At 34.1% G+C, this 57,671-nt stretch carries 64 protein-coding genes and 3 pseudogenes (1 of these 67 only partly in view); 59 read left to right on the forward strand and 8 right to left on the reverse strand.

The window, feature by feature from the left end; all coding sequences use genetic code 11:
• Positions 1-126, forward strand: partial view of a class I tRNA ligase family protein gene (locus WBP_RS01940; RefSeq protein ID WP_167895897.1) — the 3' end only. 3,279 nt of this gene lie to the left of the window's left edge; 126 of the gene's 3,405 nt are visible here — the last part of the coding sequence; its start codon lies beyond the left edge, outside the window; its stop codon occupies positions 124-126.
• Between the two features lie 60 nt (positions 127-186).
• Complete coding sequence (locus tag WBP_RS01945) at positions 187-2,847, forward strand: hypothetical protein (RefSeq protein WP_167895898.1); 2,661 nt, start codon at positions 187-189, stop codon at positions 2,845-2,847.
• 4 nt (positions 2,848-2,851) lie between these two features.
• Here the strand turns inward: WBP_RS01945 and alaS are convergent, their stop codons facing one another.
• Both alaS and WBP_RS05595 read right to left on the reverse strand, forming a co-directional pair.
• Positions 2,852-5,479: an alanine--tRNA ligase gene (gene alaS / locus WBP_RS01950; protein ID WP_167895899.1), complete on the reverse strand. Its 2,628-nt coding sequence runs from the start codon at positions 5,477-5,479 to the stop codon at positions 2,852-2,854.
• 206 nt (positions 5,480-5,685) lie between these two features.
• Positions 5,686-5,913, reverse strand: coding sequence for a hypothetical protein (locus tag WBP_RS05595; protein ID WP_246166082.1), 228 nt, complete (start codon positions 5,911-5,913; stop codon positions 5,686-5,688).
• A 1,273-nt stretch (positions 5,914-7,186) separates the two neighbouring features.
• Here WBP_RS05595 and WBP_RS01965 point away from each other — a divergent pair.
• Complete coding sequence (locus WBP_RS01965) at positions 7,187-8,353, forward strand: multidrug effflux MFS transporter (protein WP_167895900.1); 1,167 nt, start codon at positions 7,187-7,189, stop codon at positions 8,351-8,353.
• A 16-nt stretch (positions 8,354-8,369) separates the two neighbouring features.
• Here WBP_RS01965 and prfA read toward each other — a convergent pair whose 3' ends face one another.
• On the reverse strand, positions 8,370-9,449 hold the full coding sequence (prfA, locus tag WBP_RS01970; RefSeq protein WP_167895901.1) for a peptide chain release factor 1: 1,080 nt from the start codon (positions 9,447-9,449) through the stop codon (positions 8,370-8,372).
• A gap of 122 nt (positions 9,450-9,571) precedes the next feature.
• Between prfA and yihA the strand changes: the two genes are divergently transcribed.
• The 10 genes and pseudogenes from yihA to terL all read left to right on the forward strand — a co-directional run bounded on the left by yihA (position 9,572) and on the right by terL (position 16,547).
• Positions 9,572-10,165, forward strand: a complete 594-nt coding sequence (gene yihA, locus WBP_RS01975; RefSeq protein ID WP_167895902.1) for a ribosome biogenesis GTP-binding protein YihA/YsxC — start codon at positions 9,572-9,574, stop codon at positions 10,163-10,165.
• Between the two features lie 4 nt (positions 10,166-10,169).
• Positions 10,170-11,081: an acetylglutamate kinase gene (argB, locus tag WBP_RS01980; RefSeq protein ID WP_167896307.1), complete on the forward strand. Its 912-nt coding sequence runs from the start codon at positions 10,170-10,172 to the stop codon at positions 11,079-11,081.
• A 75-nt stretch (positions 11,082-11,156) separates the two neighbouring features.
• Entirely contained in the window at positions 11,157-11,618 is a 462-nt protein-coding gene (dut, locus tag WBP_RS01985; protein WP_167896308.1) for a dUTP diphosphatase, read from the forward strand.
• Between the two features lie 139 nt (positions 11,619-11,757).
• Positions 11,758-11,913 (forward strand): hypothetical protein, encoded by a 156-nt coding sequence (locus WBP_RS01990; protein WP_167895903.1) that lies wholly within the window; start codon positions 11,758-11,760, stop codon positions 11,911-11,913.
• Between the two features lie 30 nt (positions 11,914-11,943).
• Positions 11,944-12,159: a hypothetical protein gene (locus WBP_RS01995; protein ID WP_167895904.1), complete on the forward strand. Its 216-nt coding sequence runs from the start codon at positions 11,944-11,946 to the stop codon at positions 12,157-12,159.
• A 445-nt stretch (positions 12,160-12,604) separates the two neighbouring features.
• Positions 12,605-12,748: a hypothetical protein gene (locus tag WBP_RS05600; RefSeq protein ID WP_246166085.1), complete on the forward strand. Its 144-nt coding sequence runs from the start codon at positions 12,605-12,607 to the stop codon at positions 12,746-12,748.
• Complete coding sequence (locus WBP_RS06020) at positions 12,726-12,854, forward strand: hypothetical protein (RefSeq protein WP_256366206.1); 129 nt, start codon at positions 12,726-12,728, stop codon at positions 12,852-12,854. Before WBP_RS05600 ends, WBP_RS06020 begins: the two co-directional genes overlap by 23 nt.
• A 251-nt stretch (positions 12,855-13,105) precedes the next feature.
• On the forward strand, positions 13,106-13,312 hold the full coding sequence (locus WBP_RS05605; RefSeq protein ID WP_246166087.1) for a hypothetical protein: 207 nt from the start codon (positions 13,106-13,108) through the stop codon (positions 13,310-13,312).
• Between the two features lie 174 nt (positions 13,313-13,486).
• Positions 13,487-14,659, forward strand: a complete 1,173-nt coding sequence (locus WBP_RS02005; RefSeq protein WP_167895905.1) for a porin — start codon at positions 13,487-13,489, stop codon at positions 14,657-14,659.
• A 530-nt stretch (positions 14,660-15,189) separates the two neighbouring features.
• A pseudogene (terL, locus tag WBP_RS06195) lies at positions 15,190-16,547 on the forward strand (phage terminase large subunit).
• Positions 16,548-16,728: 181 nt separating this feature from the next.
• On the opposite strand, the gene WBP_RS02015 reads toward terL, so the two are convergent.
• From WBP_RS02015 to WBP_RS02025, 3 genes are all read right to left on the reverse strand, one after another.
• On the reverse strand, positions 16,729-17,232 hold the full coding sequence (locus WBP_RS02015; RefSeq protein ID WP_167895906.1) for a protein-disulfide reductase DsbD domain-containing protein: 504 nt from the start codon (positions 17,230-17,232) through the stop codon (positions 16,729-16,731).
• 264 nt (positions 17,233-17,496) lie between these two features.
• Entirely contained in the window at positions 17,497-19,149 is a 1,653-nt protein-coding gene (groL, locus tag WBP_RS02020; protein WP_011256549.1) for a chaperonin GroEL, read from the reverse strand.
• Positions 19,150-19,250: 101 nt separating this feature from the next.
• Positions 19,251-19,532, reverse strand: a complete 282-nt coding sequence (locus tag WBP_RS02025; protein WP_202943180.1) for a co-chaperone GroES — start codon at positions 19,530-19,532, stop codon at positions 19,251-19,253.
• Positions 19,533-19,688: 156 nt separating this feature from the next.
• Here WBP_RS02025 and ygfZ point away from each other — a divergent pair, with 156 nt between their 5' ends.
• From ygfZ to WBP_RS02235, 40 genes and pseudogenes are all read left to right on the forward strand, one after another.
• Complete coding sequence (gene ygfZ, locus WBP_RS02030; protein ID WP_167895907.1) at positions 19,689-20,486, forward strand: CAF17-like 4Fe-4S cluster assembly/insertion protein YgfZ; 798 nt, start codon at positions 19,689-19,691, stop codon at positions 20,484-20,486.
• 794 nt (positions 20,487-21,280) lie between these two features.
• The gene (locus WBP_RS05620; protein WP_011256546.1) at positions 21,281-21,463 is read left to right on the forward strand and encodes a phage head-tail connector protein; all 183 of its coding nucleotides are present in this window, start codon (positions 21,281-21,283) and stop codon (positions 21,461-21,463) included.
• A 359-nt stretch (positions 21,464-21,822) separates the two neighbouring features.
• A pseudogene (locus WBP_RS06200) lies at positions 21,823-22,230 on the forward strand (DUF3168 domain-containing protein).
• A 765-nt stretch (positions 22,231-22,995) separates the two neighbouring features.
• Positions 22,996-23,184: a hypothetical protein gene (locus WBP_RS05630; RefSeq protein WP_225416071.1), complete on the forward strand. Its 189-nt coding sequence runs from the start codon at positions 22,996-22,998 to the stop codon at positions 23,182-23,184.
• Between the two features lie 458 nt (positions 23,185-23,642).
• Complete coding sequence (gene rpsL / locus WBP_RS02060) at positions 23,643-24,017, forward strand: 30S ribosomal protein S12 (RefSeq protein ID WP_011256545.1); 375 nt, start codon at positions 23,643-23,645, stop codon at positions 24,015-24,017.
• Positions 24,018-24,023: 6 nt separating this feature from the next.
• Positions 24,024-24,503 (forward strand): 30S ribosomal protein S7, encoded by a 480-nt coding sequence (gene rpsG / locus WBP_RS02065; protein WP_011256544.1) that lies wholly within the window; start codon positions 24,024-24,026, stop codon positions 24,501-24,503.
• Positions 24,504-24,524: 21 nt separating this feature from the next.
• On the forward strand, positions 24,525-26,591 hold the full coding sequence (fusA, locus tag WBP_RS02070; RefSeq protein ID WP_167895908.1) for an elongation factor G: 2,067 nt from the start codon (positions 24,525-24,527) through the stop codon (positions 26,589-26,591).
• 11 nt (positions 26,592-26,602) lie between these two features.
• Complete coding sequence (tuf, locus tag WBP_RS02075) at positions 26,603-27,802, forward strand: elongation factor Tu (protein WP_167895909.1); 1,200 nt, start codon at positions 26,603-26,605, stop codon at positions 27,800-27,802.
• Positions 27,802-28,167: a 30S ribosomal protein S10 gene (rpsJ, locus tag WBP_RS02080; protein ID WP_011256541.1), complete on the forward strand. Its 366-nt coding sequence runs from the start codon at positions 27,802-27,804 to the stop codon at positions 28,165-28,167. Before tuf ends, rpsJ begins: the two co-directional genes overlap by 1 nt.
• On the forward strand, positions 28,164-28,889 hold the full coding sequence (gene rplC, locus WBP_RS02085; protein WP_167895910.1) for a 50S ribosomal protein L3: 726 nt from the start codon (positions 28,164-28,166) through the stop codon (positions 28,887-28,889). Before rpsJ ends, rplC begins: the two co-directional genes overlap by 4 nt.
• A gap of 2 nt (positions 28,890-28,891) precedes the next feature.
• Positions 28,892-29,506, forward strand: coding sequence for a 50S ribosomal protein L4 (rplD, locus tag WBP_RS02090; RefSeq protein WP_011256539.1), 615 nt, complete (start codon positions 28,892-28,894; stop codon positions 29,504-29,506).
• Complete coding sequence (locus WBP_RS02095; protein ID WP_011256538.1) at positions 29,503-29,790, forward strand: 50S ribosomal protein L23; 288 nt, start codon at positions 29,503-29,505, stop codon at positions 29,788-29,790. Before rplD ends, WBP_RS02095 begins: the two co-directional genes overlap by 4 nt.
• Before the next feature lies 1 nt (position 29,791).
• Positions 29,792-30,616 (forward strand): 50S ribosomal protein L2, encoded by an 825-nt coding sequence (gene rplB / locus WBP_RS02100; protein WP_167895911.1) that lies wholly within the window; start codon positions 29,792-29,794, stop codon positions 30,614-30,616.
• A 3-nt stretch (positions 30,617-30,619) separates the two neighbouring features.
• Positions 30,620-30,904, forward strand: coding sequence for a 30S ribosomal protein S19 (rpsS, locus tag WBP_RS02105; protein ID WP_011256536.1), 285 nt, complete (start codon positions 30,620-30,622; stop codon positions 30,902-30,904).
• Positions 30,905-30,909: 5 nt separating this feature from the next.
• Positions 30,910-31,260: a 50S ribosomal protein L22 gene (rplV, locus tag WBP_RS02110; RefSeq protein ID WP_167895912.1), complete on the forward strand. Its 351-nt coding sequence runs from the start codon at positions 30,910-30,912 to the stop codon at positions 31,258-31,260.
• Positions 31,261-31,299: 39 nt separating this feature from the next.
• Positions 31,300-31,920 carry a 30S ribosomal protein S3 gene (rpsC, locus tag WBP_RS02115; RefSeq protein WP_011256534.1) on the forward strand — a complete coding sequence of 207 codons (621 nt, stop codon included), beginning with the start codon at positions 31,300-31,302 and terminating at the stop codon, positions 31,918-31,920.
• A gap of 11 nt (positions 31,921-31,931) precedes the next feature.
• The gene (rplP, locus tag WBP_RS02120; protein ID WP_011256533.1) at positions 31,932-32,345 is read left to right on the forward strand and encodes a 50S ribosomal protein L16; all 414 of its coding nucleotides are present in this window, start codon (positions 31,932-31,934) and stop codon (positions 32,343-32,345) included.
• A gap of 11 nt (positions 32,346-32,356) precedes the next feature.
• On the forward strand, positions 32,357-32,560 hold the full coding sequence (gene rpmC, locus WBP_RS02125) for a 50S ribosomal protein L29 (protein ID WP_167895913.1): 204 nt from the start codon (positions 32,357-32,359) through the stop codon (positions 32,558-32,560).
• Complete coding sequence (gene rpsQ, locus WBP_RS02130; RefSeq protein ID WP_011256531.1) at positions 32,553-32,786, forward strand: 30S ribosomal protein S17; 234 nt, start codon at positions 32,553-32,555, stop codon at positions 32,784-32,786. Before rpmC ends, rpsQ begins: the two co-directional genes overlap by 8 nt.
• Positions 32,787-32,795: 9 nt before the next feature.
• On the forward strand, positions 32,796-33,155 hold the full coding sequence (gene rplN, locus WBP_RS02135; protein ID WP_011256530.1) for a 50S ribosomal protein L14: 360 nt from the start codon (positions 32,796-32,798) through the stop codon (positions 33,153-33,155).
• Positions 33,155-33,472 carry a 50S ribosomal protein L24 gene (gene rplX / locus WBP_RS02140; RefSeq protein ID WP_167895914.1) on the forward strand — a complete coding sequence of 106 codons (318 nt, stop codon included), beginning with the start codon at positions 33,155-33,157 and terminating at the stop codon, positions 33,470-33,472. The genes rplN and rplX overlap by 1 nt, the downstream gene beginning before the upstream one ends.
• Before the next feature lie 6 nt (positions 33,473-33,478).
• The gene (rplE, locus tag WBP_RS02145) at positions 33,479-34,012 is read left to right on the forward strand and encodes a 50S ribosomal protein L5 (protein ID WP_167895915.1); all 534 of its coding nucleotides are present in this window, start codon (positions 33,479-33,481) and stop codon (positions 34,010-34,012) included.
• Between the two features lie 16 nt (positions 34,013-34,028).
• Positions 34,029-34,337, forward strand: coding sequence for a 30S ribosomal protein S14 (rpsN, locus tag WBP_RS02150; protein ID WP_167895916.1), 309 nt, complete (start codon positions 34,029-34,031; stop codon positions 34,335-34,337).
• Between the two features lie 21 nt (positions 34,338-34,358).
• A complete protein-coding gene (gene rpsH / locus WBP_RS02155; RefSeq protein ID WP_011256526.1) occupies positions 34,359-34,754 on the forward strand; it encodes a 30S ribosomal protein S8 in 396 nt (131 codons plus the stop codon).
• 16 nt (positions 34,755-34,770) lie between these two features.
• Positions 34,771-35,316 carry a 50S ribosomal protein L6 gene (gene rplF, locus WBP_RS02160; RefSeq protein ID WP_167895917.1) on the forward strand — a complete coding sequence of 182 codons (546 nt, stop codon included), beginning with the start codon at positions 34,771-34,773 and terminating at the stop codon, positions 35,314-35,316.
• Positions 35,317-35,321: 5 nt separating this feature from the next.
• Positions 35,322-35,693: a 50S ribosomal protein L18 gene (gene rplR, locus WBP_RS02165; protein WP_011256524.1), complete on the forward strand. Its 372-nt coding sequence runs from the start codon at positions 35,322-35,324 to the stop codon at positions 35,691-35,693.
• Positions 35,694-35,705: 12 nt separating this feature from the next.
• Entirely contained in the window at positions 35,706-36,218 is a 513-nt protein-coding gene (rpsE, locus tag WBP_RS02170) for a 30S ribosomal protein S5 (RefSeq protein WP_011256523.1), read from the forward strand.
• A 3-nt stretch (positions 36,219-36,221) separates the two neighbouring features.
• A complete protein-coding gene (rplO, locus tag WBP_RS02175; RefSeq protein ID WP_011256522.1) occupies positions 36,222-36,692 on the forward strand; it encodes a 50S ribosomal protein L15 in 471 nt (156 codons plus the stop codon).
• A gap of 3 nt (positions 36,693-36,695) precedes the next feature.
• Positions 36,696-38,024, forward strand: coding sequence for a preprotein translocase subunit SecY (gene secY / locus WBP_RS02180; RefSeq protein WP_011256521.1), 1,329 nt, complete (start codon positions 36,696-36,698; stop codon positions 38,022-38,024).
• Positions 38,021-38,671, forward strand: coding sequence for an adenylate kinase family protein (locus WBP_RS02185; RefSeq protein ID WP_167895918.1), 651 nt, complete (start codon positions 38,021-38,023; stop codon positions 38,669-38,671). The genes secY and WBP_RS02185 overlap by 4 nt, the downstream gene beginning before the upstream one ends.
• A gap of 59 nt (positions 38,672-38,730) precedes the next feature.
• Positions 38,731-39,099 carry a 30S ribosomal protein S13 gene (gene rpsM, locus WBP_RS02190; RefSeq protein WP_167895919.1) on the forward strand — a complete coding sequence of 123 codons (369 nt, stop codon included), beginning with the start codon at positions 38,731-38,733 and terminating at the stop codon, positions 39,097-39,099.
• A 21-nt stretch (positions 39,100-39,120) separates the two neighbouring features.
• Positions 39,121-39,507 (forward strand): 30S ribosomal protein S11, encoded by a 387-nt coding sequence (gene rpsK / locus WBP_RS02195; RefSeq protein ID WP_167895920.1) that lies wholly within the window; start codon positions 39,121-39,123, stop codon positions 39,505-39,507.
• A gap of 21 nt (positions 39,508-39,528) precedes the next feature.
• Positions 39,529-40,596, forward strand: coding sequence for a DNA-directed RNA polymerase subunit alpha (locus tag WBP_RS02200; RefSeq protein ID WP_167895921.1), 1,068 nt, complete (start codon positions 39,529-39,531; stop codon positions 40,594-40,596).
• Positions 40,597-40,603: 7 nt separating this feature from the next.
• Positions 40,604-41,032, forward strand: coding sequence for a 50S ribosomal protein L17 (gene rplQ / locus WBP_RS02205; RefSeq protein WP_167895922.1), 429 nt, complete (start codon positions 40,604-40,606; stop codon positions 41,030-41,032).
• 18 nt (positions 41,033-41,050) lie between these two features.
• Positions 41,051-41,402, forward strand: a pseudogene (locus WBP_RS02210) (YraN family protein).
• A gap of 23 nt (positions 41,403-41,425) precedes the next feature.
• Positions 41,426-41,986, forward strand: coding sequence for an ATP synthase F1 subunit delta (gene atpH, locus WBP_RS02215; protein WP_167895924.1), 561 nt, complete (start codon positions 41,426-41,428; stop codon positions 41,984-41,986).
• A complete protein-coding gene (atpA, locus tag WBP_RS02220; RefSeq protein ID WP_167895925.1) occupies positions 41,983-43,524 on the forward strand; it encodes a F0F1 ATP synthase subunit alpha in 1,542 nt (513 codons plus the stop codon). Before atpH ends, atpA begins: the two co-directional genes overlap by 4 nt.
• A gap of 8 nt (positions 43,525-43,532) precedes the next feature.
• On the forward strand, positions 43,533-44,027 hold the full coding sequence (greA, locus tag WBP_RS02225; RefSeq protein WP_011256512.1) for a transcription elongation factor GreA: 495 nt from the start codon (positions 43,533-43,535) through the stop codon (positions 44,025-44,027).
• 3 nt (positions 44,028-44,030) lie between these two features.
• Positions 44,031-44,684, forward strand: a complete 654-nt coding sequence (ribB, locus tag WBP_RS02230) for a 3,4-dihydroxy-2-butanone-4-phosphate synthase (RefSeq protein WP_167895926.1) — start codon at positions 44,031-44,033, stop codon at positions 44,682-44,684.
• A 71-nt stretch (positions 44,685-44,755) separates the two neighbouring features.
• Positions 44,756-46,036 carry a M48 family metalloprotease gene (locus WBP_RS02235; protein ID WP_167895927.1) on the forward strand — a complete coding sequence of 427 codons (1,281 nt, stop codon included), beginning with the start codon at positions 44,756-44,758 and terminating at the stop codon, positions 46,034-46,036.
• 25 nt (positions 46,037-46,061) lie between these two features.
• Here WBP_RS02235 and WBP_RS02240 read toward each other — a convergent pair whose 3' ends face one another.
• Both WBP_RS02240 and fabG read right to left on the reverse strand, forming a co-directional pair.
• Entirely contained in the window at positions 46,062-46,403 is a 342-nt protein-coding gene (locus WBP_RS02240) for a TrbC/VirB2 family protein (protein ID WP_041571444.1), read from the reverse strand.
• A 102-nt stretch (positions 46,404-46,505) separates the two neighbouring features.
• Positions 46,506-47,240 (reverse strand): 3-oxoacyl-[acyl-carrier-protein] reductase, encoded by a 735-nt coding sequence (gene fabG / locus WBP_RS02245; protein WP_011256509.1) that lies wholly within the window; start codon positions 47,238-47,240, stop codon positions 46,506-46,508.
• Positions 47,241-47,540: 300 nt separating this feature from the next.
• On the opposite strand from fabG, the gene WBP_RS02250 reads away from it, so the two are divergent.
• The 6 genes from WBP_RS02250 (at position 47,541) to WBP_RS02275 (ending at position 57,431) form a co-directional block, all read left to right on the forward strand.
• Positions 47,541-48,986 carry an HlyD family type I secretion periplasmic adaptor subunit gene (locus WBP_RS02250; RefSeq protein ID WP_011256508.1) on the forward strand — a complete coding sequence of 482 codons (1,446 nt, stop codon included), beginning with the start codon at positions 47,541-47,543 and terminating at the stop codon, positions 48,984-48,986.
• A 1,649-nt stretch (positions 48,987-50,635) separates the two neighbouring features.
• The gene (coxB, locus tag WBP_RS02255) at positions 50,636-51,400 is read left to right on the forward strand and encodes a cytochrome c oxidase subunit II (protein ID WP_011256507.1); all 765 of its coding nucleotides are present in this window, start codon (positions 50,636-50,638) and stop codon (positions 51,398-51,400) included.
• 16 nt (positions 51,401-51,416) lie between these two features.
• Entirely contained in the window at positions 51,417-52,967 is a 1,551-nt protein-coding gene (gene ctaD / locus WBP_RS02260; RefSeq protein WP_167895928.1) for a cytochrome c oxidase subunit I, read from the forward strand.
• Position 52,968: 1 nt separating this feature from the next.
• Entirely contained in the window at positions 52,969-53,856 is an 888-nt protein-coding gene (locus WBP_RS02265) for a heme o synthase (protein WP_167895929.1), read from the forward strand.
• A 193-nt stretch (positions 53,857-54,049) separates the two neighbouring features.
• Positions 54,050-54,487 carry a ribonuclease HI gene (rnhA, locus tag WBP_RS02270; RefSeq protein ID WP_041571443.1) on the forward strand — a complete coding sequence of 146 codons (438 nt, stop codon included), beginning with the start codon at positions 54,050-54,052 and terminating at the stop codon, positions 54,485-54,487.
• Positions 54,480-57,431 (forward strand): YhdP family protein, encoded by a 2,952-nt coding sequence (locus WBP_RS02275; protein WP_167895930.1) that lies wholly within the window; start codon positions 54,480-54,482, stop codon positions 57,429-57,431. Before rnhA ends, WBP_RS02275 begins: the two co-directional genes overlap by 8 nt.
• The last annotated feature ends 240 nt before the right edge of the window (positions 57,432-57,671 follow it).

A 57,671-nucleotide genomic window follows, 5' to 3' on the forward strand; every position in this document is an offset into this window, starting at 1 on the left:
ACGTGGGGTGAGTATATAAAAGAGCAGACTCTTTCCTTATCTTTAGAAATTAATATAGAAATTGGAGACAATTTTTATTCTAAAGAATACCAAGATTTAATTGTTGGTATTGAGTTAAATTGTTAACAATTGTAAATTGTCAGCATTTATGCTATACTTAAGGTAATTGAGGTAAAGTGATATAATATGAATACTGTTGTAGTTTGTGAAAAAGTTTTTAGCTCAAATAACAATAAAGAAGAGCCTATTGTTACTTTAGGAGAACAACAACCTGTTTCTAGTTTGGAAGAAAAGAAGAAATTGTTAGCTGGGTTTGATATTCCACTGAGTATATTTCATTATAAAAGTTATGACTCTGACTTCTTTACTTCCTGGTGTAATGTATCAAGTGAAATATTTAAGGAGATAAACAGAGCTTGCCCGGAAAAACGGGTGTTGAATTTAGCTCTATCTGTTTTAATGCTTCCTTATATCGCTTTTACTGCATTAGGGTTAGTTATATATAACAGGTTTAAAATAAACGATGAAACACAGAATAGTTCAGAGGAAAATAAAATAAAAAAGAGTGAAGTAAGTGAAAGTACAATAAAAAGATTAGCATGTGGTGTTCTTGCCGCAATAGCAATTCTTGTTAATATAGCTGTGCTTGTAGTATTAATTATTCCTGCAACGCTCGCCTTGGCTACTTTTTATCTTTTGAATAAAGAATTATCTTACTCTTTGATTGCTGCTCTTAAAGTAAGTATGGGGTTATATTATAATGAACACCAAAATGTTGAGATATCTTTTCATGAAACAGAAGTTACTGGGCCAAACATTACATGGAATATGGAAATGAAATTTCCGTCACAATTTGAGCAGTTGCTTAGAGATTTGTGTGAAGATAAAAATGATAAACCATTTGTTATACGGGATTCAGAACATAATACCGTACTGAAATTATCAGCTAATATCCATTTAAGAAATGGTCTCGTGCCTTTGCGTAATGAGATCAAGGAGGTGCTCGAGACTTCAATTCAGGAGTTCGCAAGAACTATGGAGGAGCTGATAAAAATAGAAAAGAAAGATATTACTTATGATAAGCTGAAGGAACTGTTGAACGGATTCAGACTAAAAGTAGTGAATAGTGTAGGTCCTAAATTGACAAGTCACTTAATACAGGATGCTTACGGAGTTGCCTTTATACAGGCAATCAAGATTGCACAGGGAGAGGGAATAAGAAAGGAAGGTTTTTCCTTAGAGGAAAGGCTGAAAGAAGTATTAGTAAAGCAAGAATTAAAAAATCAAGGTAAAGAGTTATCAAGTAAAAAAGATATTATAATAGAAGATTTGGAAAATGCAGGGGTAGAAGTACCAAAAGACTTAAAAGAATGTGAGTTTTCTGTGTATGAAGCGGAATGGAAGTACAACAAAGAAGTACGTAAAAGAACATTTATTGAGGTTTCTGAGAATAAGTATCTTCAAGAAACAAGGACAGCTCTAGATAATGCAAAAGAAGAAATTCGATATTTAAAAGAGGTAGTATTGAAAAGGTATAATGATATATGTAAAGAATTGGAAGAAATACATGAGAATTGGAGAAACAGCAACTTAAAAGGTGGTGCCTTAAAAAGGAGATTAGAAGATCTTTTTAAATTAGAACACGATGATCAAGAGATTGAGCAAAGGTTAATAGAATCAAGAATAAAAGCTATTCGGACTCTACTGAGTAGATTAGATGATAAGGTAAAGCAGTCCTTAGAGGAAGAGATTGATGGGCTGAAAGCAAAAACTTCAGGTGAAGTAAATGGCTTTGTAGAAAAGACGTATTTAGAGATAAAACAATATGAAATGCAAAGATTACTTCAAGAACAAAAGAGAGGTGTTCTGGATTTATGCAGGATATTGAAAGAATATGAACCAGATCTGGCAGAAATGATTGAGGCTTCCCGCAAGCAGGAGGAACAAGAAAATTTAGAAGTAGAACAAGCACTAAAAGGTCAAAATGAGCGTTTAAAAACCAAACTAAATGGTAGGGAAAAAGGGCATCCGTGTACAAAATCAATAAAAGTGCTCTTAGAAAGGAATGAAAGAATTCTAAAAGCATTAGAACAACTGGAGTTATGTAAAGAATGGTTATTAATAAATGAAAAAACAAAAAATGATTACAAAGAAGAGCTAACGTCTCGAGAAAAAATAAAATTTGCAATAATAGAAGATGAGTTGCTAGATATATTCAAGAGGAATGAAGCCTTTGATGGGGAGGCAATCAAAAAATTATTAGAAAAAGCAGAACTTGAGTATTATTTAGCAGAGAAATGCATCAAATATCCTGTGATTAAAACGAAAGATAATGTCAAACATTTTTGTCAAGTTTTATTGTCTCCTTTGATAGGTAATTTGGCAGGAAATATAATAAATAATGTACCAAAGGATAATAAAAGTGGACTTTCACGGTTTTGGGGCTCTTGCAAAGTTGGTTTAGGCTATATTAAAATGGGCTGGTCAGCTACAAAAAAGAATGAAAGTACAGAAGGAAGAGCATTAGATATGGCACATGATACTTATAAGGAAGTAGAGACATTGCTTAAATATTTTGAGTTGAGTTATGAAGAAATGGGAGCTTTAGTAGGTGATGTATTTTCTGATGATGGTGAAACATTTAAAAAGGATATATGGCCTAAAATAAAAGATCATCTGTGTGGAATGTGGGATAGATTTTTTAAGGATATTGAATTCACATTAATCAGCAAAGATAAAAACATCTGTCAAGGAACAGCAAGAACAGTAAGCACTAAATTGAATGAGCTTGTAACACAGGAACATAAGAATTCTGTTAACGAGCTTTGCTCAGCAGCAGGGGCATAATACACTATCTTGTTAAGTAACTGTAAATAGCTGTGAAAATATCACTACTATCACAGCCTGTTTGAGTGAGCTCAGCATTTCCACCACAAACTCCCCCAGTTACAGTAGATACCAGTTCTTTCGTGCTAATTTTATCGACTAAATCTTTACTTACTTTAACGATCAACACTGTTTTATTTTTCTCCATTGCCGTAAAAGCTATTACCGTTTTTGGTTTTTGTTGCTGTAAAATGAATTCCCTTACTATATTTGCTGGAATGTCAGTAAAAGAGTGGCTTACGAAATTCATTCCATTTATTTCAATGCTTTTTATGTTTTCTGCGCTTACAAGCTTTTTGTAGAGGCTTTTTATTTTAGTTTCGGACTCTTTGCGCTCTTGGTTTAAAATACTTAACCGGCTTGTTATTTCATTTACTGGTGCTTTTACGAGTTCTGCAATTTTTCTTAAGTTGATTTCATTATCACGTGCATAATCAATTGCTTCTTGACCGGTTAAAGCTTCGATTCTTCTTACTCCAGATGCAATGGAACATTCTGTTATTATCTTAAATAAACCAATTTCTCCAGTACGCTCCACGTGTGTGCCACCACATAACTCTTTTGAATCTCCAATGTTTACAACTCTAACTTGATCGCCATATTTTTTACCGAACAGTGCCATAGCCCCTTCACCTATTGCCTGATTCATGCTCTGAATTTTTGTGAGTGCGGAAAGATTTTCTCTGATTAAAGAGTTTACCATATCTTCTATCAAAGACAGCTGATCGCGAGTAACTTGAGTGTTATGACTGAAGTCAAATCGTAATCTATCTGGTGCAATTAGGGAACCTTTTTGAGTGACATGATCACCCAAGATTTTTCTTAATGCAAAGTGCAGAAGATGTGTAGCTGAGTGATTTCTTCTTAGGTTTTGCCTTCTTTCCTTGTCAGTGCTTGCTGTAACTATGTCATCTTTACAAATTGAGCCAGATTTAACTATGCATCTGTGCAAGTATAGGTCATTAACTTTATTGGTATTCTCTACTATAGCTATACCTTCAGTAATACGATCGCATGACCTATCATTTTTTTTCTGGATCCTAGTATCAAGCACTGGGGTGATAGAAGGGATAATGAAACTACCAGTATCTCCCACCTGTCCACCTGATTCGCCATAAAAAGGTGTTTTATCAAGTATAATGGTTATCTTCTCTCCCTCTTTTGCAGAATCAATTACTTCATTTTTAGAGGAAAGTATGACTAGTACTTTCGCATCCTTTACCTCACTAAACTCATAACCAACAAACTCTGTTTTGCCAAATTTATCAATCAAATTAAACCATATTTGCTCAATGGATTTTTCACCAGATCCGGTCCATTTAGCACGTGCTCTTTCTTTCTGTTCTTCCATTGCATTATCAAAACCCTTTTGATCGAAATTTATTTTTCTTTCTTTTAAAATATCGAGTGTGATATCTAAAGGAAATCCGTAAGTGTCATATAGTTTAAACGCTGACTCTCCCGATAAAGTATCGCCTGGTTTCAAATCTGTAGTGAATTTCTCCAAAAGATTAATACCTTTTATCAGAGTGTCTTTAAAGTTTTCTTCCTCTGATTTTAATGTCGTTTCTATTAAGCTTTTAGCTCTGATTAATTCAGGATAGACACCTCCCATATAAGCTGAACTTGTGCTATCTATCAGCACTGGAAAAATGCGATGGAGTAGGGGATCATTATATCCAAGTTGATGAATGTAACGCACGGCTCTCCTGATTAATCTGCGTAATATATAATTTCTACCTTCATTTCCAGGGAGTACCCCTTCTGCAATGAGAAATGCAGCTGCACGAAGGTGATCTGCAATGATCTTATGTGCTGCTTTATTCTCTACATCTCCACAATATTCCTGTGATTTACTTATCAGAGCGGAAAATAGATCAATGTCATAGTTATCATAGACGTTTTGCATTACAGCAGCTACTCTCTCAAGGCCCATACCAGTATCGATGCATTTTTTTGGCAATTTTTGCAAATTGCCTTCCTCATCTTTATTAAATTCCATGAATACTAGATTCCAGATTTCAACAATTCTGTCATCGTTCTGTAGATTAGGCTTTGCATAGTCGTAAAAAATTTCAGAACATGGCCCACATGGGCCAATATTGCCCATACTCCAAAAATTGTCATCTGTTGCAATCATGATGATTTTATCGTTTGAAAAGCCACTTACCTTACGCCAAATTTCGTATGACTTATCATCAGTATGGTAGATGGTTATGGACAATCTGTTTTTATCAAGAGACAATTCTTCAGTGATAAATTTCCACGCAAATTCTATCGCAGTTTCTTTGAAGTAATCACCGAAACTAAAATTTCCGAGCATTTCAAAAAATGTGTGGTGCCGAGTCGTATAGCCGACATTTTCAAGATCGTTATGTTTACCGCCTGCTCTCAGACACTTTTGACTCGAGACAGCACGTTTTATGTCAGTTTTTTGTATACCGGTAAAGATGTTTTTAAACTGCACCATGCCAGCATTTGTGAACATAAGCGTTGGGTCATGTTCTGGAATTAAAGGAGAAGAAAAAACCTGCTTGTGGTTATTACGTACAAAAAATTTTATAAATCTTTCTCTAATTTCATTTAGCTTCATTATTTTTACTGAGATTATCTATGCATAATAAGCTGCAATGATAGTAAAATCAATTTATCAATCAATCTGGTTACAAGAGCACACTCTCTTGTTATTTAGTGTGAATTAACTCACATTCATCGCTTTTAATCAAGCGTATATTTCATTACCAACTTTATGGTGAGGTTCCGCAGTTGAGTGGAAACAGTCAAAAAAGAAATAGTTCTTTAGTGTTTCTTTACTACACCAGGATTATAGTGAGCGTCAAGTTTTCCTTTTAGGATCAACTTTAAAAGTATTTTTATGTTTTCCTTAAATCCTCTAAATTGATCTGCAACATTCAATATACACACATCTTGATAATTTAAACCTTTGCTCTTATATTCGCTAAGCATATTTTTCATTTTAGAGTTAAGGTCAAATACTTTTGTTTCAAGATCTGTACTTTTCCTCATATCATCTAAACTGTTAGCTAATTTTACATTGAAACTCTCTGTGAGTTTTGTAGCTAGTACCTTTGCTTTTCCATTTTTGTTAAAAGCTAGTATTAAGTCAATGTCAGAAGCATTTGTAACAACTACATACTAAGCACCCCGTTTGTTTAGAACATTAAGTGCATTACATATTTCACTAACTGCCTGCTCCAGTATTTCCTCAGCTCTAGTATTGCCAAGGTGGTAGCAACCCATAATATCACTGTTGGTTAGCTAAACGAAATTTGTTGAAGAAATAGGAATAAATGGAGGCGGGAATTTTGGATACTGCTACATACGAAACTACGTAGTTTTGATCTTGCCGTCCATGGTGCCTGCTAAAGGGTAAATAACTCCGTCCAGATTTAAACTATTCTAAATCTAAATTTCGCTACGTATTCAACAGCAGTAGGACTATTACTCTGAAAGACCTGCCTTGATAAAAAGGGTCATCAAATTTTACGCTTTTTGCAAAGAGAATGTTTCTAAGATTCCACAAAACGTGCTATTATCGAGTAAACTGTCACCCAGAACATAAAAACTTTTATACCTTCTATAAGGTATATGCAATCATGTTATTTAACATGAAATTCGTGAAAAAGAGTAGAAAATGTTGATGTGTAATTTTTTATACTTCCACTTTAAACTTTGTTGTGTGTTCCCTCTATCTCAACCCTTGCAAACAGGCGTTTCATTTTATTTCAAAATAGCCTAACTTTCCCTCCTCTTTTCTGTGAGGTCAATCTTATAAAAACTTTGCTTTTCATAACTAAAAACTTATATTTTAGGTTTGATATAAATCCTTAGCTACAAATATTTAAGAAATTTACTAAATAGGAAAAAAGGTAAAAAAAGCCCTAATTACTATCTATTTTCTATATTTGGTGTTTTTTAGCCTTAAACGCTTTATAGGTAAAAACCTAGTTTTATAAAGACATAAGGTGTACAAGTGTAAAAATTTAAATAACAGTACATCAAATACAAGACTTTCTTGCCGTTTTAACCACCCAGGTTAGGAAGTTATATAAAACAACCTTACTGCACATGATTAAAGAGACTGACGGGGCTTGTCAAGTAATTTTTTCGTTTCTGAGGTTTATATATCGCTGCTGGCTTGTTATGCAAGAGATCTAATGTAAATTCTTTTTGTAATATGTAGAGTATTTTAAAATGGGGGCCATTTTTGTAATAATAAAAATGTTCTTTGCTAAGCTCTTTAAATGTGCTACCTTTATCCATTAATTAAAAATTTTAAATGTTACTACCCTTTCTGTTGATTCTATCTCTGATTGCCCAATTTATTGAAATTGATATTTCTGTACCTGGCTTTCCAGATATAGCACGCTATTTCAATATATTGGAAGGTACAATTCAGTTAACTATTGCTTATAATTTCCTGGGCCTTTGTATAGGAGGGCTATTTTTTGGTCCGTTATCTGAATGTTATGGCAGAAGGAAAATTATGATCATAGGTAATACTTTACTGTTAATTGGCGCTATTGGTTGTGTTTTTGCACCGTCAGTTTTTTGGCTTTTAATCTCCCGCTTTATTCAAGGTATTGGTGTTAGCACATCTGTAGTTGTATTTACAATTATTGCAGATAGTTATCAAGGAAACAAAGCTATAAAATTTATTGGAATCATGAATTCTGTTCTCACAGTTGTCATGGCAATTGCACCAGTCTTAGGTAGTTTCATTAATGGAATTATTGGGTGGCGTGGCAATTATGCAAGTGTTGCAATAATTTGTTTGATCTCTTGGATTTTACTGCTTTTAGCGTTACCGGAAACAAAAAAGGACCGCGATATTTTCAATTTGAAAAAAATGATGAAAGATTATAGAAAGTTATTATCGAGTTCAAAATTTATGGCGTTGTCTTTGGTACCAAGCTTTTTTTCTGCTGCTTATATGTCATTCATCACTTGTGGACCTTTTTTATATATGAAAACTTTTGGTTTATCTAGCACTATTTACGCGCTGCATCAAGGTGCAATAGTTGGATGTTTCTCACTTGTCAGTCTATTTACTGGCAAAATTTTGCGGAAACTTGGGGCAATAAGATGTGTAATTTCTGGTACAGGCATGATTGTCATAGGGTCTCTATCGCTTGTAATATTCAGTTTAACTATGACCCATTTGTCTTGCTTAGTAACACTGTCTATGATTATTTTCGTGGTTGGTTGTGCAATTTGCCAGCCAGTTATCTTCAATGCATCATTGAATATTTTCCCTGATATCAAAGGTACAGCTTCTTCTGCAGTTTCGTTTATCAGGTCTTTTATCATAGCTATTTTTATCGGTTTAACAAGCTACGTTTACAATGGTCAGGCAATCAGTGTATCTCTCCTTGTTCTTTCTGCGGTAGTGTTAGAACTTATTTTTACTATCTATTTGTTGCTTTTAAAAAATACATTACATTAATGTAGGTGTATATGTATTAACTTTCCCCAGCCAGTCTTTCTGCTTCATTACGTGAAATTAATACCTCAATAAATTCATCTAGCTCGCCTTCTTTTATAATCTGCTCTAGCTGATGTGAAGTTAGATTGATTCTGTGATCTGTTATTCTTGATTGTGGGAAGTTATAAGTTCTTATACGTTCAGAACGATCTCCAGAGCCAATTTGACTCTTTCTCATTGTTGATCTTTCTATTTCTTTTTTTTGTCTTTCAATTTCATATAGCCTTGCCCTCAATACTTTGAGCGCTTTAGCTTTGTTTTTGTGCTGCGATTTTTCGTCTTGCTGTATTACAACCATTTCTGTTGGTAAGTGAGTAACTCTCACTGCACTGTCAGTTGTGTTCACTGATTGTCCTCCAGGGCCGCTGGATCTATAAACATCTATCCGTAAATCTTTTTCTTCTATTTTAAAATCAACCTCCTCAACTTCAGGTAATATTGCAACAGTAGCTGCAGAAGTATGTAACCTTCCCGAAGATTCAGTTTCTGGCACTCGCTGTACCCTATGTACTCCTGATTCAAATTTCAGCCTTGCAAAAACTTCTGTTCCATTGATAAGTGCAGAAGCTTCCTTATAACCACCTATACCTGTGCTGGAAATACTTATTGGCTCAAATTTCCAATTTCTTCTTTCTGCATATTTTTGGTACATTCGGAATAACATTGCTGCAAATAATGCTGCTTCTTCTCCTCCTGTACCTGCTCTAATTTCTAGTATTGCATTTCTTGAATCATCTTCATCTTTAGGCAGTAGTGCCAATTTTAATTTAGCTTTTACTTGTGGTAATAATACCTTTTGCTTTTCGAAAAATTCTTCTTTGGCCAGCTCCTTTATATCATATTCACTATTTTCATCTTTTATTATTTCCTCTAAGTCTAAAATTTCCTTTTTTAACGTGTCATATTCATTGATTATCTTGATAATCGGCCTGAGTTCAGAATATTCTTTTGAAAGGTTGATAAATTCTTTTTTACTTAAATTGGTAGGATTTTCTAATTTCCTTTCTATATAGTTGAATTTTCTCTTTAAATCTTGTAAGTTGTTTTCTATATCCATACAGCTCTGGTCTAATATTTCAACTGTTTAAGTGAGCAATATATACTTGAAATAAAAAATTTTTTACATCAAGTAATGACATTATAATATACCTACTACTTTAGGTATTTCTATATAATATAATGGTAAGGCGGATAACATTAAACAGCAATTTTATGTTTGGGGCTTCAGACATAAAGTCATTACCAAATGAATCAGCACCAGAAATTGCGTTTGCTGGCAGATCAAATGTAGGAAAATCTAGTTTAATTAACTTACTGATAAACAGCAAAAAAGCTGCCAGAGTTTCTTCTAAACCTGGATGCACTAGACAAATAAATTTTTATTCTATGTACAATGATAAATTCAGACTTGTTGACCTACCAGGGTATGGCTGTTCTCATGCAAGCAAGGATGAAACAATACAGTACTTAGGCTTAGTTGAATACTATTTGATTCATAGAAGAAACCTGAGAAGAGTGTTTGTACTGATAGATAGCAAAGTAAGACTAAAAGAAATAGACAAAGACTTTATTTATTGGTTAACATATAATAATATTAACTTTGATGTCGTGCTAACAAAAATAGACAAAGTAGATCGAGGGAATCTTGATGCTATTATAGAAAGTACTCGAAAATGGATTAATAACGAAAGTGTGTCAATTCGTCAAATAAGCGTCCGTGTTAAGTATGAAATGACCAAGGTGAGAGATGAGTTTTTCAAGTTTACAAGATAAGGGAATGAAGAACAGTGAATTTTTAAAGGGTGAGGTATCATTTGAGCAAAAAGCAAAAATATTACTTGAAGCGCTGTCTAGCATACCCAACTTTGTAGGCGAAACCTTTGTTATCAAATGTGGCGGTATAACAATATCGGATGAAACACTGTTCAATACCTTTGTGCATAATGTTGTCTTGTTGAAGCAGCTTGGTATAAATCCGGTTATAGTCCATGATGGAGAGTATGAAATTGATTCCGTACTAAAAATCTTGGGTATCAATAGTAAGTTTGTAAATGATATCAGACTTACAGATAAGGATACTATGAGAATCATTGAAATGGTGTTATGTGGTTCAATTAATAAAAAAATTGTTCAGCATATAAATTCTGCTGGTGGTTCAGCTATTGGGTTATGTGGAAAAGATGGCAACCTAATAAAAGCCGAAAAAATAAGTACTACACTTAGAGAAAATGGATCGAATAATGTAGAAAAGATATTAGATATGGGATTTATTGGCATACCAACTGAGATCAATCCTGATATATTGTTTTTCATTGAAGAATCAGATTTTATACCAGTTATTGCGCCTATCGGTCATGGAAAAAATGGAGAAACATATCACATTGATGCCGATGGCGCTGCGGGTGCAATAGCAGTTGCAGTTTCTGCATCTAAAATGATAATCTTTAGCGACGTATGTGAAGAAATGGATAAAATTGATGGTAGGAAGATATCTGTTAAAAATTTAAATGCATCGATTAATTGTGGTAAAATTAAGGGAGAAAGATTTGTTGAAAAACTTATAGCATGTGCTAAAATGGTAGAAGAATGTGCTGGAATTGCTCATATAGTTAATGGGAGAATACCTAATATTATGATTGATTTATTTACTGAGAGCAATTCTAGTGTATCAATTGTAAATGATTTATAGCTAAACGTGATTGCCGTGGCATATCATTTTTGCAGATGTAGTTTACATGCTATAACTTGAGCTTTGGTGGGTAGGATACAAAGAAATAAAATTAAAGTAGAAATAAAAAAGTTGTCTCATGGGAAAGATTTGCCTCTTCCGTGTTATGCAACTATGCAGAGTGCTGGTATGGATCTTTATGCTGCACTGGGTAACTCTATTGTTTTAAATCCACTTGAAAGATTACTTATTCCAACTGGAATTGTAATTGTAATACCAAATGGTTTTGAGGGACAAATTCGCCCACGTTCTGGTCTTGCTGCAAAATATGGAATCACTGTCTTAAATTCTCCTGGCACTATAGACTCTGATTATCGCGGTGAGATTAAAGTTTGCCTAATTAATCTCAGTAATCAGCCATATGAAATAAAAAGGGGAGATAGAATTGCACAAATCCTTATTGCTCCTGTGTTCCGGGTAATTTGGGATGATGCAGAACGATTATACACTGAAGAAACTGAAAGAAGTGCAGGAGGTTTTGGTTCAAGTGGTAGATAGTTTATGAAAAAGTTACCCATCAGCTAAAATTTTTGTTAAAAGTTTCGAACCGAGGTAATTTTTTATATATAATTTTAGATATATTAATAATTCATTAAAGAGGTAATTATATCGGTTTTCAAAACTCTCAAAAACCATTATGGTTAATTCTGCAAAAAATGAACACTACTCTTACGGTAGGCGCTGCTTAGCTTCTATAACTACATTAATAGCAATAGTTGCATTTATTAAACCAACTTTACTGGGAACTATAGGGCTGGTTTCTATAGTAACTCTACCAGTTTTAATAGCTTAAGTTATATTATTTTTAGCAATCGCAGGTTTAATGGTATATGCAATCAACAAAAACAATAAAATATCTGAGTTAAAAGCTCCGAAGATTGTTGTTACTAATGATGGTAAAGTAGTGATACAAATGATAGAAGATGTATATAATAAAATAAAAGAAAGTAACAAAACAAGGATGAAGAAAGTAAGCATGATAGATGATGAATATTGTTTATACTTCAGCTTAGAAGATAAGATTACCGTATTACTATAGATGATCAGCTTTTCCAGCAGGAAGTTAATATCTTATTACTAGGTATAGCTTCACTAGAAGCGAAAAACAAAGACGGTGAGTACACCTCAGCAGGTGAAAGTGAGGTGACAAATAAATTAGACAAACAGGGTGCTGAAGTTAACACTTATTTAGGATAAGTTGTTGTTGAACAAGCTCAACAAGACACACAAAGAAAGGAGTAATACTTATAAAGTAAGGAGGTAGGCTAAATTTGCCTATTTTTTTTTCTGAAGAGTTCATGGATTTCAGGCGCCACACTGGAACGACAAAAGTTATTTTATCTTTATCACCATCAAACGTAGCTAGCTATAAAACAAAATATGACGTTAGTCCACTTCTATTATATCCAATCAAGACTATTATAGGTAAATAAATTTTAATGCAATCTTATTATACTTATAAATACTCTGTATAGAGTAAAAGTATGGAAGATTTTATAACTGCAAGAAGGAAAGATGATGCTGTGATATCTGTTTATCAGGATAATAAGAAAAGAACTTTATCAATTTTAAGGCTAAGTCAAGCTGTAAGGGATTTGTTAAAATATGAAAAGGGAGAATTTACTTAACAAGCCGTTAATTAATATTAACACAAGAACAGCTGATGATGTGGAGGATTATTTGGAGTATAACGAAGATAGACACGATTTACTTGATATATTGCCTATAAAGTGATAGATTTTTTCCTTAATTGACGCTAAAGGAGAAGATATAAAGAAAAAAGTGAAGTTTTTCGTACCATGTGGTTCACTAGTCACAAGATTAATTATGAGCTATTGATACATGACGTAAGCCTGCCTCATAAATTAATGAATATCTAATGGGTAAGAAATATAAAAACCACGACTTATTTGATATACCAGATAATGAGTCTTCTACTTTAGAGTTATGTGTTGTATCAAGCTTTACCCTGCGGCACTAAATGAATGTGGCTACGGGAATCATTCAGTTTTGATAGTAACTGTGATGAGATAAATGATGCACTGAAAGTTGTTATAGAGCATTTCTACAAAAATTGCCGTAGTGACGATTTACTCAGATATGCTGATAAAAATAAAGTGCTTTTTATCTTGATTAACTATAATGCACACAACACACCTCAAATAATTGATCGTATAACATTTTGCTATTAATAAGCAGTTATTAAAGCGGAAATTACCCAGTATATCAGTAATTTATGGAAAAGTAGCTCAAAAGCTGGCCTAAAGTTTAGGTTTAGTGCAAAAATCGGAGGCGCCTTCTGGAAAGTTGTCTTTTGCCTATATTGAGTTTAAACTTAGACTTTTATAAAGACTTTGAGTTTATTCATGAAATTAAGGTACTGCCTAGTGATACTGTTTTCATTGTTGTTTTCACAAAGTAATACTGGTGCTAGAGTAATTTTGGACAAGGAAATATTTTATACAGAGCTAGACGGGAAAATGGATTTGAGATTTAGCTATACCTTCAACAAAGATTCTTTCAATATTAAGCCTAAAGATAAGACTTCAAGTTATTCATACCTGCGCCTTTTTTATTTACAACGTGTTTATCCAAATACTCAAATGGGGTTTAATATAAAGGCAGAGGTTTCCAATATTTCTAATCTAAAAGCGTTAGACATAGAGAAGTTAAACATGGAGGAATGGTATTTTATCATTAAAAACCAGGGGCTTGGATCAATTGAATATGGTAAAAGAAATTTGGTTAGCCAAAGTATGCTGATTAACACTTCAAAGATTTATGTAGCTGCTGGAGGGGCAAATGGTTACTGGGCAAACTATGCAAACTTGCTTGGTAATGAAAAAAAAGATGATGGTGCTGGATATGATAAAGATGAGGTGTTCTGGGTAAAGCCCAGTATTTATAGTAATTACAGTGGACTTAAACTAAAGTTAAAGCAGCCAGTGGTAAGCTATATCTCTCCTGAGATTTATAATTTTCAATTGGGGCTCAGTTATGTTCCAGGAAAAAGTAACTTACAGTACAACAATCTGGTTGCTTCTGGCCTTTCCTATAAAAATGGCCTATCAGATGATATAAGCTTTACTACTACTTTGACTGGTGAATTTGCAAGGGGAGATTTAGCTGATTGTACCAACAGAAATCCTAGCAATCTCCAGTGTCACAATCAATTACTGCACTGGAATTTTGGTTTGAAACTGAAGTTTTTCAATCTTGATTGCATTTTTTCATATGGTAATAGCGGTAAATCTGGTAAGAAGCTTGATTCTGAAGTAAGTAGCACATATTACATGAATGCAGGTGTTGCTTACCGCTCTGATTCCCGCAAGTTGAGCTTAACATATTTTAATGGTGGCCAGGATATTATAGGCAAGGGTATAAACAAATTAACTTCATATGCTTTGAGTCTTGAATATCCTCTTTTTATGGGCACTTCATACTATTTCGATATTGTGAAATTTAATACCGGAAAACCTAAAGTAATGAATAACAACTCAGGTTACATACTCTTAGCTGGATTGAAGTTAATTTTTTAATAAAGTTGTATTACTTTCTTTCACTTCAACACTCTTCTCTATTATCCAAATAGCTCACAGAAATGTAAAAAACTACTTTAATAAATTTCAAAAACCTCATGGCCATGGCATTAAGGGTATTTCTGACTCGTAACTTGTTTTTGACCTGCACAGGTTCAATAACAAAGTTCAGTAAAGAACTTAAGGTATTTTTTGGCTTATTACATCAAGTTATCGTAGCTGTATGTCTTTTAAATTTTTTCTACATTCAGCTAAATCGCGTTTAAACTAAGCGTCAACAAATTATTACAGCGCCAATTTAAACTATTATAGGGTTAAAACTCGCACCACGTGGTTTTTTGCCTTTTTTTCTATTTAATAAATTTCCTAAATATTTGTAACTACCGTCGTTCCTTAGCGAGATCTAAAGATACTGTGGAGTATGATGAGGAATTGCCATTCCAGTGTGTTGAATCCCAATGTCGGAGCACTGGAATGACAAAAAGAGGGGAGTGGAATAAACAGCAAGGACGCTCACTAACATAGAAAATATAAACTTTCTCAAACTCATTGAGTTATGCTTTCAAAACGGTAGTACGGGATGTGAGTATAATGATTATTAATATATAAAAGTCATAGCGAACAACTTAAAGCGGCAGGCACTGGTGCAGTGAGACGAATAATATTTAGTATGCCTTCACGCTCGACGAAGCCCATATGCGTAAGAGTAATAATTGTGAGCTATTCCCAGCGAAAAGCACTCGCTCGATACTAGGTGCATAATGCAGTCTGATTGGTATAAAAAGCTATTTCTAGAAGTAGAACTATCCATAGAACAAAATACTAAGTATAAATTTCAAACAGTGCGGAGAGAATACAAAATTGCAACGTCTGTTGGGGGAACATTAACTAGCAAGAAGGTGATTTTATTATTGTCAACGACCCACTGAGTTCCGCTCAAGCTTTGAGCGAAACGCTTAGAAAGCGTGCCACAAGCTAGTTTGATCAGACTTTAGTAACTGGCTCAACAATAGAAAAAAGGAATAATTGTACTTGTGATGCATAGGCTACATCAGGAAGATTTAACCTGACACCTTCTCTCCAAACCGAAAAATATGTTGCATTAAATTTGTTTGCCAACAATAGCTAAAAATAAGGAGTCTATCTATTCAATTGAAAAGCCAATGTCTCCTTCTCTTATTCCTGTAATCAGAGTAACTACAAATAATTACAAGAGCTGAATTACAGCATCAAGTGCTAAAATAACGCCATCGTAATATTACCCTCGAGGGAAGAAGATCAGTTGCTATATCTTCTAGATGGAGGAAAAGAAGAGATTGAAACGATAAAAATTGACTTGGGAATTACGCTTTTGCTGTACAATATCAACAAAAACCCTCTGTCGCTTTTAAGTGATATAATTAAACAAGAGTGGGCTGGAAGCGCTATAGAAGTTTTCCTGATGATCTCTTTGCCTATAGCTTAAAGCTAGAATACTGCAGTTTTAATAGGCGACGCTAGCAACTTTAGCGTCCGCACTACCTGGGCAAAGTAGGTAATAAATTCTATTTACTTGATGTATAACGTGCAAAATTTGAATATCCAAAACTCTTAGTTTTGTCCTTAGCAGAAAGATGGATGCCACATGCAATTTTGATTGAAGCAGAAACAAGTGGTCAACAATTAGTACAAGATCTGAAGGTAAGCAGTGATTTAGCCATTGTCGAAATAATGCCACATAATGATAAGCTTACTTGATTTCATTAAATTAGTTCCTACTATAGAGTCTGGCAAGGTTTTTCTACTGCATCAAGCAGTATGGCTAGAAGATTTTGAGTATGAGATTTTAATGTTTCCAGGAATCCGTCATGATGACCAAGTGGACAGCACCATACAATACCTGCAGTGAATAAGAAAAACTAACACCAATACCTTCAGAATCAGGAGTTTTTCCCACAACTTTATTTGAGATATTCATGGTAAAATCAGCACACTTAATACTATTTATTGCATAAATTACCTGTAAATTGTAACGTTTGTACAGTACGCACTGAAATTTGGCAGCTTAACTAGATTACCTCTCTGGAGCTCTATTTTTTATACCACTCATTTATGAGTTCATTGACATCAGAATCTACAAAATTCTTCAGTGGCTGTCTGACTTTTATCTCAGCATTTTTAGGAATGCACTTATCTTTACATATCGCATATTTTATATGAAAGTTAAGATCAACATACTCTTGACTTGAAAACATATTCACCCTAAAGGGAAATAACACCATGTTCTCATATACGTTACTGATAAATATCTCTCTTCCTAAATTATCTCTATGCTCTTTTGGAGTAGGCCAGTGAATATCTATATTTGATGTATTACCCTTGCAATCAAAAGAAGTGGGGAGACCAAAATCTCCAGGATCTTTGTAATATATATGCCAGCCTGGTTTTATTGTAACCTTTATTGCACCTTCAAAGGTGAGGCTTGCTTCATTTACCTTACCAATAAGCAAATCAAATTTTGCAACTTCTTCGTTAGCATACAGTTGAGTGCAAGAGAAAAGCAAAAACAATATTAAATATATACTTATTTTCATAAAGATAATTCTATCCTTTTGTAAAGGAGGTATTTAGATTTTTATTACTATATTTAACAACATTATACTAATAATTTATTAATATAGCACTAAGGAGTGAAAAGAATAAATCACTATAGAAAATAAACAGCAATACAATAGTACCTTTTTGTACAAAGCAACTGTATTACAATTTATTCGTATTATCTTTAATAAACAGTAAAATATGAAATTTTGAGAACTAAAAGATATCCTTGGAGCAATTTGCTCCAAGGTTTCGTTTACTTAGAATCCATTCATTCCACCCATGCCGCCTGCACCCATAGAAGATGAAGCGTTTTCTTCCTTGTTTGGTACATCAACTATCATAGATTCAGTAGTAATCAGCACACTTGCAACGGATATCGCTGTTTCAAAAGCAATACGTACTACCTTTGCTGGATCAATGACACCGGCAGTAAATGCATTAGCGTAATTCATAGCCTCGACATTATATATAAGCTCTTTATCATTCTGCTTAGTCAAATGATCAATTATAACAGCGGACTCAAGGCCAGCATTTTTAACTAATCTCTTGATTGGGGCACTGAGAACTTTCTTGATAATATTTATACCTATCTGTTCTTCATCACTTCCACCTTTTAGCTTATCGAGAGCAGACGAAGCATAAAGAAGTGCAACTCCACCACCTGGAACTATACCTTCTTCAATTGCAGCTCTTGTTGCATGTAATGCATCCTCAACTCTATCTCTACGCTCTTTAACTTCTACTTCAGTTACTCCACCGACTTTAAGCACAGCAACGCCACCTGATAGCTTTGCTAAACGCTCCCTTAGCTTTTCTTTATCATAATCAGAAGTTGAGGTTTCAATTTGAGATTTGATCTGCTCGACTCTAGCTTTTACTCTATCAGAGTCACTGCTTCCGCTGACAATTGTAGTATTATCTTTAGTAACTTTAACATTTTTAGCAGTACCAAGATCTTCAAGAGTTAGGTCTTCCATCTTGATTCCAAGTTCGTCTTTTATTACATATTTAGCACCAGTTAAAGCTGCTATATCTTCAAGCATCTCTTTTCTTCTATCTCCAAAACCTGGAGCTTTCACTGCAGTAACTTTTAGACCACCACGCAATTTGTTGATAACCAAAGTACTTAACGCTTCACCTTCAATATCTTCTGCAATAATAAGCAAAGGTTTACCAGACTTAACAACAGCTTCAAGAATAGGAAGCAATGGCTGTATAATACTCAATTTTTTCTCTGTAATTAAGAGATATGGATCATCAAATTCTACAATCATTTTCTCATTACTTGTGATAAAGTATGGAGAAAGATAACCGCGATCAAATTGCATACCAGTAGTAAGCTCAACTTCTAACTCTTTTGAGCCCTTACTTTCTTCAACGGTAATCACACCTTCTTTTCCAACTTTTTTAACAGCATCAGCAATGCTATTACCAATATCCTTATCACCATTTGCAGAAATTATTGCAACTTGTGCTACTTCATCCATTTTTTCCAAAGGAATTGTGCGGGACATTGATGTAATCCCTTCTAATACTGCATCTTTTGCCTTTTGCATCCCGTTTTTGATGCTAACACGATCGTTTCCAGCGGCAATTGACTTTAAAGCTTCCATTATCATGTTGCTAGTTAGTATTGAACACGTTGTTGTACCATCACCAACTTTATCATTACATTGAAAACAACTTTGAGCAAAGATGCTTGTTATTGCAGCATGTAAAGGTTTTTCAGGCTTAATACCCTTCATTACCTTATAACCATCTTTTGTAATTTCTGGTGCTCCATAGGGCTTATTAATCCCTACTGTTTTTCCTCTAGGTCCAGCAGTTATTGCTACCGTTGAGTCCACCATCACTGCAACTTCACGAAAAGCTTCTTGCAACTGTTCACCTGACACTACTACATTAGTCATTTTTATCACCTCTTGTTAATAAAAAACTTAGAAAACTATAATAAAATTATTTGTAATGCACTATATTGTGCTTTGTTTTAATTTAGTAAAAATAAAGACTGCTACTTAATAATAGCAAGTATATCTGACTCCTTCATTACGATAAGCTTTTCACTACCGTGTTCTATTTCTGTACCAGCCCATTGGCGATAAAACACTTTATCACCAGCTTTTACAGTCAAAGCTATGCGTTCGCCACTTGAATTGCGTGAACCTTCACCGATTGCTATAACTTCACCTTTAGTAGGTTTCTTTTCAGCACTTGATGGAAGTACAATCCCACCTTGCTTTTCTTCATTGATAGGTTTAATCAGAACACTATCATCCAATACACTTAAGCTTATACTTGACATTCGTTTTCCTCATCAACAAATTAACCTATAAATCTATATATGCATTTGTAAGTTAGATTTCAAGGGCTGGAACTTGTAAAATATGAGAAGACGAGAAGTGCTCGATGCTGTATAGTGAAATTTAGGTTCATTATTAGTAGAAATTTTATGGGTTATATACCATTGCCAAGCCGTGGTGTAATAGTTTTATACGGCCCAGATACGAGGGATTTCCTCCAGGGTGTTATAACAAATGATATCAATAAGTTAAATAGCCAAAAGGCTATTTATTCTTTATTACTTAGTCCTCAGGGAAAATACCTATACGATTTTTTTCTCATTGAATATGGTAAATGTATCCTCTTAGAATGTGAAAACATGTACTTGCAACAAATAATTGAGAAACTAGATTTGCTCAAAACTTATTTAAGAGTGAAGATTAAGGACATTAGTGCACTATATAAGGTTGGGGTTTTGTTTGATACTAAGTCAACGGAGTGTAGCAATGAGTCACAGGTTATTTTTCAAGACCCAAGACATAAGTTATTGGAAATGAGGATAATACACAAAAATGAAATAAAGGAACTAGTTGGAGATTTTGCTCAATATGAAAGAGTGAGAATCCAAAATCTTGTTCCAGATGGAGCGAAAGATATGGTGCAAAATTTGTCGTTTCCGCTGCAATATTTAATCGATAAGATAAACGGTATAAGCTTTAACAAGGGATGTTATATAGGTCAGGAAGTTGTAAGTCGAATGAGCAGACAAGAAATATTCAGAAAAAAGCTTTACCTTGTTGAGGGGGATAATGCACTGCCCAATATTGGCACCAAAGTAACGAATGAAAATAATGAGGAAGTAGGGGAACTGCGCTCTAGCATAGACAACATCGGGCTAGCACTGCTCAACACTGGAAAAAGCCATGCAAACTTATACGCTGATGGGATTGGGGTATTTGTGCGTTAGAGTGTTGTAAGAGGTTAAAGCCTTAAGATAGTGCTTGATGCTGGAATCTAGTAAAGAGTATTTGCAAGTTATTCAGTAAATAACGTGTTCTGAGAGAATGAGTAGAAAACAATATCCGTAATCAGTGTCAGCTATTCGAATTATGGAAGAAGAGCTTACCTTCCAATCAGATGTTTGTACAGTTATAGGTGGAGTATAAATTTTTTACTTTGGTAGTTTTTCATCATCATTATAACTGCAATAGTGGTTAAGTTAAATAAATATGAAAACTTTCACAAAAATTTTTAAGAGTAAGAGAAAGGAGCTGAAATAATTTTATGAAGAAATTAAGAATTAACAGCTGTCGCTCAAGACGAATTTGCGCATAAGCTTAAAAATATCGCATATAATAGCGTACAAAAGTTTCGCAATTTGCTTGCTAGGGAGTTAAACTTCATCTTCAATAATATTTATCCTCAAAATGTTAATTTGCTGAAACCTAGCCTAGTTGAATACGCTGTAAGTTTGATTTTTATTAACAAAAAGGGAGAAATAGCTTTAATATGGTTTCTCCTTAATGTAGTAGGACAACAGTAAGGAATTTATAGTAAAAAGTTCAAAATTTTCAAGCATTTAGAATTGCTGCTATACAGATTTAACTTAATATTGAATGCGAGAAGTTTAGCTGAAATAGGTGTAGTTTCTCGACATTCTTATGGTATCTCAAAGCCATAGATCCTATTAGCAGGGGAAATCTTACTTACGCTATACACACATATAAGGAGGGTTATTATGTCTATTTCAGCAAGAATATATTGCAGCATAAATCTAAGCCTGGATCTCTTCCAGTGACTTTGAAGGAAGTTAAATCTTTTTTGCGCATTGAAAATGCTCAAGATGATAAGTTGATTTCAAATCTAATTTTTATAGCAACCGATTACGCTGGATGGTATATGAAAAATTCGCTAGTAAAACAAACGTGGCAAGTTTTATTGTGAAGGTTATGTACTTCATAGAATCTATTTAAGCTATGATACTATTAAGGTAATAATATCTGCTACTGCACAATATCTAAAAGTTAAGAGAAGAGAACACTTAAATATCTTTTCAGTTATGCAGGAGACTACGTTGAATTTTTCAATTATTCTTATGCAATAAGGGTTGATGTTGTATATGAAGCCGGCTATGACAGTGTTCCTGGACGGATAAAGCTAGGCATTATGCAGCATGTTTCTGCTCTTTATAAAAATCGTGAAATTGGAGGTGAGTAGATATTTGTCTGAAGTGAAGGAGGTGTATTCCCCATTCCGTGAACCATGGGTTGTTTTTTAAATAAGCGTGGACAAATGGGTCAATTATAGAGAAAATTCAGGTTATAAATGAGTTGTACAATAGCATTTATACAGCACTAAAATGGACTCTAATTTAAGGAAACACGTTACTAAATTTATAATTACTTGCCTAAGCGGATCACTATTCCCTACTTAAGATTGCACATGGTAAATCATAACAACCTTCATACGCTATCCAATTTTGCTACGAAGGCAAGATTCTTATGCGACTTATATACTTATCATATAAGTAGTGCGTTTGCCGTTACAAAACTTATTAACTTGATACTTGAGGGTATTAGAGGTCTTGATAATGAAACCATTTTAAAGAGTGATTGTGCTATAGATCAGCATGATGAAGTCTCACATCGACAATTAACTTTGATATTTTTATAAAAGGGGGTGATAATGAGCAAGTTGCAGCTAAAGATTAAAGGTCATGATAATAATTTTGTCGTGTTAAATAATATTACGAAATTTGAGGTTTACTTTGTATAATACATAGAGAAAATAAAAGATATTTCTTCTTTTAGCTGGGGAAAAGTATTAGGTTGTGCTAGAAGCAGACACATTACAATAAAAATTAACGGAATTTTAGACTCCATATTGGCTGATGAATTGTCATGTAATTCTGCTATATTGAACTCTAATAATGATTATAAAGTTAATTTTAATGCTAGAGAGAAGGTTAGGCTCAGATGTTTATTGAACTGTATGAGAGGTTATATGACCCCGCTGCTTTGACAGCTTCACTATGGTTTTAGCTAGAGCTGAAGTTGTAAATACCCTCCATTAACATCAATTTAATCTTTTCATATACAATAGTAGTTGGTGGAAATTTTAATCAAATTATGAATAGCGATTATCTTTTAGAAAAGGAAACAATAATAGTAGAGAAAATAAAGATTATAGATAGAGAGGGGTTTAAAAAATGAAGTCAGCTAAACCAAGAAGAGCAACACAAAGAGAAAGATATAGCACAGTATATTTAAGGCTACTTAAAAACTTTTAGGGACATTTTAGATCAAATTGATGAAGGAATCAATAGTTTAGATAGTTACAAAAGTGCTATGCAAGTAAAGCGAAGTGTAGGTAGGCTAATAGAAACTTTGTATAGTTAGGCAGCATCTGAAGATTATTGATATAGAATTAAACTGCAAAGCATACTCGTGATAAATTAGAGTCTATGAGAAAGAGTCATGGAAAAACGAAGGAAACAAATAATGGGAGAAGTGTTAAGTGGTATGTTTGCTCAGCAACAAAAGGAGCTAATGAACGCTAAGCACTTAAGCCATGGACATGAGGCAGCAAGCGATGGAGATGTTCATAAAGCAAAGAAACGAATGAAGTCTTTTAAGGGAAGTGTTGTCTTCAGTTATTGCTCATAGAATGGGTCCGAAAAGAAGGGCAGGGGGAAATCGCTGATGACAATGAAAATAAGCTCGTATATATGGTAGGGAAGCAGTTTGGAGGAGTCTACTAGGTGCATTATTGTGAAAGCGTTCTTGACTGCAGTTACTGCTGTTGTGCATGAAATTGCCTAAGCCACTTTCAGTATACTAGTGAGCAGGAGACATCTTTTGCAGAACAAGTTGAAAGGAGCAAGGATGCAGATTCACAACAGGGTCGATCTATATAGAACTCTGTTATCTGAGCAGGTTCTTTTTTTCTGATCATACGCTAAGCTTTTTTCTCAAATAATAATTACACAAGGAATCTATTGTTATTAAGAATTTAGTAAGCTCGAATTATTAGAATAGTAATGTTTATTTTTATATTGACTATTGAGGTTTATTATTTTATAACTAGAACTTAAGTTATTTTAATGAGCTTGGGTTTTTAACATATGCCTACGATAAATCAATTGGTACGTAAGGGCAGATTGAAATTGTCCTGTAAGAAGAAGGTACCAGCCTTGGGGAAAAGCAACCCCCAGAGAAGAGGTGTTTGCACTAAAGTGTACACTACAACCCCTAGGAAGCCTAACTCAGCACTACGTAAAGTGGCTAGAGTAAGAATTAGTGGGTATGGTGAAGTGACAGCTTATATACCTGGTGAAGGCCATAATTTACAAGAGCACTCTGTTGTTTTAATACGTGGTGGTCGGGTTAAAGATTTACCAGGTGTGCGTTATCATATAATAAGAGGTGCTCTTGATCTGCGTGGTGTACAAAATCGCAAAAAGGCTCGTTCAAAATATGGTGTAAAAAAATCTAGTTAAGGTTTTATGGCTCGTCGAAATAAAGCAAGGAAGAGAAAAATAAGTCCCGATTCGCGTTACGATAGTGTTTTGCTGATGCGTTTCATTAATGTAATCATGAAATATGGTAAAAAATCCGTTGCAGAAAAAATTGTCTATAATGCTTTGTCTTCAGCTGAAAAAGAGGTGAATGAAAGAGGAGTGTCAATTTTTGAAACGGCAGTGGAGAATGTTACACCTTCTGTAGAAGTGCGTTCCCGTCGTATTGGTGGTGCAACTTATCAAGTGCCTGTTGAAGTTAAAAAAGATAGAGCTGTTTCTTTGGCGTTGAGGTGGATTGTTAAATCAGCTTCTGCTATGCGAAAAAAAAGTGGAAAAGGGTTTTTTAAGTGTTTGTGCTCTGAAATATTGGATGCATATAATAAACGCGGCGGTGCATTTAAGATGTGTGAAGAAAAATATAAAATGGCTGAAGCTAACAAGGCTTTTTCTCATCTTCGTTTTTAACATTAGCTAATTGATGGTAATATGGAAATTGATATATCCAAATACAGAAATATAGGTATAATGGCTCATATAGATGCTGGTAAGACTACCACAACAGAGCGTATTTTATTTTATACTGGTAAGCAAAATAGAATTGGTGAAGTGCATGATGGTGCAGCTTCTATGGATTGGATGGAGCAAGAAAAAGAACGTGGTATTACAATCACGTCTGCTGCAACAACTTGTTTTTGGAATGGTTATAGAATCAATATAATAGACACTCCCGGGCATGTTGACTTTACTATTGAAGTCGAAAGGTCTTTAAGAGTTTTAGATGGTGCAGTTGCTGTATTTGATGGAGTTGCGGGAGTTGAACCTCAATCTGAGACTGTTTGGCGTCAAGCTGATAAGTATAGTGTTCCTCGTGTCTGTTTTATTAACAAGATGGATAGAATAGGAGTCGATTTTTATCGATGTGTTAATATGATAAAGAGTAAGCTTGGGTCAGTACCTTTAGTCATTCAGCTACCAATAGGGAGTGAAAAAGATTTTAAAGGTGTAGTTGATCTAATTTCTATGAAAGCCATTATATGGGAAGAAGAGACATTAGGTGCTAAATTTTCTTATGAAGATATTCCTTCTGATTTACTTGATAAGGCTCAAGAGTATCGAAATCTTTTATTAGATACTGCTGCTGGAATGGATGATGAAGCAATGAATGCTTACTTTGAATCTAACGACTTGCCAGTAGATTTGTTGAAAAGATGCGTGAGAAGTGGAGCTATCAAAGGAGCATTTGTTCCTGTGTTGTGTGGATCAGCATTTAAAAATAAAGGCGTGCAACCACTTTTAGACAGTATAGTTGATTTTTTACCTTCTCCTGTTGATGTTGATGAAGTTGTTGGGGCCGATCCTAAGGATTTAGAAAAGAAAATTAAGGTTAAACCTTCAGAAAAAGAGAAATTTGTTGCTCTTGCATTTAAGGTGATGACAGATAAATTTGTGGGTAGCTTAACGTTTATTCGTATTTATTCCGGTAAGTTAAAGTCTAAATCTACTGTGTTAAATGCAGGAAAAAATGAGACTGAAGGAATTGGTAGAATGTTACTTATGCATGCAAACAATAGGGAAGATATAAATGAAGCTAAAGTTGGGGATATAGTTGCTTTAGTGGGATTGAAGAAAGCAATCACTGGTGATACTTTATGTTCATCTGATTTTCCTATATTGTTAGAACGTATGGAATTTCCTGAACCTGTTATTGAAATTGCTGTAGAACCTAGAACTACTTCAGATCAGGAGAAGTTGGGTATTGCTTTAAGTAGGTTAGTTGCAGAAGATCCTTCTTTAAGAATGTCAGTGAATGCAGAAAATGGTCAGACTATATTAAAAGGTATGGGCGAGTTACATCTTGAAATCATTACTGATAGAGTAAAGCGTGAATTTAACGTTGATGTCAATATTGGCGCTCCTCAAGTTGCATATCGTGAGACTATTACTAAATCTGTTGAAATTGATTACACGCATAAGAAGCAATCAGGCGGTGCTGGTCAATTTGCTAAAGTAAAGATTTTGTTTGAGCCTCTTGAGGCTGGTTCTGGATTTCAATTTGAAAGTAAAATTGTAGGTGGTGCAATTCCAAAAGAATATATTCCTGGTGTACAAAATGGTCTGGAATTGATAAAAGAAGGAGGTATGGTTTCTGGCTTTCCGGTTATTGATTTTAAGGCTACTCTTATTGATGGTGCTTTTCACGAAGTTGATTCAAGCCCTTTGGCTTTTGAGCTAGCTGCTAAGGGTGCTTTTAAAGAAATGGCAAGTAAGGCTGGCCCAAAAATGTTAGAGCCTATAATGAAAGTTGAGATTATTACACCTGAGGAATATATGGGCGATATTATGGGCGATGTAAATAGTAGGAGGGGACAGGTTTTAAGTATGGAGACACATAATAATAGCACTATAATTCTTGCTTTAGTGCCTCTTGCAAGTATGTTTGGTTATATAAATGTTTTGCGTTCTATGTCTCAAGGAAGAGCTCAATATAGCATGCATTTTTCTTGTTATGAACAAGTACCACAGTATGTGGTCAATGAGTTAAAGTATAATTAAGGGTAACGATTATGACAACAGCAGTAGAAGCTACAGCGCAAGTAGTGGAAGCATTTGGGAAGCCGCATGTCAATGTAGGAACGATAGGACATGTGGACCATGGGAAGACAACATTGACAGCAGCAATAACAAAGCATTATGGAAATTTTGTAGCGTATGATCAAATAGATAAGGCACCAGAAGAGAGGAAAAGAGGAATAACGATTGCAACAGCACATGTTGAATATCAAACGGAGAAGAGACATTATGCACATGTTGATTGTCCTGGGCACGCTGACTATGTGAAGAACATGATAGTAGGTGCAGCGCAGATGGATGCGGCGATATTGGTAGTATCGGGAGTTGATGGGCCTATGCCGCAAACGAGAGAGCACATATTACTCGCGAAGCAAGTTGGTGTTGGGTATATTGTAGTATATATAAATAAAGCTGATGTATCCGATCCTGATATGATAGGTTTGGTAGAAATGGAAGTGAGAGAATTGCTGAGTAAATATGGGTTTCCAGGTGATGAAGTTCCAGTGGTAATTGGATCTGCATTGAAAGCGCTGGAGGATGATGAAGGTGAATATGGGAAGAAGTCAATAGACAAATTAATGGAGAGGTTGGATGATTATGTAGAAGTGCCACCAAGATCTGTAGATTTACCGTTCCTATTGCCGATTGAAGATGTATTTTCGATATCGGGACGTGGAACGGTAGTAACAGGAAGAATAGAAAAAGGGGAGATAAAGATAGGTGATGAGATAGAGATAATAGGTCTGAAAGCTACACAGAAGACAACATGCACTGGTGTGGAAATGTTTAAGAAATTGCTAGAAAAAGGAAGTGCAGGGTTAAATGTGGGGATATTGCTAAGAGGGACGAAGAGGGAAGAAGTAGAGAGGGGACAAGTATTAGCAAAACCAGGAACAATAACGCCGCACAGGAAGTTCAAGGCAGAAGTTTACATATTAAAGAAAGAAGAGGGAGGAAGGCACACACCATTTTTTGCGAATTACCAGCCACAATTTTATTTGAGGACGACAGATGTGACGGGAAGTATAAAATTGCTAGAAGGGAAAGAGATGGTAATGCCTGGAGATAATGTAAGTATAGAGGTAGAATTGCAAGTACCGATAGCGATGGATAAGGGATTGCGCTTTGCAATAAGAGAAGGAGGTAGAACTGTTGGTTCTGGTGTTGTTTCTGAAATTTTGGAGTGGGTATAGTGGCTGAAGTAGAGCAAGTTGCATATATTATAAGTAGAGCTTTTGATTGTTTAAAGTTAGAGAAGTATGTTAAAGAGTTTGTTCGTAGATTTAAAGACAAGTTTAAGCATTCTAGTGCAGAGTTGTCAGGTCCTGTTGCATTACGAAGAAGGAATTCTAAATTTGACTTTAATAGATCTCCTCATGTTGATAAAAAATCTCGTGAGCAATTTGAACAGAGGACTTCTGGGCGGTTGATTGTTTTACATGGTCTTACTCCTGCTATGATGCAGATGCTTGGAGATTCATCTTTTTTTCCTCCTCCTCCTCCTGGCGTAGAAATTTATTTAAAGATCAAGAGAGTTAAATTTAGGAAAGAGAAATGAAGAGAATAAGTTTGCTAAGGAGAATTGGTTTGTTAATGACAAATATTGGTCATACTGCTATATATTCTAATAATAGTCGCGTAGCTGTGACTTTATTACATCTCAGCGAAACTTATATTGTTGATGTGAGAAGGCAAGATAAGTGTGGCTATAATTCAGTTATTTTAGGTATTGGGAATTTTAAAAATATTGCAAAACCACAGTTAGAATATTTAAAGAAGATGGGAATAAGTAATAGATGTAAATTGTATGAGAGCAGATTAAGCGACCTTTCAGGAATAGAATGTGGTAAAAAAGTTGGTGTTAATCATTTTGTAGTTGGTCAATATCTTGATATTACAAGTTATTCCATAGGTAAGGGATTTGCTGGTGTAATGAAGCGACATAATTTTTGTGGGCTCAGGGCATCTCATGGCGTTTCTATTGCTCATAGGTCACAAGGTTCCACTGGTCAATGTCAGGATCCTGGTAGAGTGTTTAAAGGAAAGAGAATGGCTGGTCATTTAGGTAGTAGTAGAGTAACTGTACAGAATATGGAAATATTATCCATTGATCATGGAAATAGTACAATTGTTGTGAAAGGTAATAATGTTCCTGGATTTAAAAATTCTTACGTTTTTGTTAAAGATGCAATTAAAAAGCCTTTACATAAGGATGTTCCTTTTCCGGTAGGTCTGCTGTTAGATGTAAGTGACGATAATGCTAGTAGTTTGGTAAGTTAGTTATGGAATGTAAATTAGTAAATCTATCTAATAATGACGTGGGTACTACTCAGCTTAACCCTTTAATATTTTCTGTTGAGCAAAAATTGAGTATTTTGCATGATATAGTCAGGTGGCAATTAGCAAAAAGAAGAGCTGGTACTCATAAAGTAAAAGGCATTAGTGATGTTTCTGGTACAACAGCTAAGCCTTATAGTCAAAAACGCACCGGTAGGGCAAGACAAGGAAGTTTACGGTCTCCTCAGTTTAGAGGTGGTGGAGTTATTTTTGGCCCTATTGTTAGAAGTCATGCTTATTCTCTTAATAAAAAAGTACGTAAATTTGGTTTGAAAGTTGCTTTATCTCTAAAATACTTAAATAATCAAGTAATTATTCTTAATAATTTAAATATTAATGTGAAGAAAACGTCTGAAATGTGTAAGTATATTCAAAATTTTAAATTTTCTTCTTTTTTGATAGTCGGCGATTATGAAGATAGTTTGCTGCGTGCTGCTAGAAATCTGCACTATGTAAACTTGATCAAGCCTATCGGATTGAATGTTTTTGATATATTAAATCATGAATGCATAATGTTAACGAGTGATGCTTTAAGATATCTTGAAGGTAGGTTGTTATGATTAAATATAATAATATAGTAAAGTGTCCTATAATCACAGAAAAGGCTTCTTTTTTGAGGGAGAAATTTAATAAATATTCTTTGTATGTTTTTGTAAATGTGAATAAGCATAAAATAAAGTCGGCAATAGAGTCTTTGTTTAATGTTAAAGTTTCCTCTATAAACGTTGTTAGAGTTAAGCCTAAGTATAGACGCTTTAAGGGTGTGGTTGGTTATGAAAAAAAAAAAAAGAAAGTATATTTTTCTTTAATGGATGGTCAAAAATTGGATATAATGAGTGTTTAATATGGGTATAAAATTTCTTAATCCTGTTACCCCATCGTCTCGTGGAACTGTATTAGTAAGTAAGATAGGTTTATCAAGAGGTAAGCCAGAAAAGTCTCTTGCGTTTGGTAAAAAGTCTAGTGGTGGAAGAAATAATAATGGTAGAATAACAATTCGTCATAAAGGTGGTGGTCACAAAAAGAAGTATAGGATTATAGATTTTAAACGTAATAGAAATGATCAGGGTGTAGTTGAAAAAATAGAATATGACCCAAATAGAAGTGGGTTTTTAGCGTTGGTGTCATATAAGTGTGATGACACCAAATCTTATATATTAGCTCCACAAGGCATAAAGCCCGGTGATATTGTAATGTCAGGAAGTGACATTGACATATTGCCAGGCAATTGTTTGCCGTTGAAGGGTATACCTATTGGTTCTTTTGTTCACGGTGTTGAGTTGAAGCCAGGTAGTGGTGCTGTAATTGCTCGAGCTGCCGGTTGTTATGCACAAGTTGTTGGTCGTGATGGCAATTATGTTTTGTTGCGGTTAAGGTCTGGTCAAGTTAGGTTAGTTTTGTCTTCTTGTAAGGCTACTATTGGTGTAGTGTCTAATCCTGATCGTAAAAACAGAAAATTGGGTAAAGCTGGGAGAAGTAGGTGGTTGGGAGTTAGGCCTACTGTTCGTGGAGTTGCTATGAATCCGGTAGATCATCCTCATGGTGGTGGAGAAGGAAAAACTTCTGGTGGGCGTCATCCTGTTACTCCTTGGGGTGTTGCAACAAAAGGAAAGAAAACTCGAAAAAAAAATAAGTTTAGTGATAAGTATATAAAGCAATTAAAAGGTTAGTTTATGAGTAGATCTGCATGGAAACCGCCTTTTTGTCATCCTTCTGTGTTAAGGTTGGTAAATAGAGCTTTAAAACAGGGCTCTATTAATAAGGTGATAAAAATTCATTCTAGGGCTTCTGTAATTCTTCCCAATTGTTTGGGTTTAAAATTTGCTGTTTATAATGGCAAGGATTACATCCCTGTCAGTGTTAATGATCAGAATATGATAGGCCACAAGTTTGGTGAGTTTTCACCTACTCGTAAATTTGCTGGGCATAATGGTGATAAAAAGGCGGTAAGAAGGTAGTTGATATGAAAAGCATGGATCCAATAATTGGAGCTAGTTCTAGGATTTTAAGGTCGACTCCTCGTAAGTTAAATTTGGTTGCTGATTTGGTACGTAATAAAAAAGTTTCTTTTGCTACTGTGCAATTAAGATTTTGCGAAAAAAAGGCTGCTGGCCTTATAGGAAAGGTACTAAATTCTGCAATTGCCAATGCTCAATACAATTATGGATTGGATATCGATAATTTGTATATAAAAGAAATTTCAATAGGCAAGTCCTTTACTTTACGTAGAATATGTCCAAAAGCTATGGGTAGAGCTAATAGAGTTAGTAAGCATTATAGTAATATAACTATAAAATTAAGGCAAATAGTATGATTTGTAAGAGTAAAAAATTAGTGAAGAAAGTGTAAAAATATGGGACAAAAGGTTAACCCTATAGGGTTCAGGTTAAAAATAAATAATAATACCTGGGATTCTGTTTGGTATGCTAATAAAGATTACAAAGAGAAATTGCATCAGGATTTATTTATTCGCAGTTACATAAATGAGTCTTTTAAGCATGCTGGTCTTTCCAAAATAATTATAGAGCGCAAAGTTGATTTATTGTCTGTGACGATACATTCTTCTAGACCTGGGGTGATCATAGGTAAAAAAGGCTTGGATATTGAAAAGGTAAAACAAAAAATAGCTGAAAAAGTAAAAAATAGTGTGGAAGTAAATGTAGTGGGAATCAAAAGGCCTGAGATAGATGCGGCTTTAATATCAAGCAGCATCGCACAACAGCTAGAAAAAAGGGTTTCGTTTAGAAGGGCAATGAAAAAGGCCATTCAAAGTTGTTTAAGAATGGGAGGTGGGGGTATTAAAGTAGGTTGTTCTGGGCGTCTTGGTGGAGCTGAGATAGCTCGTACTGAATGGTATAAAGAAGGTCGTTTGCCTTTGCATACTTTACGTGCTAATATAGATTATGCTTTTTGTGAAGCGAAAACTATATATGGTATTATAGGAGTTAAAGTTTGGGTTTATATTGTTAATTAAGGTGTGTTGAAATGTTTGTACCAAAAAAGAGTAAATATAGAAAGGTATTTAAAGGGCGAATTAAGGGTAATACAAAGGGTGGTAGCACATTGTCTTTTGGAGATTATGGCTTAAAAACTATAGAAGCAGGTAGGGTTCAGTCTAAGCATATTGAGACTGTGAGACGTGTGATATCTAGAACATTGAAACGTTCTGGTAAAATATGGATAAGAATTTTTCCTGATACTCCTATTAGTAAAAAACCAACAGATGTGCGGATGGGTAAAGGAAAAGGTAGTGTTGAATTTTGGGTGTTTAAAGCTAAGCCTGGTAGGGTATTATTTGAAATTAGCAGCGACGTTCCCATGCATTTAGCAAAGTTAGCACTTGAAAAGGCAATGGCTAAGCTTCCTGTAAAGTGTAAGTTTATATCTAATTATAGTTAAGTGGAGTTACAGTGGATATAGCTGATATTAGATCAAAGTCCTCACAAGAGTTGCATGAAATTCTTGTAAATTTGAGGAAGGAATTTGTTAATTTGATTTTTCAAAAAAAGTTAGGGCAGTGTAATAATATTTCTCGTTTTAGCTTGATAAGAAAGAGTATAGCCCGTATTTTAACTGTATTAAATGAAAGAAGAATAGAGGGAAAGAGTGCCTAAGAAGGTTTTTTGTGGTGTTGTAACTAAAGCTAAATGTGATAAAACTGTGAAGGTTTCAGTATTACGGGTGTATAAAGATAAACTGTACAAGAAAGTTATAAAGAGGTATAAAGAGTACACAGTGCATGATGAAAATAATAGTTGTAAAGAAGGGGATAAGGTTTTTATACAAGAGCATAGGCCCATTTCTGCTACTAAAAAATGGGTTATTGTTCGAGTGGAATAAGGTATTTGCATGATTCAAAAAAATACATTATTAGAAGTAGCTGATAATTCTGGTGCGCGTGAAGTGCTCTGTATTGGCTTGTTGGGTGGTAGAAAATCTGCATCCATAGGTGATACAATTGTTGTGTCCACTAAGTCTGTTAACCCAAAGGGGAAGGTCGAAAAGGGAAAAGTATATAGAGCGGTTGTTGTTAGAGTGAAAAACTGTATTAGAAAGTCTGATAACTCTGTAATTCGTTTTTCTAGCAATGCTGTAGTTTTAGTTAATAATCAAGGTGAACCGCTTGGTACTCGAGTATTTGGCCCGGTAAAGAAGCTGCCTTCTGGTTCTTTTATGAAGATAATGTCATTAGCTGTTGAGGTTTTATAATGAGTGCAAAAATAAGAAGTGGTGATGATGTTATAGTTTTAACTGGTAGAGATAGAGGCAAAATTGGTAAAGTAATCAAAATTGTAACATGTAGTGCTAAAAGAAAGGCAGTTATTTCTGGAATAAATGTGCACAAGAAACATGCTAAGCCAAAAGCTGGTAGTAGTGGCGGTATAATAAATAAAGAATTAGCTATTGATATATCTAACATTGCAATATTGGATCCTAAGTATAAAGCTCCAACTAGAGTAGGGTTTAAAGTTATAGATAGTAAAAAAGTACGTTTTGCAAAAGTTTCTGGAGAAGTAATAGGCTAGGTTGGTATGTTTAAGGAATTGTATAGAGATAGCATAGTAAAATCCTTAAAGGATAAGTTCAACTATGGCAATATAATGCAGGTACCTAAGCTTGTCAAAGTGTGTATTAATATGGGTGTTGGAGGTGCTGCTACAGACAATAAAGCAATAAATGAACCATTTGATGATCTATATTTAATTGCAGGACAAAAACCTGTATCGACATTTGCAAAGAAGTCCATTTCTGGTTTCAAGATAAGAAAAGGTGCTACAGTAGGTTGTAAAGTAACTTTACGTAGAGATAAAATGTATGAATTTTTAGAAAGGTTGATATATGTTGCTTTACCGAGAGAAAAAGATTTTAGAGGGTTTAGTGTGAAACAATTTGATGGTAATGGTAATTTCTCTTTTGGTATAAAAGAACATATCTCATTTTTGGAAATAGATTACGATAAAATAAGTAAAATTAGAGGTATGGACATCAATATTGTAACAAGTACAGCCAGTGATAAAGAAGCGAAAGAGTTATTGCTAGCTTTTAAGTTTCCCTTTTTTGATTAGTTAAGAGAAGAGATATATGGCAAAAAAATCTATAGTACAGAGAAATCTTCGTAGAATAAAATTATGTGATCAATATGGAGAGAAAAGAGAAAGATTGAAGTCTATAATAAACAATAAGAGTATACCTATTGGCGAGAGGTTTGCAGCTCAAAATAAGTTAATAAAAGAATTACCTAGAGATTCTTCTAAAATCAGAATTAGAAATAGATGTGCTTTAACTGGAAGGCCAAGAGGAGTATATAGAAAATTTGGTTTATGTAGAATTGTTTTACGTGGTTTGTGTTCTTTTGGGAAAATTCCAGGGATCACAAAGTCTAGTTGGTAAGTATAATATAGGGAGTATATTGTGGCATTATCTGATAGTATTGGCGATTTTTTAGCAAGGATACGTAATGCTCAATTGGCGATGCATAAGACGACAAGAGTTTTGTTCTCTAAGGTAAATTCTTCTATACTAAAGATCTTAAAGGATGAAGGATATATTCTTGATTACCAAAAAGAGGTTGTGGGTAATATACCATCTTTCGTTGTAAAATTAAAGTATTATGAGAGATCACCTGTAATTAGTGATATAGTTAGAGTATCGAAGCCAGGGTGTCGTTGTTATTCTAAGTACAAGGATATTTCTAAAGCATATAATGGACTTGGTATTTTTATTATATCTACATCCAAGGGAGTGATGACTGATTACGATGCACATAAGTTAAAGTTTGGTGGAGAAATTTTGTGTCGTGTATTTTAAGTAATAGGAGAAATTTATGTCTCGTATAGGTGCAGCACCTATCAATATTCCTGCTGGTGTTTCAGTTGAATGTAATGATGGTAAGGTGTTAATAAAAAGTGCTAAGGCGGAAAAAGAGCTTAGGCTATGTAGTGATATTGTGTGTCAGGTTACTGATAACCAGTTAGTGCTTTCTGTTGATCAAGGCAAAGATGGTTACAATGAGATAAAACCTATATGGGGCACTTATAGAAGTAATATTAATAATATTATTAATGGTATAGTTAATGGTTTTTCTGTTGATCTTGAGATTAACGGTATTGGATACAAAGCAGAGTGTGATGGTAAGTATTTGACTCTATATCTTGGTTATAGCCATAATATTAAGTATAAAGTGCCTAAAGATGTTGAAATTAAGTGTATAAAGCCAACTCACTTGGTGGTTAATGGTATGGACAAGCAAAAGGTCTATGTGATAGCATCTGATATATGCAAAATTAGAAAATATGACCCCTATAAAGGTAAAGGTATTGTAATAAAAGGCAAGTTTATGTTGCGTAAAGTTGTGAGTAAAAAGAAGTAATTAAGATGAGAAGGTTGTATAATTTTTTAAGTAATTCTGAGAAGAGGAATTTACGTAATAGAAAGAAGCTCAACAGTGGTGTTAAGCGTTTACGTATATCCATATTTAAATCTAATAGGCATTTTTATGCTCAGTTAATCAATGATGAAAAAGGAGTAACTCTCACTTCTGTTTCTACTTTGGATGCTAAAATTAAGGATGTATGTAAAAGGGGGATCAATACTGAAACTATAAAGCAGGTTTCTTCTTTAATGATTGAACGCCTATCTAATATGAAGTTAGAACAAAAATTGGTATTTGACCGTGGAGCATATAAATATACAGGGTTGGTTTCTCAGTTTGCTGAAGCCTTACGAAGCTCTGGATTTAAATTTTAGAATATTTTAAATATGACTATAAAGAATTTCCAAAATAATAATGATTGGTCAGAGCTTTTAGTTTCAGTACGGAGAGTAACAACAGTCACCAAAGGTGGTAGGAGGTTCTCATTTTCAATTTTGGTTGTTGTTGGAGATGAGAAGGGTAGAGTGGGATGTGGAATGGGTAAGCATGCAGAAGTTGCTGAAGCAAGGATAAAAGCTGTAAATGCTGCAAAAAAATCGATGATTAGAGTGTATTTACGTGAAGGTAGAACTTTGCACCATGATATTAAGGCTAAATTTTGCTCTGGTGAAATAGTTTTAAGAGCAGCTAGAGCTGGAACAGGCATTATTGCTGGGGGAGCGATTAGGTCAGTTTTTGAGGTGTTGGGCATAAAAGATGTAGTAGCTAAATCTACTAGGTCAAATAATCCTCATAACGTTATATGTGCAGTATTTAAGGCCTTTGATAATATGTTATCTCCTCGTCAAGTGGCGAGCAAAAGGGGTAAAAAGATTAGCGAGGTAGTCGGAAATAGGTAAAGTATGAATAATGCTATAAAGTTAAACTCTATATTTACTGAATTATCGAAGAAAAAAAAGCCTAAATTAATAGGTAGAGGTATTGGTTGTGGTAAAGGTAAAACATCTGGTAGGGGACATAAAGGGCAGAAGGCTAGAAGCGGTACCTCTATAAATGGATTTGAAGGTGGACAACAGTCTATATATACACGTTTACCTAAAAGAGGTTTTAATCCCATACGTAGAAACATATGTTCTATAATTAATGTTGGTGATGTGCAGCGCTTAATAGAGGCTAAAAAAATAGAAAAAAACTCTGTTATAGATAAGGAGATACTGCATAAATTAGGTTTTATAAAATCTATCAAAGATAAAATTAAGCTTCTTAATAAAGGTAAGCTAAATGAGAGATGTGTATTTCATGTTGACTTTGCGTCAGAAGCTGCAAAGAAATCTGTAACTTCAATTGGTGGTAGTGTGGAAATACTATCATAAGTAATGGGCAGCAAGTCAGCGTTTAATAGTTTAGATCCTGCTTTATTATATAAAGGTGATTTATTAAGGCGTATGCTTTTTACGCTAATAGCTTTAATTTGTTATCGTTTAGGTACTTATGTACCTATTCCTGGAATTAATCTTGATATAATTAATGATATATTCCCTAAAGAAGGTGCTGGTATTTTTGGAGTATTTAATCTATTTTCGGGTGGGGCATTAGCTAGGATGACCATTTTAGTATTGAATGTTATGCCATATATAGTTGCATCTATAGTTATGCAATTATTATCTTCTGCCGTTAAAGGAATTAATGAAGTTAAAAATGACGGAGAATTAGGACGTCGAAGGATGAATTCCTACATACGTTATATGACCATAGTGTTTTGTATATTTCAATCAGTTACTATTCTGATTGGGTTAGAAAGAATGAACAGGGAAGGAACATTAGTTGTAATCGAACCTGGTGTTATGTTTCGTACAGTGGGTATTTTCAGCCTTTTGGGTGGAACAATGTTTCTAATATGGCTTGGTGAGCAAATCAGCGCTAGTGGTATAGGTAATGGTATCTCATTAATCATCTTCACAGGTATAATATCAGAGTTGCACAATGCTTTTTCCTTCCTGTTAACATTAAATAAAAACGGTAGCATGTCGTTGCTTATTATCCTTTTTGTTTTTGTGTTATTTTTTTTACTGCTACTTTTAATTATTTTTGTAGAATCTTCTTATAGGAAAGTCACTGTTCAGTATCCTAAAAAGCAGTTTAAAAGATTGCATAGTGACGACTTTACTTATATCCCGTTAAAGATTAATTTATCTGGTGTAATACCTACTATTTTTGCCAATGCGATTTTATTAACGCCTGTTTCAATTGCAAACTTCTATAAGGGGCATGCTTTTTCTGATTTTATTTTAAACTACTTTATGGCAAACAAAGTAGTTTATATTGCAGCTTATTTAGCGCTTATAGTGTTTTTTAACTTTTTCTATACTAATTTTATATTTAATCCAGAAGAAAATGCAGATTTTCTTAAAAAAAATGGTGGTTTTATACCTGGTAGAAGACCAGGAAAACACACTTCTGATTACCTTCAAGATATAGTTTTTAAATTAACTTTTATTGGTTCCGCATATCTGGTGGTCATATGTACTGTGCCTGAAGTTATGAGATATTATTATGATATGCCATTTATTTTTGGTGGGACGAGCTTGTTGATTATAGTTAATGTTACTACTGATACTATTATGCAAATACAATCCTATATCTTTTCGAATAGATATGATAGCTGGATAAAAAAATATGAGTCTAAAACAAAGAAATTAAGATGATTATTACAATTTTTGGTCCTCCTGGTTCCGGTAAAGGCACTCAGTCAAGCTTGTTAATAGAAAGGTATAACTTAAAGTTAATTTCAGTAGGGGATTTATTGAGGAATATTATATCTAGTGGTAGTGAATTAGGCAAAAAAATAAAAGATACTGTAGAATCTGGTAATTTAATTCAAGATGGAGTTATATGTGAATTATTATATGACCAGCTTGCATTGATGGATGATAATTTTTTGTTCGACGGTTTTCCAAGAAATCTAAATCAAGCTCATTTCTTAACTCAGGTTTTGCGGGAGAGATATAATAGAGATGTGGATATCGTAATTGAATTGCAGCTTAACGATAAGGTAGCAATTGACAGATTAAAAAATCGTCTCGTGTGCCTGGACTGTAAAAGTGTATACAGTACATCTTCTTTCAAAGATGATAATAATCTTGTTTGTACGAGATGTAAAAGTGCAAGACTAGAAAAGAGAATTGATGATTCTGACTTATCTGCAATTGATAGAAGAATAGGCGAATATCACGTCCAAGTAAAGAGTCTACGTGAGTATTACAGAGATAAATTATTAATGATTGACGCTAATCTTAATGTTGATCAGGTAAAACAAGAGATTGAAAGTAAAATTTCTTGCAGTTTAGTTTGACTCTGAGTTGTTTTATGATATAAATTAAGAATTATTATTAATAAAATATCGGAGTATCAGTGACGCGTATTGCAGGTGTAAATGTTCCAGTAAAGAAATGTATTCCTTTTGGATTAACTTATATATATGGTATAGGTATTTCTACTGCAAATATAATTTGCCATGCTTGCGGGATTGACAAGAGTAAACGTGTTTCGGAATTGCGAGATAAAGATATAGAAAAAATCAACAGCTTCATTAGGCAAAATTATTCTATAGAGGGTGATCTCAGAAAAGAAGTGGCTATGAATATAAAGTCTTTAGTAGAGATGGGGTGCTATAGGGGAGTGAGACACAGAAAAGGTTTACCTGTAAGGGGGCAAAGGACTCATACCAATGCTAAAACTCGTAAAGGTAGATCTCGTTTGCCTATTGCTGGAAAAGAATGAAATTTATTATTGTGAGTTTTAATGAAAAAGGTCAGAACGGTTGGTAAAAGCGCAAAGAAGTTTGTTACTGGGGTTATTCACATTCGTGCAACTTTTAATAATACTTTCATAAATGTGACTGATGTTCAAGGTAACACTCTGTACCAAACTTCCGTAGGTGCACATGGTTTTTCAGGCTCAAGAAAGTCTACACCTTATGCTGCGGGTAAAGCCTCAGAGGTTGCTGCAAAAACTGCGATAGAGAAATTTGGTATGAAGGTTGTTTCTATAATAATTCGTGGCCCTGGTTTTGGTACCGAGGCTGCAGTTAAAGCACTTCAGAGCTGCGGGTTAACAGTTACCTCAATTGCAGATAAGACTGCAATTTCTCATAATGGATGTAGGTTAAGAAAAAAAAGAAGGGTATAAGATATTTGAAAAGGTTATTTTATGTATTATGACGACGGTATTTCTGTTTTTGACAGTTTAGATAAATTAACTAAGCCTAATTCAATGAAAGTAGTATCAAGTGACTCAAGTGAAAAGGGTGATATAGTGCTAGAACCATTGGAAAGTGGTTTTGCTTTAACATTAGGTAATGCATTAAGGCGTGTAATGTTGTCTTCTCTTATAGGTAGTGCTGTTTATGGGATAAAAATTGATGGTATAACTCATGAATTTACTTCAATTCAAGGAGTAAGAGAAGATGTGACTGATATAGTATTGAATATGGGTATGTTGAGGTGTAAATTAAATGGCACTTCTAATAAATGCCTAAGCTTGAGTGCTAAAGGGCCTTGTCAGGTATTAGCTGGGATGATAGAAACTGATGATCAGTGCTCTATTGTTAATAAAGATCTGCTGATATGTACACTGGGACAGGATGTAGAGCTCAACATGACTATATATGTGGCTAGCGGAAAAGGTTACCTTCCCGTAACTAAATATAAGGAAAATGAATTTTTGAAGCCTATGAATGAGCAGGATCTAATTAGTTTTATTCCGGTTAATGCTTTATATAGTCCTATAAACAGAGTTTCGTATAGAGTAGAAAATAGTCGTGTTGGTCAAGTTACTGATAAGGATAAATTGATATTGTCAGTTGAAACTGATGGTACAATTTCTCCGAGTCAAGCTGTTGACTCTGCTGCAAGGATATTGCAGGAGCAACTTCAGCCTTTTATTAGCTCTGATATAAGTTATAAAAAATCACAGGCTTCTTCGCCTAGTGGTTATAAAGATTTGGGTTATGACCCTATCTTATTGCGTAAAGTAGATGAAATGGAGTTATCTGTTAGGTCTCATAATTGTTTAAAGAATGAAAATATTACTTATATAGGTGATCTTGTACAAAAGACAGAAAGTGAAATGTTAAGAACTGCTAATTTTGGGAGAAAGTCTTTAAATGAAATTAAGGCGGTTTTAAATAATTTTGGCTTATCTTTGGGTATGGATATACCAGATTGGCCACCTAAGGACATAGATGAATTGGCTAGGCAACATACTGATGAAGATTAGGTGATATATGAAACATAAAATAAAAAAACGTAAGCTATCTCGTTGTACTGAACATAGATTATCGATGTTAAAGAATTTATCTATTTCATTAATTAATCATGAGCAGATTATAACTACTTTACCGAAGGCTAAGGAGCTTCGTCCGTATGTGGAAAAGTTTATTACGATTGCTAAGAATAAGAATACTTTACATGGTAGAAGGCTACTACTTTCGCGCCTTCATAATAATAAATTGGTAGTTGATAAGTTGCTAAATGTTTTAGCTAACCGTTATCAAGGTTGTAAAGGTGGTTATTCTAGAGTAATGAAATTTAGTACTCGAAAGGGTGATTGTGCTTCAATGGCAGTAATAGAACTAGTTAATAGGGATGTTACAGCAAAAGGTAAGGTTTGTGATAAAAATAAAGAGAAAAATGAAGTAGCGACGAAAAGTTAATTATTATCATAGTTTCTTATGGTGAGTAGATTGCACTGTTTTGTAGGTTATTTTGGTGAGTTATTAATTTTATTATATTTGAAGTTGAAATGGTATTATGTTATAAAACACTGTTATTGTTGTAAGTTTAGTGAAATTGACTTAATTGTATCTAAAAAAAAAGAGCTGATTTTTATAGAAGTTAAAGCAAGCCTGCTTGAAGAAGATATATTAATATCTTATCTTCAGTATCAATCTATTGTAAACTCCTCTAAATATTTCCTAAGTGAGAAGCTTAGTTTTTTAGATTATCCAATCAGATATGATTTATGCTTCCTTTCCTTAACAAAGAGGGCCTGCCTATATAAAAAATGCTTGGCTTGAAGAGTGAAAGGTTTATATAGATAATTTAGTATGAAAAGGACCCAATACAATAATTTAGTTTCATCTTACGCTAGAGCGCTGTTTCTTGTCTCAGAGAATAAGCTAAGTGTTGTAAGAAAAGAAGTGGAATTTTTGTTAGCTTTTTTTAAAAGTCAACATGATGTCTTTATATACCTATCCCATCCTATGATTTCTTTTGCACGCAAAAAAGAAGTAATATTTTCTGTAAATGAACACTTGAGTGAGAGTTTAATGAAATTTATTGCAGTTATATTTGCAAATAAGCGCTCTAATTTATTAATCTCTGTATTAGAAAAGTTCTTAACTCTTGTAAGAGAAAGTGAGAATGAATTAGAAATTACTATAAAGTCAGCGGAAACTTTAAGCGAATCCAATATAAAAATAATTACTGAATCTTTGAGCTTTCTTGGTAAAATAGTAAGAGTGGACAATGCGGTTGACCCTTCTATACTAGGTGGTTTTATAGTCAAGTATGGTTTTAATTTAATTGATGCTTCGTTGAAAAGTTACTTAGATAGGTTAGTTGATTTAAGTAAAGTGGAAATATTAAAAACAAGGAATTTTATATGAAAAATAGTATAAATACTTCTGAGATAGTAAATATAATAAGAGAGAAGGTTGAGGCATTTGATAACCCTATAAAAAAGGAAAATATAGGTGAAGTGATTTCAGTGACTGATGGTATTGCATTGGTTTATGGGCTTGAAAAAGCAAAATTCGGTGAAAAGGTATTTTTTACAAGTGGTGTAGAAGGAATAGTGCTTGATTTGGATCATGATACAGCTGGAATAGTAGTACTTGGTAATGACCGTGACGTGAAAGAAGGGGATACTGTAAAATGCAGTGGTGATGTTATGCAAGTGCCTGTAGGGCATGAGTTATTGGGAAGAGTTGTAAATGCATTGGGCCATTCTATAGATAACAGTGGGGAGATTAGATCTAAGAACAGAATGGATATGGAATCTAAAGCACCGGGTATCGTTGACCGTAAATCTGTACATGAGCCCCTGCAAACAGGAATTAAAATTATAGATTTGCTGATTCCAATAGGTAGAGGGCAGCGTGAATTAGTTATCGGCGATAGACAAATCGGTAAAACTACTATTGCGCTTGATACTATTGTTAATCAAAAGAAGATTAATGATGAAGTAGACGAAAATCAGAAAGTTTACTGCGTTTATGTTGCTATTGGACAAAAAATTTCAACTGTGGCAAAAGTAGTAAATAAGCTAAAAGAAAGTGGAGCATTAGAATATACCACTGTAGTTGTGGCTAGTGCATCTGACTGTGCACCTATGCAGTTTTTGGCTCCTTATGCTGGTTGCACTATTGGAGAATTTTTCCGTGATAATGGGATGCATTGCTTGGTGGTATATGATGATTTATCTAAGCATGCTGTAGCATATAGGCAAATGTCTTTACTGCTGAGACGTCCTCCTGGTCGTGAAGCTTATCCTGGAGATATATTCTATGTGCATTCCCGTTTGCTTGAAAGGGCTGCTAAAATGTCTGATGAGAAAGGACGAGGATCTCTAACTGCTTTGCCAATTATTGAGACTCAAGCTGGTGATGTATCTGCATATGTTCCAACTAACGTGATTTCGATCACCGATGGACAAATCTTTCTCGAGTCTGAATTGTTTCATAAAGGATTTCGCCCTGCGGTAAATATAGGTTTATCAGTTTCACGGGTTGGTTCTGCTGCGCAATTGAAATCCGTCAAAAAAGTTGCTGGTTCTATAAAGTTAAGTTTAGCTCAATATAGAGAATTAGAAGATTTTGCAAAGTTTGGTTCTGATCTTGATGCTAGTGTTCAATTGTCTTTAAATAAGGGTAAATATCTTGTTGAGCTATTAAAGCAGAAACAGCATTTACCTATGCCAGTGGAAGAGCAAGTAGTTCTGATGTACATTTTTTCTAACCTGTATGATCAGTTAAGTAGAATACAAATAAGTGACATCAATAAATTCAAATATGACCTTATTAATTATTTTCATACTACGTACCCTGAAGTTTTAAAAAAGTTGTCAGACAGTATGAGTGATGATATAAAAGATGATATTTTCAATATTGTGAGTAATTTTGTTGCTCAATTTAATGGCGTTTAGGTAGTGTTATGTCTTCATCCATTATTAAAAAGTTTCCTATAACAAGAGAAGGTTTTGAACATATACAAGCTGAACTTGAGAAATTAAAGGAAGAAAAACCTTCCATTATACAAGCTATTTCTGATGCTCGTGATCAAGGTGATTTATCCGAAAATGCGGAGTATCATGCTGCACGGGAAAGGTTAGGTTTTATTGAAGGTCGTATAATGGAATTAGAAAACAAGCTTTCACATGCAGAAATAATAGAAGTGAAAAACTTGTCCGGTGATTCAGTAATGTTTGGTGCAACTGTAACATTGAGCATGTTAAATGACGATGATAGTGAAGTAGAATATATTTATAAAATTGTAGGTGAGTACGAGGCTGATGTTTCAAAACAGTTGATATCTACTAGTTCACCTTTGGGTAGTGCTTTAATCGGCAAAAAAGTTGGTGAATACGTGGAAGTGACAGTGCCAAGCGGAGAGAAATTGTATAAAATAGTTAAGATTGAATTTAAGTAAATTATGGTACAGGCCACGTATGCATCAATAAGTCTACCCGGCATTTCTTCTGTGGAAGATGTGTTAGAAGATGCTCGTTTTGGTAAGTTGTTTATTTTAGTTGATGATGAGAATAGAGAAAATGAAGGTGATCTGATCGTCTTAGCTGAAAAACTAAAGCCAGAGCATGTGGCTTTTATGGTTAGGTATGGTACTGGCATTGTATTTCTAGCTATGACAAGGCTTCATATGGGTAGGCTTGGTCTTGAGTTTATGAGAAGAAGTAATATAGATGAAAAGCTTACTCCTCATACTGCATTCACTACATCGATCGATGCACGTTATGGTATTGCAACTGGTGTTTCTGCTCATGATAGAACGCATACGATACTTACTGCTATTGACGGAAAAAGTACTCAAGATGATATTATTACTCCTGGTCATGTTTTTCCTATTATTGCAAACGATGGTGGGGTTTTAGTACGTAATGGTCATACTGAGGCAAGTGTTGAAATAGCAAAGTTAATTGGCTATAATCACGCAGCTGTAGGGTGTGAATTAGTAAATGATGACGGTTCTATGATGCGCTTGCCTGAATTGCTTAAATTTGCTGAACAACATAATATTAAGTTAACTACCATCGATAAACTTATACGCTACATTAAAAAACTAAGCTAGCGTTTATAAATTTGTATAATTTAAGTGTTAAAATATAAGATTCCTGCTAACTATACAAGTACAGAATTCTCATGTTTAAAGTTGCTAAGTTTTTTATCCTATTGTTCTTTTTTGTATATTGCAATAGCGCTTACTCTATTAGTGTTATTAGAGATAGTGAAGTGGAGGCAGTGGTAAAAGAGCTAGCACACCCCTTATTTTCTGCTGCAGGTATTGATGATAACTGGATAAGAGTTTTTATAATTAATGATAATTCGATCAATGCTTTCGTAATTAATAATAATAGCATTTTTATTCACTTAGGGCTTTTGCAATATTCGACCGAACCTTACGCTCTGCTTAGCATATTGGCACACGAGATTGCTCATATATCTGCTGGTCATATATCACAAATGAGTAGTGCTGTGGGTTACTTTCAATCGATAGCAATAGTTAGTTATATAGTAGGGCTGATTTCTACTATTATCATTAATCCTCAGATTGCTAGCGCAATTTTGCTTAGTGGTATGACGCTAAGTTCAAGGCTGTTTTTTAACTATTCTCAAGAGCAAGAGAGTGTAGCAGATAGCTATGCTTTGAAGTACCTTGATGAATCTGGCTATGATAATTTAGGTATGAAAGAGGTTTTTGACTACTTTAGAGGTATTGAACATGAAAATGCTGAAGGGTATTTCCGCACTCATCCACTTAGTAGTAAGCGCATATTTGCTGTACAGAATTATAAGGTTAAGAACGAAGTAAAACCAATTCTTGTAGACAAATTATTAAGGTTTAAACGTATGGTTGCAAAGCTAGACTCGTTCTTTTCTCCTATCCATGTGTTATCTAATAAGTATGAAGATAATTCTGAGTATGTGAGTGCTGTAATTTACTACAGGCAAGGAAAGATAAAAAAGGCTATTGCTAAAGTTAATTCGCTGATTCAAGAGTCAAGCAATGATCCGTACTTATATGAATTAAAAGCAGAAATGCTGTACAAGACTGGAAATTTAAATGAAGCAGTAAAAATGTATGAAGAATCACTCAGGTATTTATCTGAGAAAAACAGTTACTTAGTAAAACTTGCATTATCCCATGCTTTATTATTGTATGGTGATATAAAGAAAGCAATTTTTCATCTAGAGCAAATTGTAAGCGTAGAACCGAACAATGCTTTTGTCTGGAAACATTTAGGCATTGCATATAAGTGCGATGCTAATATAGCAATGCATTATTTTGCTTTAACAAAGAAGGCTTGTATTGAAGGTAATTTAAAGCAATTTGTAAAGTATGCTGAGTTAGCTGTTAGAAATTTACCAAAAGATAGCCCCTACTTGTTGCAAATTGAAGATATGAAACGGTTCAATGAATAGTAAAAACCGCCTTTACTTTTAGAGGTTACTTTGTTCCGCACTTTTCCAACATGACTTTTACATTATCACTTACATTAGGCATGATGTTCATTATGATTGCCTTAGCACCAAAAAATACACCGCAAAACATACCTAAAGCAAAGAGAGCTGGCCAAGGCATTCTGCCAAATATTGCAAGCAAAGACGCACCAATTATTACTACTGTCATGAGTGGACCACCTATCCCCCAAACATACCCAATAATATTACATATTACTTGGGCAGTTGTATCATCTACACCAGAGCCAGTGGTAACTGCATAGCCTGAGAAAGAGAAAAGCAATACTACACATAAAACACTAAAAAATTTTTTTGTTATAGAGTTCATTTTTTTCCCTTCAAATAATAAACTAGCTTAATAAAGACAATTTTAGTTTACATATATTTATTTTAAAGTAAAATTTATGGCTTGTCTATACATAAGGTGTTACTACATAAATAAACCACCATTAATATTAAGCACATGTCCTGTGATGTATTTTGCCTCATCACTTGCTAAAAACAGAACTCCTGCTGCTATTTCTTCTCCTGTTCCCATTCTTTTCATTGGAATATTATCTAATATTTTTTTCTTTTGTTCTTCAGTTAAAATTTTAGTCATCTTAGTGTCCATAAACCCAGGAGCAATGCAATTTACTGTTATATTGCGGCTTGCAACTTCTTTTGCTATAGATTTGCTCATAGCTATGATGCCAGCCTTAGACGCTGCATAATTTGCTTGCCCAGCATTTCCTGTCAGCCCTATTATTGAGGAAATATTTATAATTCTTCCCCAATTATTTTTAGTTAGTTTCTTATATGCTTCTCTGTTGAGTTTAAATGTAGAACTTAAGTTAATATCAACCACTTTTTGCCATGCTTCATCTGTCATTCTCAGTAATAAACTATCCTGTGTAACGCCTGCATTACATACAAGCCCATCTAAGCCTCCCATCAACTTACTTGCTCTATTTATTAGCTGGTTTACTTCCTCAGTATTTAATAAATTACAAGGAAGTATATAAATATTTTTTTCATATAGTTTAGCAACTCCTTCTAGGGTTTCTTTTTTTGTACCAGAAACGCATAGAATTGCTCCAGCTTTATGCATAGTTTTTACAATTGCCTGCCCTATTCCACCTGATGCACCGGTAACTAGGAATTTTCTGCCTTCTAATCTAAACATGGTAATTTTATTTTCCTGACTACTAACAGAATATTGACTGATTGGCAATAGATCTCTGCATAAATTTAGCAGCTTAGATATCCGCAAAAGCTTAAGTTGATCAAAATACAACACAGGAATTGTTACTAAATGGTTTATTCTGATGTTACACGGCCTAAATTAAGTACTTAAGTCATGGATCCTTTGTTTTTATGTGTTATCTTGCGTTAACGCAAGTTTGCAGTAGTATATGATAAGTAAGTTAAAAAATTTTAGTGCTGTTTTTTTACAGGTCTACTTGGCCATAGTGATAACGTAAGCATGCAAGGAACAAAAAATAAAAAAAAGAAGTATCCAAAATTTTTAGATAAAACATTTGCATTAATTGATGCAATGGTAAATTTTATTTTAAAGCGTGAGGGTAATAATGTAAATGAGGTCCTGAGGGTAACATGGGGGCCTCTATTTTTTGGTTTAGCAGTGATACTCATCTTTTTTGGAATAGGCGGTATTTGGTCGGCTGTAGCTCCAATTGATGGGGCAGTGCATGCAAGTGGAGAGGTGATTGTATCTTCAAATAGGAAGGTAATTCAACACTTAGGTGGGGGAATAATAAGCAAAATTTTGGTCAAAGAGGGCCAGGTAGTTAAAAAAGGTGAGCCTTTAGTTTTGTTAAGTGATGTTAATGAGAGGGCAAATTTAAGCATAATCAAAGAAAAACTCTTATCACTTTTGGTAACTGAAGCAAGACTTATTGCGATTAGGGGAGATTTTGACACAGTTGAATTTCCTGATGAAGTTAAAAAATTATCCAATGATGAACTTGCAAATAAAGTGATGAAAAATCAGATAAAATTGTTAAACTCTCAGCGCAAGAGTATATTAGGGAAAACTGACATACTGCAACAACGTATAAAGCAGTTGCATAATGAGTTAGTGGGACTAAATTCTCAGTTGGGTGCAGTATTCAAACAATATAATTTAATAGCTGAGGAACTGGAAACAAAAAGAAAGCTTCTTATCAATGGTCACATAGGCAAACCGCACATTTTAGCTTTAGAAAAACAGTTTGCCGAAATTGAAGGTAAAGTCGGTTATTACCGTGCTGCAATATCTCAAGTGCAGCAAAAAATTGGAGAGAACGAATTAGAAATTATAAATGTAAAAAATGATTCTCAGGAAAGAGCAAATACTGAACTTAAAGAAGTTGACACATCTATTGCTGATTTGAAAGAAAGACTAATGGTTGCAGAAGATGCATTAGCGCGTACAGTAATTAGATCGCCTCAAGATGGAATAGTCACAGATATAAGGTACCATACAGAAGGTGGTGTAATACAGTCTGGTGTTCCGATTATGAGTATAGTGCCATCAAATGATGACTTAATAATAGACGCCAAAATCCAGACTAGAAATATAGAGGAGATAATTTCTGCACAAAAAAAAGATAGTAATATAGTCTCTATTGACGGTTTAAAAGGGCTGAAGGTTAAAGTTCGGTTAAGTGCTTACAGTTCACGTCGTTTAAGCTTAATTAATGGTATAGTAAGCCACATTTCTCCTGATGCTCTCGACGATCCAAGATTAGGACGTTATTATTCAGTGCGTGTAGTGATACCAAAGTCAGAGCTTGTCCAGTTTAAAAATGTGTACCTGTATCCTGGTATGCCAGCTGAGGTGTATATAGTTACTCAATCCCGTACTCTCTTATCGTTCTTATTTATGCCTATAATTGCAACAGTCGATAGGTCTTTTATAGAAAGGTAGCTAATTCATTAAAGCTGAGAGGACTTTTTTTCATAGTAAACTTCTGAACTTTTGACAGCACGTTGACATATAGAAACGAAGAAATTACTTAACAAGCCTTGCCAGTCCCCATAGCCCTAAAGATGTTCAGCTATCTTCAATCTGTGCAGATTAAATGACAAAGTATTATGTAGTTGGCGTCTTATGTTTAATTTTTTGCACTACATGTACCTTATGTCTTCACAACATTTTTAGATTTTTTACCTATATAGGCTGAAACTCGCTTATAAAGCGTTTAAGATAGTATAATATGCCAATTTGCAGGATTAGAGAGTAAACGCTATCTACACGGAATATCTTTTGCCTTTTTTTTCTGCCTAGTAACTTTCTTACAGTAGCAGCAATTGCCTTTGGGGTTCCTAGTTGTTTTTTTATCTTCTATGATATGCATCTAATGCACTTTTACTATCAACTATACTAAAAAATTACTAAAAACTTAAATTAAGGAATTTCTTCCTGATTTGACAGATTGCTTCTGTTCGGTGCTATTTAGTGAATTTCTTAAATATTTATGGCTAAGGACTAGTTGCAAAAAAGTAGATAGCATTCAGAATAAAAAAACCTAAAAAGGGCATAAATACTGCAGCTACCCTTTAGTTTAGGTTATGTAAGAAGTCTAATATCAACAATATGTAGCACTGTATATTTATAGTGAACCCAGCGCTACATAATTGCCACGTATTCAATTAAAGAAAAGGTAATTATACTAATAAGTGATAGTGACCTAGAAGGGTAGCTTTGAGTTAATAAAAAAATATTATGGAGTATGTTCTTACGCTAAGAAATTTGAAGAAATAGGTGCGTATTTGTCGTAATTTTTAGGATTTCATAGTTTGCATTCCAGATCGTGGTGATGTAGGAAATTACTTAGCTGTTAACACTATTTTTTGCTGCGCTTCATGAAGAAAATAATATATTTAAGAAGTATATAAAGGCAAGTACAGAAGAAGATATTGCTTTAGCTTTAACACAGTTGCTATTGGAGGAAATAAAGATGCTATTAATATGTTCATAAGGAAAGGAGTGGAGCAATATTACAAGCTAAGATCCACATGGTTATACACCCTTGCTTGTTGTCTTAAAAAAATACAGCGCTCAGAAAATCTAAATTTGCATGATTATACAAAAATCATGATCAGAAACTATACATGTCCTACAAAATAAAGAAATGTCCTGAATGTGTTTAAATTACTACTGAAACAAAGCTGCAACGCATTTGCTTAAAGTTTCAGTGTTTCAACTCTTTAAAATAATAGAAACAATGCTGAATAAGAAAATTTTGTATTGATATATAGTACGTTCTATGATTATTTTCTATAAAGTTTAATAGTGTCTGTTACTGCTTTTAGGTGTGAGGCTAGAGGGTTATTAGCAGTAACAGACACTATTAAACTTATTATAGAATTTACTTAAAGTAAATACTTAATTTAAAATATTATAATATTTTAACCTAAAATAGATTCATGTAAATGCTTTTTTCCTCAAATTAGTATTGTGTTATTATAGCTATTGAATGCTAAAAAATTATTAGCCATCACTAATCTCTGTTTGCATAGTAAGTTTATATATACTATTATACAGTATGTCACTTAGTTTTACAGTAAACAAATATGGTGAAGTTATTAGCACTGTTGATAATGTTTTATTCAGGCATATCAGTTGCCTCTGCTCCTACTTCTTGGCAATTTGGGTTTCCTGCCCCTGCAACTGAGATAATGGAGGTTATAGTTAAGTCACATTTGTTTGTGATGAGTGTGATGGTTACAATAATGCTTTTTGTATGGGCATTACTAGCTTATGTAATGTTTCGCTTTCGTAAAAGCAAAGTAACAAATATAAGTAAAACTCATCATAGTATTCTTTTAGAAATTGTTTGGTTTGTTATACCAACGATTATTGTTGGTATATTGGCTTTTGAGAATGCTAAATTACTTAAGCTACAGGAAAAAATACCGAAGGCTGACATAACACTAAAAGTTATTGGTCATCAATGGTATTGGAGCTATCGATATCCGGAATATCAAGGTGTGTCGTTTGATAGCTATATTAAGGAAAAAGATGATTTTGTCAAAGGAGATTTGAAGCTATTTTCTGTTGATAATAACGTAGTTTTGCCAGTTAATACTAACGTTCGTTTGCAAGTGACGGCAGGAGATGTGATACACAGCTGGGGAGTACCAGCTTTCGGCATAAAAATCGATGCAATACCAGGTAGGCTTAATGAAGCATGGTTTAACGTCAAAAAACCTGGTGTTTATTATGGGCAATGCTATGAATTGTGCGGTCAAGGTCATGGATTTATGCCAATTGTTATTGAAGCAGTAAGCAAGGAAGATTTTAATAAGTGGATTGAAAATAAAAAATTAGTAAGTTAAATTTGTGGTACAGATTATGAGTGACATACCAAAAGGTATAAGACGTTGGCTATTTTCTACTAATCATAAAGACATAGGAACTCTGTATATCATTTTTTCCATATTATCTGGAATCATTGGTGGATTATTATCTGTAGTTATTCGCACTCAGCTAATGCACATTAATATATTCAACAACAACTACCAATTATATAACGTAATGGTTACAGGACATGCGTTGATAATGGTGTTTTTTATGATAATGCCAGCTCTAATAGGTGGATTTGGTAATTGGTTTGTGCCTCTTATGATTGGTGCACCAGATATGGCATTTCCTCGTATGAATAATTTAAGTTTTTGGTTATTAGTATCATCTTTTATTTTGCTTATCCTTTCAGTGTTTGTTGGTGAGGGTCCTGGAACAGGTTGGACTTTATACCCACCTTTATCACAAGTCATGTCCCATCCAAGTGCAGGAGTTGACCTTGCTATATTTGCACTTCATGTTGCTGGTGTGTCGTCGGTTGTTGGAGCGATCAACTTTATAGTTACTATATTTAACATGCGTACAAAAGGAATGTCATTAACTAAGATGCCATTGTTTGTTTGGTCTATCTTGTTAACGTCATTCATGCTAATTGTCGCCTTACCAGTGCTTGCTGGTGCTATCACTATGCTGCTTACTGATCGCAATATTGGTACTTCCTTTTTTGATCCTGCTGGTGGTGGTGATCCTGTGTTATTTCAGCATCTATTTTGGTTTTTTGGTCATCCTGAAGTTTACATAATTATTTTTCCTGCATTTGGCATCATAAGCCAGGTTGTGTCAACTTTTTCTCATAGGCCTGTATTTGGTTATATGGGAATGGTTTATGTTATGATAGGTATAACAATATTTGGCTTCATGGTTTGGGCTCATCATATGTTCACTGTTGGGCTTAGTGAAGATGCTGCTATATTTTTTAGCACCACTACAATTTTTATCGGTGTTATAACTGGCGTGAAAGTCTTTAGCTGGATTGCAACTATGTGGGGTGGAGCAATTGAGTTTAAAACACCTATGCTTTTTGCACTGGGTTTTATTTTCATGTTTGTTGGTGGCGGTATAACCGGAATAATTCTGTCTCATGGTGGAATAGATAAGCTTTTGCACGATACCTATTATGTTGTTGCTCATTTTCATTATGTCATGTCGCTGGCTGCTTTATTCGGAGCTTTTGCTGGCTTTTATTATTGGATAGGCAAAATGTCAGGTAAACAATATAATGAATGCCTGGGGAAAATACACTTTTGGCTTACTTTTATTGGTACCAATATCACTTTTTTACCTCAGCATTTTCTGGGGTTAGCTGGCATGCCAAGACGTATACCTGATTATCCTGATGCGTTCATACCTTGGAATTACATATCCTCAATTGGTTCATACATGTCCTTTACTTCAGTTATGTTTTTCGTGTTTATAGTTATACACCTCTTCAAATGGGGTAAGGAAGTTGGAAATAGTCCTTGGGGAGGTGATACTTTGGAGTGGACAATATCTTCACCACCGCCTTTTCATGCTTTCGAAAAACCACCAGTGATAAAATAGAATGCACGCAAATACTTTGTTAAACGTTGAATCGACAGTACTGGATTTTTGGCGTTTGCTGAAGCCAAGGATAATGTACCTTGTAGTATTTACTGCAGTTGCTGGAATGGTTGCTGCTCCAGGTAGTATTCACCCTTTTCTGGCACTAATATCCCTTATATGTATTGCTCTTGGCTCAGGATCTGCAGGTGCTATAAATATGTGGTATGATAGGGACATAGATCTGCTCATGAAGAGGACAAAAGCTCGTCCTATACCCTCTGGTAGGGTTTCTGCGGAAAGTGCACTTGAATTTGGTGTAACCATTGGGGTATTATCAGTATTTATTATGGCAATAGCAGTAAACTATATTTCTGCTATTTTGCTTGCAATTGGCATATTATTTTACATTTTCATATATACGATTTGGCTCAAAAGGCGTACTCCGCAGAATATCGTTATCGGTGGTGCATCAGGTGCTTTTCCTCCAGTAATTGGCTGGGCAGTTGTGACTGATTCTGTGAGTTGGAGGGGTTTTGTTCTATTCTTAATAATTTTTATGTGGACTCCACCACACTTTTGGGCCTTGTCTTTGAATAAGTCTGAAGACTATGAGAAAGCATCAGTTCCAATGTTCAATATTGTTTACGGCCCAGAGAAAACAAGAAAATATATATTAGTTTATAGTGTGTTGCTGGTGTTAACTAGCTTACTTCCAGCTCTATTCTTGAAAAGGGCTCTATTTTATTTAGGTATGGCAATCTTTGGAGGTTGCATTTTTATTTGGCATGCTGTGTCTATTATGAAGTTGAAGGATCACAGCTCACAGAAAAGAATGTTTTCTTACTCAATCTCTTATCTATTTTTTCTGTTTGCTAGTATTATTTTGTGTTCTATTGATTTGTTTTAACTATGAAAGAACAGCAGAAATATAAAAACTATTTTTTACTTTTTCTTCTAATAACGCTCATTGTAGCACTTTTCTTTGTTTCTATAATAAAATTTAAAGGTGCAGCTTAAACTGCCTGTGCATCTATAGGTTTCATTAAAATTGTACTTTCATAGGAGCAATTATATACTTTATTAATTTGTTATGGTTAAAGGTGAATAGAAAGGAAGTAACAATATACATGGATGGAGCATGTTCTGGTAATCCTGGCACAGGGGGATGGGCGGCTATTATATTATTTCAAGATTATAGAAAAGATGTTTATGGTAGAGAAGAAAATACTACAAGCAATAAGATGGAGTTAACAGCAGTGATCAATGGACTAAAGGCGTTAAAATTTTCTTGTAATATTAATTTGTATACGGATAGCCTCTATGTTAAATCTGGTATAACAGAGTGGGTAAGTAAGTGGAAAGTAAATGGCTGGAAGACAAGTAGTAAAAGATCAGTAAAAAATATAGAGTTGTGGAAAGAATTGGATAATATTGCTTCACAACACAAAATTAATTGGAAGTGGGTTAAAGCTCACAATGGTGATAAACATAATGAGGAGGCTAATAATTTAGCAAGAAAAGCGATAATCGATGCTTAAAAAGATTATTATATCATTTTCTATAGCTTTATTGTTGATATTCTACTTCTTTATTTTTTTTAAAGGTGAAAGTCCTTTAGAAATCAATATTAGTTATATCAATTTTTATGTAAAGAGTAAAATATCGAAAACATTTGCCAACTCAGATGTTGATATTGGGAGTACTTCAGTTATTTTGCAGAAAGACGGCAAGGACCCCTATTTGGTTATTACAAATTTGAAAATAGTAAATTCTGGTTTTATTATAGAAGCTCCTAATCTTTTTGTACATTTCAAATTAAGCTCCCTGTTTAGAGCTAATGTAAAAATTTCTCAAGTTCTAGCTGATAGTGTGTGTGCGTATGTCAATCAGGAAAAAGCTGGTTTTAAAGTGGTTGATTTTGATTTGAAAAATTCTTTAAAAGCAGTAAGGGAATTCTTTTTTGACTTAAATACAGGTTCGAGGATTGAAATTACTAACATTGCGATCAATAAAAGCACGGAAGGTGAATTATTTATTGATGAATTATATATAGGGAAAAGGGAAGATTTTAATGTTTTAGATATTCGTGTTCATACAAAAGATGAAAAGGGGTTTTTGGATGATTTGTCTATTACGATAAAAAATCGCAACGGTTTGCTAAATGTGTATGGGATATTTTATAACCTAAAATTGAAACTATTTAGTGAGTTTTCCACGTTAATTAAAAATTACAATTTAGGCAAAAATATAGGGTTTAAGGGAAACTTCTCGATGAGAATTAGTGGAAAGAATGAGATTATAGATGGGAATGTATATATTTTAAATACAGAAAATCGTGTGAATAAAAACTTAGCCATAACTAATGTGAATATAAATTTAACATATAGTGATGGGGTCATTGGTGTAAAAAACTTTCATTTTAATCTAAATGGTACGTATCTCTCTTTAATGGGCAAGATGAACTTTAGTGCAAATCATGCTTTGTTTAGAGTTAATATTAGTAAATTTGCTGCAAAGGATTTATGCACTTACGTACCAGATTACATAATAAATAGTGAATTTAAAAGCTGGTATTGTGATAACATTGATGGAAACATTTTAAATGTAATTGTAAGTTTTAATGGCAAAATTAACAATTTGATTAATAATGATCTGTCAGACGTCATTGTAGTTGCTGATATAGAAAATGGCAGCGTAAAATTTGATGAAGATTTTGAGCAAGTAAGGGAATTAAGCGGTGACTTGGTTCTTAAGAATGACAGTCTCAAAATTACTGTAAATAGCGCTAAGTTTCAGAATTTTACTATTAATGGTTGTAATATTGAAATGAATTCTCTTGACAGGGAAGATTCAGTTTTAACCATTAATGGCCAAGCTGTAAGTGATGCTTATGGATTGTATGAGCCTATAAAATTTAAGCTGGATGATGTGATTAAGGTTGAAAAGAACAAAATAGGGGGAGCAGCAAAATCTGTATTCAATTTTCGCGTCTTTAATATAAACGCCGATGATAAAGAAGTGAACTTTTCTGCCAAATTTCATTCTGAAATTGACAATCTAGTTATCTATGATGCAAATCTTGGTAGGTATGATATTAAGCTTGATTTTGGCAGTGACTTTATAGATCTGAATGGTAGTGGTATAGTAAATAATACACAGCTGCTATTTGACCTAAAAAGTAGCAACAAAAATGAAAGTTTTACCTGGAATTTGACCGGAGATTTACCTGCTCAAATACTTAATTTCAATAGTGGTTACTTCAATGCGAATATAGAATCAGTGATAAATCAAGATAAGACTGGATATGTTAATGGTAATGTAGATTTATCAGAGTTTGAATTGCGTTCAAGTTATTTAGGGTGGAAAAATCGTTTTGAGGATCACAATAAAATTTTGTTCTCTGTGAAGTTAAAAGGGGCCAATAAGTTGTTAATAGACAGGTTAGATGTTATAGGGAGCGATTTAGATATAAAATTTAGCGGAAGAGTAGAAAATGGGGATTTGTATTTAAATACTAGTAGCTTTAAGTTGCCTAATAATGATCTTAGTATAGAAATTAAGTCAAGTAAGGGAAAAAATATCATAAACGTTTGTGGTGAGAAAATTAACTTAAGTGATGTTTTAGATTTACTTGGCAAAAATGATAGTGGATTAAGCAATAATGTGAAAGTTAGTATGAATGTTGACAATGTAATTATGAAGGAAGGCATTGTTATAAAAGATGCTATCTTAAATATAAGCTGCACTAAAGGTAATTGCAATGGAAGTCAATTTACAGGGCAGTTTCTAGAAGATAACAGTAATATACTAGCAGAGTACAGTGAAATAGGACTGGAAATACATGCGGATAATTCAGGCATGCTTTTGCGTTCTTTAGGCATTAGTAAATCAGTCAAAAATGGTAAATTATCTTTTTACCTATCTCCTCAGAGGGAAAGTGGAGAACATTATGGTATGCTATCTATTGGTAATTTCTATATTAAAGATGCTCCACTACTCACTACTTTATTATCGATGTCTTCGCTTCCTGGGATTGTGAATACTATAAAGAATGAAGGTGTATACTTTTATAAGTATAACGCGCCTTTTTCACATAAAGATGGTACTGTTGAAATTGAAGAATCTTGGCTTGAAGGAGCGGAGTTAGGTATTAGCACTAGTGGCAAGCTTGATATTAGAGGTTATAAATTTCAAGTTGAAGGACAAGTAATACCGGCATATTCGATTAATAAGTCTCTGTTAAAAATTCCTATAGTTGGGAAACTTCTAACTGGCGGGAAAAGTAGGGGAATTATTTCGATAGACTACAAAGCAAGCGGAGATGATAAAAATAGTAATATATTTGTTAATTTTATCTCTTCGCTAACTCCAAGCTTATTAAAGAGGTTGTTGGGAGTATTTGATCGCGCTATGACCAAGGCTAACGAAGCTATTACCAACAGTTTGAAAGGTGGTATGAAGAAGAAGTTTAGCTCGGTGTAACCAAAGGGAAAGCTACTTCTCTGCAAGATCAAAAATGGCAAGAATTTCAGGATAATTCTCTATTTTGGCTATCCAATTGACGTCAAATATGATGAACTGCCAAGGCAAATGTACTGCTAAAATATGTGTGGCTTACACCAAGCAATATTATAGCTATTTCAGATAGTGAGAAAAAATGTACTATAAGAATCACAAAGACAAATTTGAAAGCATGTCCGTTCAAGTAAGTAGTATTGGTTA

The organism is Wolbachia endosymbiont of Brugia pahangi (genome assembly GCF_012030695.1).
In the GTDB taxonomy this organism is placed as follows: domain Bacteria; phylum Pseudomonadota; class Alphaproteobacteria; order Rickettsiales; family Anaplasmataceae; genus Wolbachia.

Bases quoted from the DNA above. Each gene is read 5' to 3' on its own strand.
- WBP_RS01945 (WP_167895898.1), top strand. From the start codon at position 187: ATGAATACTGTTGTAGTTTGTGAAAAAGTTTTTAGCTCAAATAACAAT.
- alaS (WP_167895899.1), bottom strand. From the start codon at position 5,479: ATGAAGCTAAATGAAATTAGAGAAAGATTTATAAAATTTTTTGTACGT.
- WBP_RS05595 (WP_246166082.1), bottom strand. From the start codon at position 5,913: ATGAGGAAAAGTACAGATCTTGAAACAAAAGTATTTGACCTTAACTCT.
- WBP_RS01965 (WP_167895900.1), top strand. From the start codon at position 7,187: ATGTTACTACCCTTTCTGTTGATTCTATCTCTGATTGCCCAATTTATT.
- prfA (WP_167895901.1), bottom strand. From the start codon at position 9,449: ATGGATATAGAAAACAACTTACAAGATTTAAAGAGAAAATTCAACTAT.
- yihA (WP_167895902.1), top strand. From the start codon at position 9,572: ATGGTAAGGCGGATAACATTAAACAGCAATTTTATGTTTGGGGCTTCA.
- argB (WP_167896307.1), top strand. From the start codon at position 10,170: ATGAAGAACAGTGAATTTTTAAAGGGTGAGGTATCATTTGAGCAAAAA.
- WBP_RS01990 (WP_167895903.1), top strand. From the start codon at position 11,758: ATGGTTAATTCTGCAAAAAATGAACACTACTCTTACGGTAGGCGCTGC.
- WBP_RS01995 (WP_167895904.1), top strand. From the start codon at position 11,944: ATGGTATATGCAATCAACAAAAACAATAAAATATCTGAGTTAAAAGCT.
- WBP_RS05600 (WP_246166085.1), top strand. From the start codon at position 12,605: ATGGAAGATTTTATAACTGCAAGAAGGAAAGATGATGCTGTGATATCT.
- WBP_RS06020 (WP_256366206.1), top strand. From the start codon at position 12,726: ATGAAAAGGGAGAATTTACTTAACAAGCCGTTAATTAATATTAACACA.
- WBP_RS05605 (WP_246166087.1), top strand. From the start codon at position 13,106: ATGTGGCTACGGGAATCATTCAGTTTTGATAGTAACTGTGATGAGATA.
- WBP_RS02005 (WP_167895905.1), top strand. From the start codon at position 13,487: ATGAAATTAAGGTACTGCCTAGTGATACTGTTTTCATTGTTGTTTTCA.
- WBP_RS02015 (WP_167895906.1), bottom strand. From the start codon at position 17,232: ATGAAAATAAGTATATATTTAATATTGTTTTTGCTTTTCTCTTGCACT.
- groL (WP_011256549.1), bottom strand. From the start codon at position 19,149: ATGACTAATGTAGTAGTGTCAGGTGAACAGTTGCAAGAAGCTTTTCGT.
- ygfZ (WP_167895907.1), top strand. From the start codon at position 19,689: ATGGGTTATATACCATTGCCAAGCCGTGGTGTAATAGTTTTATACGGC.
- WBP_RS05630 (WP_225416071.1), top strand. From the start codon at position 22,996: ATGGAAAAACGAAGGAAACAAATAATGGGAGAAGTGTTAAGTGGTATG.
- rpsL (WP_011256545.1), top strand. From the start codon at position 23,643: ATGCCTACGATAAATCAATTGGTACGTAAGGGCAGATTGAAATTGTCC.
- rpsG (WP_011256544.1), top strand. From the start codon at position 24,024: ATGGCTCGTCGAAATAAAGCAAGGAAGAGAAAAATAAGTCCCGATTCG.
- fusA (WP_167895908.1), top strand. From the start codon at position 24,525: ATGGAAATTGATATATCCAAATACAGAAATATAGGTATAATGGCTCAT.
- tuf (WP_167895909.1), top strand. From the start codon at position 26,603: ATGACAACAGCAGTAGAAGCTACAGCGCAAGTAGTGGAAGCATTTGGG.
- rplC (WP_167895910.1), top strand. From the start codon at position 28,164: ATGAAGAGAATAAGTTTGCTAAGGAGAATTGGTTTGTTAATGACAAAT.
- rplD (WP_011256539.1), top strand. From the start codon at position 28,892: ATGGAATGTAAATTAGTAAATCTATCTAATAATGACGTGGGTACTACT.
- WBP_RS02095 (WP_011256538.1), top strand. From the start codon at position 29,503: ATGATTAAATATAATAATATAGTAAAGTGTCCTATAATCACAGAAAAG.
- rplB (WP_167895911.1), top strand. From the start codon at position 29,792: ATGGGTATAAAATTTCTTAATCCTGTTACCCCATCGTCTCGTGGAACT.
- rpsS (WP_011256536.1), top strand. From the start codon at position 30,620: ATGAGTAGATCTGCATGGAAACCGCCTTTTTGTCATCCTTCTGTGTTA.
- rplV (WP_167895912.1), top strand. From the start codon at position 30,910: ATGAAAAGCATGGATCCAATAATTGGAGCTAGTTCTAGGATTTTAAGG.
- rpsC (WP_011256534.1), top strand. From the start codon at position 31,300: ATGGGACAAAAGGTTAACCCTATAGGGTTCAGGTTAAAAATAAATAAT.
- rplP (WP_011256533.1), top strand. From the start codon at position 31,932: ATGTTTGTACCAAAAAAGAGTAAATATAGAAAGGTATTTAAAGGGCGA.
- rplN (WP_011256530.1), top strand. From the start codon at position 32,796: ATGATTCAAAAAAATACATTATTAGAAGTAGCTGATAATTCTGGTGCG.
- rplX (WP_167895914.1), top strand. From the start codon at position 33,155: ATGAGTGCAAAAATAAGAAGTGGTGATGATGTTATAGTTTTAACTGGT.
- rplE (WP_167895915.1), top strand. From the start codon at position 33,479: ATGTTTAAGGAATTGTATAGAGATAGCATAGTAAAATCCTTAAAGGAT.
- rpsN (WP_167895916.1), top strand. From the start codon at position 34,029: ATGGCAAAAAAATCTATAGTACAGAGAAATCTTCGTAGAATAAAATTA.
- rplF (WP_167895917.1), top strand. From the start codon at position 34,771: ATGTCTCGTATAGGTGCAGCACCTATCAATATTCCTGCTGGTGTTTCA.
- rplR (WP_011256524.1), top strand. From the start codon at position 35,322: ATGAGAAGGTTGTATAATTTTTTAAGTAATTCTGAGAAGAGGAATTTA.
- rpsE (WP_011256523.1), top strand. From the start codon at position 35,706: ATGACTATAAAGAATTTCCAAAATAATAATGATTGGTCAGAGCTTTTA.
- rplO (WP_011256522.1), top strand. From the start codon at position 36,222: ATGAATAATGCTATAAAGTTAAACTCTATATTTACTGAATTATCGAAG.
- secY (WP_011256521.1), top strand. From the start codon at position 36,696: ATGGGCAGCAAGTCAGCGTTTAATAGTTTAGATCCTGCTTTATTATAT.
- WBP_RS02185 (WP_167895918.1), top strand. From the start codon at position 38,021: ATGATTATTACAATTTTTGGTCCTCCTGGTTCCGGTAAAGGCACTCAG.
- rpsK (WP_167895920.1), top strand. From the start codon at position 39,121: ATGAAAAAGGTCAGAACGGTTGGTAAAAGCGCAAAGAAGTTTGTTACT.
- WBP_RS02200 (WP_167895921.1), top strand. From the start codon at position 39,529: ATGTATTATGACGACGGTATTTCTGTTTTTGACAGTTTAGATAAATTA.
- rplQ (WP_167895922.1), top strand. From the start codon at position 40,604: ATGAAACATAAAATAAAAAAACGTAAGCTATCTCGTTGTACTGAACAT.
- atpH (WP_167895924.1), top strand. From the start codon at position 41,426: ATGAAAAGGACCCAATACAATAATTTAGTTTCATCTTACGCTAGAGCG.
- atpA (WP_167895925.1), top strand. From the start codon at position 41,983: ATGAAAAATAGTATAAATACTTCTGAGATAGTAAATATAATAAGAGAG.
- greA (WP_011256512.1), top strand. From the start codon at position 43,533: ATGTCTTCATCCATTATTAAAAAGTTTCCTATAACAAGAGAAGGTTTT.
- ribB (WP_167895926.1), top strand. From the start codon at position 44,031: ATGGTACAGGCCACGTATGCATCAATAAGTCTACCCGGCATTTCTTCT.
- WBP_RS02235 (WP_167895927.1), top strand. From the start codon at position 44,756: ATGTTTAAAGTTGCTAAGTTTTTTATCCTATTGTTCTTTTTTGTATAT.
- WBP_RS02240 (WP_041571444.1), bottom strand. From the start codon at position 46,403: ATGAACTCTATAACAAAAAAATTTTTTAGTGTTTTATGTGTAGTATTG.
- fabG (WP_011256509.1), bottom strand. From the start codon at position 47,240: ATGTTTAGATTAGAAGGCAGAAAATTCCTAGTTACCGGTGCATCAGGT.
- WBP_RS02250 (WP_011256508.1), top strand. From the start codon at position 47,541: ATGCAAGGAACAAAAAATAAAAAAAAGAAGTATCCAAAATTTTTAGAT.
- coxB (WP_011256507.1), top strand. From the start codon at position 50,636: ATGGTGAAGTTATTAGCACTGTTGATAATGTTTTATTCAGGCATATCA.
- ctaD (WP_167895928.1), top strand. From the start codon at position 51,417: ATGAGTGACATACCAAAAGGTATAAGACGTTGGCTATTTTCTACTAAT.
- WBP_RS02265 (WP_167895929.1), top strand. From the start codon at position 52,969: ATGCACGCAAATACTTTGTTAAACGTTGAATCGACAGTACTGGATTTT.
- WBP_RS02275 (WP_167895930.1), top strand. From the start codon at position 54,480: ATGCTTAAAAAGATTATTATATCATTTTCTATAGCTTTATTGTTGATA.